Source organism: Acinetobacter bereziniae (genome assembly GCF_016576965.1).
Lineage (GTDB): Bacteria > Pseudomonadota > Gammaproteobacteria > Pseudomonadales > Moraxellaceae > Acinetobacter > Acinetobacter bereziniae.
Window position 1 is genome coordinate 2,076,174 of record NZ_CP066119.1, and the last position, 57,671, is coordinate 2,133,844.

Annotated in this window: 51 protein-coding genes and 2 pseudogenes (1 of these 53 only partly in view); 25 read left to right on the forward strand and 28 right to left on the reverse strand. The window is 37.0% G+C overall.

Features of this window, described 5'->3' with window-relative positions; all coding sequences use genetic code 11:
* Nucleotides 1-205: 205 nt before the first annotated feature.
* From I9192_RS09625 to I9192_RS09640, 4 genes are all read right to left on the reverse strand, one after another.
* Complete coding sequence (locus I9192_RS09625) at nt 206-3,364, reverse strand: efflux RND transporter permease subunit (protein ID WP_005029386.1); 3,159 nt, start codon at nt 3,362-3,364, stop codon at nt 206-208.
* 1 nt (nt 3,365) lies between these two features.
* Complete coding sequence (locus tag I9192_RS09630) at nt 3,366-4,541, reverse strand: efflux RND transporter periplasmic adaptor subunit (protein ID WP_370469245.1); 1,176 nt, start codon at nt 4,539-4,541, stop codon at nt 3,366-3,368.
* 364 nt (nt 4,542-4,905) lie between these two features.
* Nucleotides 4,906-5,385 (reverse strand): GNAT family N-acetyltransferase, encoded by a 480-nt coding sequence (locus I9192_RS09635; RefSeq protein WP_004831073.1) that lies wholly within the window; start codon nt 5,383-5,385, stop codon nt 4,906-4,908.
* Nucleotides 5,386-5,480: 95 nt separating this feature from the next.
* Entirely contained in the window at nt 5,481-6,065 is a 585-nt protein-coding gene (locus I9192_RS09640; protein ID WP_010591448.1) for a cold shock domain-containing protein, read from the reverse strand.
* Between the two features lie 530 nt (nt 6,066-6,595).
* Between I9192_RS09640 and I9192_RS09645 the strand changes: the two genes are divergently transcribed.
* Nucleotides 6,596-7,264, forward strand: a complete 669-nt coding sequence (locus I9192_RS09645; RefSeq protein ID WP_200150357.1) for a LysE family translocator — start codon at nt 6,596-6,598, stop codon at nt 7,262-7,264.
* A 46-nt stretch (nt 7,265-7,310) separates the two neighbouring features.
* On the opposite strand, the pseudogene I9192_RS09650 reads toward I9192_RS09645, so the two are convergent.
* Nucleotides 7,311-7,459 (reverse strand): annotated as a pseudogene (locus I9192_RS09650) (IS5/IS1182 family transposase); the annotation flags it as partial.
* On the opposite strand from I9192_RS09650, the pseudogene I9192_RS09655 reads away from it, so the two are divergent.
* Nucleotides 7,454-7,681 (forward strand): annotated as a pseudogene (locus tag I9192_RS09655) (TonB-dependent siderophore receptor); the annotation flags it as partial. The pseudogenes I9192_RS09650 and I9192_RS09655 overlap by 6 nt on opposite strands.
* A gap of 46 nt (nt 7,682-7,727) precedes the next feature.
* On the opposite strand, the gene dapC reads toward I9192_RS09655, so the two are convergent.
* The 6 genes from dapC to I9192_RS09685 form a co-directional block, all read right to left on the reverse strand.
* A complete protein-coding gene (gene dapC, locus I9192_RS09660) occupies nt 7,728-8,897 on the reverse strand; it encodes a succinyldiaminopimelate transaminase (protein ID WP_005029377.1) in 1,170 nt (389 codons plus the stop codon).
* A 28-nt stretch (nt 8,898-8,925) separates the two neighbouring features.
* Nucleotides 8,926-11,592 carry a [protein-PII] uridylyltransferase gene (gene glnD / locus I9192_RS09665; protein ID WP_004831069.1) on the reverse strand — a complete coding sequence of 889 codons (2,667 nt, stop codon included), beginning with the start codon at nt 11,590-11,592 and terminating at the stop codon, nt 8,926-8,928.
* A 26-nt stretch (nt 11,593-11,618) separates the two neighbouring features.
* The gene (gene purT, locus I9192_RS09670) at nt 11,619-12,827 is read right to left on the reverse strand and encodes a formate-dependent phosphoribosylglycinamide formyltransferase (protein WP_005029375.1); all 1,209 of its coding nucleotides are present in this window, start codon (nt 12,825-12,827) and stop codon (nt 11,619-11,621) included.
* Between the two features lie 511 nt (nt 12,828-13,338).
* A complete protein-coding gene (locus I9192_RS09675; protein ID WP_005029373.1) occupies nt 13,339-13,854 on the reverse strand; it encodes a metal-dependent hydrolase in 516 nt (171 codons plus the stop codon).
* A 514-nt stretch (nt 13,855-14,368) separates the two neighbouring features.
* Entirely contained in the window at nt 14,369-14,704 is a 336-nt protein-coding gene (gene ygaH / locus I9192_RS09680) for an L-valine transporter subunit YgaH (protein ID WP_004831065.1), read from the reverse strand.
* A gap of 1 nt (nt 14,705) precedes the next feature.
* The gene (locus I9192_RS09685) at nt 14,706-15,443 is read right to left on the reverse strand and encodes an AzlC family ABC transporter permease (RefSeq protein ID WP_005029370.1); all 738 of its coding nucleotides are present in this window, start codon (nt 15,441-15,443) and stop codon (nt 14,706-14,708) included.
* A gap of 103 nt (nt 15,444-15,546) precedes the next feature.
* Between I9192_RS09685 and I9192_RS09690 the strand changes: the two genes are divergently transcribed.
* Nucleotides 15,547-16,029 (forward strand): hypothetical protein, encoded by a 483-nt coding sequence (locus tag I9192_RS09690; RefSeq protein ID WP_005029367.1) that lies wholly within the window; start codon nt 15,547-15,549, stop codon nt 16,027-16,029.
* Between the two features lie 67 nt (nt 16,030-16,096).
* On the opposite strand, the gene I9192_RS09695 is transcribed toward I9192_RS09690, so the two are convergent.
* Both I9192_RS09695 and I9192_RS09700 read right to left on the reverse strand, forming a co-directional pair.
* A complete protein-coding gene (locus I9192_RS09695) occupies nt 16,097-16,495 on the reverse strand; it encodes a hypothetical protein (protein ID WP_005029365.1) in 399 nt (132 codons plus the stop codon).
* Between the two features lie 163 nt (nt 16,496-16,658).
* Complete coding sequence (locus I9192_RS09700; RefSeq protein ID WP_005029363.1) at nt 16,659-17,366, reverse strand: Crp/Fnr family transcriptional regulator; 708 nt, start codon at nt 17,364-17,366, stop codon at nt 16,659-16,661.
* 327 nt (nt 17,367-17,693) lie between these two features.
* Here I9192_RS09700 and I9192_RS09705 point away from each other — a divergent pair, with 327 nt between their 5' ends.
* Nucleotides 17,694-18,236, forward strand: coding sequence for an Mpo1 family 2-hydroxy fatty acid dioxygenase (locus I9192_RS09705; protein ID WP_005029361.1), 543 nt, complete (start codon nt 17,694-17,696; stop codon nt 18,234-18,236).
* 198 nt (nt 18,237-18,434) lie between these two features.
* Here I9192_RS09705 and I9192_RS09710 read toward each other — a convergent pair whose 3' ends face one another.
* On the reverse strand, nt 18,435-19,046 hold the full coding sequence (locus tag I9192_RS09710; protein WP_005029359.1) for a superoxide dismutase: 612 nt from the start codon (nt 19,044-19,046) through the stop codon (nt 18,435-18,437).
* 279 nt (nt 19,047-19,325) lie between these two features.
* Here I9192_RS09710 and I9192_RS09715 point away from each other — a divergent pair, with 279 nt between their 5' ends.
* The 6 genes from I9192_RS09715 to I9192_RS09735 all read left to right on the forward strand — a co-directional run bounded on the left by I9192_RS09715 (nt 19,326) and on the right by I9192_RS09735 (nt 27,611).
* A complete protein-coding gene (locus tag I9192_RS09715; RefSeq protein WP_005029357.1) occupies nt 19,326-20,564 on the forward strand; it encodes a hypothetical protein in 1,239 nt (412 codons plus the stop codon).
* Between the two features lie 317 nt (nt 20,565-20,881).
* Nucleotides 20,882-23,611, forward strand: coding sequence for a type VI secretion system Vgr family protein (locus tag I9192_RS09720; RefSeq protein WP_005029354.1), 2,730 nt, complete (start codon nt 20,882-20,884; stop codon nt 23,609-23,611).
* Between the two features lie 8 nt (nt 23,612-23,619).
* Nucleotides 23,620-24,297 (forward strand): hypothetical protein, encoded by a 678-nt coding sequence (locus tag I9192_RS22310; RefSeq protein WP_228289337.1) that lies wholly within the window; start codon nt 23,620-23,622, stop codon nt 24,295-24,297.
* A 21-nt stretch (nt 24,298-24,318) separates the two neighbouring features.
* Entirely contained in the window at nt 24,319-24,660 is a 342-nt protein-coding gene (locus I9192_RS22315) for a T6SS immunity protein Tli4 family protein (RefSeq protein ID WP_227567324.1), read from the forward strand.
* Nucleotides 24,661-24,823: 163 nt separating this feature from the next.
* Nucleotides 24,824-25,876, forward strand: coding sequence for a T6SS immunity protein Tli4 family protein (locus I9192_RS09730; protein WP_228289338.1), 1,053 nt, complete (start codon nt 24,824-24,826; stop codon nt 25,874-25,876).
* Nucleotides 25,869-27,611, forward strand: a complete 1,743-nt coding sequence (locus I9192_RS09735) for an esterase/lipase family protein (RefSeq protein ID WP_200150358.1) — start codon at nt 25,869-25,871, stop codon at nt 27,609-27,611. The genes I9192_RS09730 and I9192_RS09735 overlap by 8 nt, the downstream gene beginning before the upstream one ends.
* Before the next feature lie 150 nt (nt 27,612-27,761).
* Here the strand turns inward: I9192_RS09735 and ychF are convergent, their stop codons facing one another.
* The 8 genes from ychF to I9192_RS09775 form a co-directional block, all read right to left on the reverse strand.
* A complete protein-coding gene (ychF, locus tag I9192_RS09740; RefSeq protein WP_004831052.1) occupies nt 27,762-28,853 on the reverse strand; it encodes a redox-regulated ATPase YchF in 1,092 nt (363 codons plus the stop codon).
* A 273-nt stretch (nt 28,854-29,126) separates the two neighbouring features.
* A complete protein-coding gene (locus tag I9192_RS09745; RefSeq protein ID WP_004831051.1) occupies nt 29,127-29,786 on the reverse strand; it encodes a methionine ABC transporter permease in 660 nt (219 codons plus the stop codon).
* A complete protein-coding gene (locus I9192_RS09750) occupies nt 29,767-30,837 on the reverse strand; it encodes a methionine ABC transporter ATP-binding protein (RefSeq protein WP_005029338.1) in 1,071 nt (356 codons plus the stop codon). Before I9192_RS09750 ends, I9192_RS09745 begins: the two co-directional genes overlap by 20 nt.
* 11 nt (nt 30,838-30,848) lie before the next feature.
* Nucleotides 30,849-31,685, reverse strand: coding sequence for a MetQ/NlpA family ABC transporter substrate-binding protein (locus I9192_RS09755; protein WP_005029336.1), 837 nt, complete (start codon nt 31,683-31,685; stop codon nt 30,849-30,851).
* A 10-nt stretch (nt 31,686-31,695) separates the two neighbouring features.
* On the reverse strand, nt 31,696-32,577 hold the full coding sequence (locus I9192_RS09760; protein ID WP_005029333.1) for a MetQ/NlpA family ABC transporter substrate-binding protein: 882 nt from the start codon (nt 32,575-32,577) through the stop codon (nt 31,696-31,698).
* 39 nt (nt 32,578-32,616) lie between these two features.
* On the reverse strand, nt 32,617-34,050 hold the full coding sequence (locus tag I9192_RS09765; RefSeq protein ID WP_005029331.1) for an LLM class flavin-dependent oxidoreductase: 1,434 nt from the start codon (nt 34,048-34,050) through the stop codon (nt 32,617-32,619).
* On the reverse strand, nt 34,050-35,282 hold the full coding sequence (locus tag I9192_RS09770; RefSeq protein ID WP_005029329.1) for an SfnB family sulfur acquisition oxidoreductase: 1,233 nt from the start codon (nt 35,280-35,282) through the stop codon (nt 34,050-34,052). The genes I9192_RS09765 and I9192_RS09770 overlap by 1 nt, the downstream gene beginning before the upstream one ends.
* A gap of 34 nt (nt 35,283-35,316) precedes the next feature.
* Nucleotides 35,317-36,522 carry an SfnB family sulfur acquisition oxidoreductase gene (locus tag I9192_RS09775; protein WP_005029327.1) on the reverse strand — a complete coding sequence of 402 codons (1,206 nt, stop codon included), beginning with the start codon at nt 36,520-36,522 and terminating at the stop codon, nt 35,317-35,319.
* Between the two features lie 397 nt (nt 36,523-36,919).
* On the opposite strand from I9192_RS09775, the gene I9192_RS09780 reads away from it, so the two are divergent.
* From I9192_RS09780 to I9192_RS09805, 6 genes are all read left to right on the forward strand, one after another.
* Nucleotides 36,920-37,684 carry a glutathione S-transferase family protein gene (locus tag I9192_RS09780; protein ID WP_004831044.1) on the forward strand — a complete coding sequence of 255 codons (765 nt, stop codon included), beginning with the start codon at nt 36,920-36,922 and terminating at the stop codon, nt 37,682-37,684.
* A gap of 69 nt (nt 37,685-37,753) precedes the next feature.
* The gene (locus I9192_RS09785) at nt 37,754-38,128 is read left to right on the forward strand and encodes a hypothetical protein (protein WP_004831043.1); all 375 of its coding nucleotides are present in this window, start codon (nt 37,754-37,756) and stop codon (nt 38,126-38,128) included.
* Between the two features lie 69 nt (nt 38,129-38,197).
* Nucleotides 38,198-39,418: an SEL1-like repeat protein gene (locus I9192_RS09790; protein WP_005029324.1), complete on the forward strand. Its 1,221-nt coding sequence runs from the start codon at nt 38,198-38,200 to the stop codon at nt 39,416-39,418.
* A gap of 167 nt (nt 39,419-39,585) precedes the next feature.
* Nucleotides 39,586-39,855, forward strand: a complete 270-nt coding sequence (locus tag I9192_RS09795; protein ID WP_004831040.1) for a hypothetical protein — start codon at nt 39,586-39,588, stop codon at nt 39,853-39,855.
* A 357-nt stretch (nt 39,856-40,212) separates the two neighbouring features.
* On the forward strand, nt 40,213-42,852 hold the full coding sequence (locus I9192_RS09800) for a bifunctional aconitate hydratase 2/2-methylisocitrate dehydratase (protein ID WP_005029322.1): 2,640 nt from the start codon (nt 40,213-40,215) through the stop codon (nt 42,850-42,852).
* A gap of 163 nt (nt 42,853-43,015) precedes the next feature.
* Complete coding sequence (locus I9192_RS09805; RefSeq protein ID WP_004831038.1) at nt 43,016-43,516, forward strand: hypothetical protein; 501 nt, start codon at nt 43,016-43,018, stop codon at nt 43,514-43,516.
* 122 nt (nt 43,517-43,638) lie between these two features.
* Here the strand turns inward: I9192_RS09805 and I9192_RS09810 are convergent, their stop codons facing one another.
* Nucleotides 43,639-44,154 (reverse strand): hypothetical protein, encoded by a 516-nt coding sequence (locus tag I9192_RS09810; protein ID WP_227567271.1) that lies wholly within the window; start codon nt 44,152-44,154, stop codon nt 43,639-43,641.
* Nucleotides 44,155-44,195: 41 nt separating this feature from the next.
* Between I9192_RS09810 and I9192_RS09815 the strand changes: the two genes are divergently transcribed.
* Nucleotides 44,196-44,531: a helix-turn-helix domain-containing protein gene (locus I9192_RS09815; RefSeq protein WP_004831035.1), complete on the forward strand. Its 336-nt coding sequence runs from the start codon at nt 44,196-44,198 to the stop codon at nt 44,529-44,531.
* A gap of 336 nt (nt 44,532-44,867) precedes the next feature.
* Here I9192_RS09815 and mqo read toward each other — a convergent pair whose 3' ends face one another.
* Nucleotides 44,868-46,511 (reverse strand): malate dehydrogenase (quinone), encoded by a 1,644-nt coding sequence (gene mqo, locus I9192_RS09820; RefSeq protein WP_005029317.1) that lies wholly within the window; start codon nt 46,509-46,511, stop codon nt 44,868-44,870.
* Nucleotides 46,512-46,831: 320 nt separating this feature from the next.
* On the reverse strand, nt 46,832-47,317 hold the full coding sequence (locus I9192_RS09825; protein WP_004831033.1) for an Lrp/AsnC family transcriptional regulator: 486 nt from the start codon (nt 47,315-47,317) through the stop codon (nt 46,832-46,834).
* Between the two features lie 461 nt (nt 47,318-47,778).
* Here I9192_RS09825 and I9192_RS09830 point away from each other — a divergent pair, with 461 nt between their 5' ends.
* The 6 genes from I9192_RS09830 (at nt 47,779) to I9192_RS09855 (ending at nt 53,864) form a co-directional block, all read left to right on the forward strand.
* Nucleotides 47,779-48,762 (forward strand): ion transporter, encoded by a 984-nt coding sequence (locus I9192_RS09830; RefSeq protein WP_005029315.1) that lies wholly within the window; start codon nt 47,779-47,781, stop codon nt 48,760-48,762.
* Between the two features lie 74 nt (nt 48,763-48,836).
* The gene (locus I9192_RS09835; protein ID WP_200150359.1) at nt 48,837-49,868 is read left to right on the forward strand and encodes a hypothetical protein; all 1,032 of its coding nucleotides are present in this window, start codon (nt 48,837-48,839) and stop codon (nt 49,866-49,868) included.
* Nucleotides 49,869-50,376: 508 nt separating this feature from the next.
* Nucleotides 50,377-50,622 (forward strand): tetratricopeptide repeat protein, encoded by a 246-nt coding sequence (locus I9192_RS09840; RefSeq protein WP_228289339.1) that lies wholly within the window; start codon nt 50,377-50,379, stop codon nt 50,620-50,622.
* A gap of 53 nt (nt 50,623-50,675) precedes the next feature.
* Nucleotides 50,676-51,808, forward strand: a protein-coding gene (locus I9192_RS09845) for an IS3 family transposase (protein ID WP_223672967.1) whose coding sequence is annotated in 2 segments (ribosomal slippage) — nt 50,676-50,928 and nt 50,928-51,808 — 1,134 coding nt in all. Because the reading frame shifts where the segments join, the coding sequence is not laid out codon by codon here.
* Between the two features lie 133 nt (nt 51,809-51,941).
* Nucleotides 51,942-52,376: a tetratricopeptide repeat protein gene (locus I9192_RS09850; RefSeq protein WP_227567304.1), complete on the forward strand. Its 435-nt coding sequence runs from the start codon at nt 51,942-51,944 to the stop codon at nt 52,374-52,376.
* A gap of 468 nt (nt 52,377-52,844) precedes the next feature.
* On the forward strand, nt 52,845-53,864 hold the full coding sequence (locus tag I9192_RS09855; protein ID WP_005029310.1) for a sensor domain-containing diguanylate cyclase: 1,020 nt from the start codon (nt 52,845-52,847) through the stop codon (nt 53,862-53,864).
* A 34-nt stretch (nt 53,865-53,898) separates the two neighbouring features.
* Here the strand turns inward: I9192_RS09855 and I9192_RS09860 are convergent, their stop codons facing one another.
* From I9192_RS09860 to I9192_RS09870, 3 genes are all read right to left on the reverse strand, one after another.
* Entirely contained in the window at nt 53,899-54,807 is a 909-nt protein-coding gene (locus I9192_RS09860; RefSeq protein ID WP_005029308.1) for an alpha/beta hydrolase, read from the reverse strand.
* 480 nt (nt 54,808-55,287) lie between these two features.
* Nucleotides 55,288-55,746: a DUF441 domain-containing protein gene (locus I9192_RS09865; RefSeq protein ID WP_004831027.1), complete on the reverse strand. Its 459-nt coding sequence runs from the start codon at nt 55,744-55,746 to the stop codon at nt 55,288-55,290.
* A 109-nt stretch (nt 55,747-55,855) separates the two neighbouring features.
* A complete protein-coding gene (locus I9192_RS09870; protein WP_005029304.1) occupies nt 55,856-56,314 on the reverse strand; it encodes an RrF2 family transcriptional regulator in 459 nt (152 codons plus the stop codon).
* A 103-nt stretch (nt 56,315-56,417) separates the two neighbouring features.
* Here I9192_RS09870 and I9192_RS09875 point away from each other — a divergent pair, with 103 nt between their 5' ends.
* Nucleotides 56,418-57,326 carry an NAD(P)/FAD-dependent oxidoreductase gene (locus I9192_RS09875; RefSeq protein WP_005029302.1) on the forward strand — a complete coding sequence of 303 codons (909 nt, stop codon included), beginning with the start codon at nt 56,418-56,420 and terminating at the stop codon, nt 57,324-57,326.
* A 104-nt stretch (nt 57,327-57,430) separates the two neighbouring features.
* On the forward strand, nt 57,431-57,671 hold the start of the coding sequence (locus tag I9192_RS09880; RefSeq protein ID WP_005029299.1) for a pseudouridine synthase. Its footprint extends 482 nt past the window's final position; only the first 241 of its 723 coding nucleotides appear in the window; the start codon lies at nt 57,431-57,433; the stop codon falls past the right edge of the window.

The window sequence follows — 57,671 nt, forward strand, 5'->3', positions numbered from 1 at the left end:
GAGGAGCGAAGCTCCGCAAGGGCAACCATCTTGCGCAGCGGTATCGCTGCTCACCGCAAAACTCGTCAACCACCAGCAACATATTTAATCAATCGCAGAAACAATACCTTGTAGAAGTAGTCCTGCCTCAAACAGTTGCGGATGACGTTTCCGAGTAGCAAATTTCATCAAGAGTTTTTATCGAACTCAGGTTAATATTTAGCCTTCACTGTGAAAGTGGAGCTTCTGACGGTTTAGTGGTTTTATTGCGTCTAAACAATATATTGTGAATGTCATCAATAAAGGTATATACCACAGGAATAACCAACAAGGAGAGGAAAGTACTGGTGATCAGCCCCCCAATCACAGAAATTGCCATTGGTGCTCTAAAGCTTGGATCAGTACCAATCCCCAACGCAATCGGCAACATTCCTGCACCCATTGCTAAAGTCGTCATAATAATAGGTCGCGCACGTTTATGACAGGCATCGAGCAGTGCATTGATACGGGAATATTGTCGTTCACTCCGTGCGATAATGGCATAATCCACCAACAAGATTGAGTTCTTACTGGCAATACCCATCAACATAATCAAGCCGATCAGACTTGGCATGGAAAAACTGCTCTTTGCCAAAAGCAGCAATACAAATGCCCCCCCCAGAGATAAAGGTAAAGCAACCAAAATGGTGATGGGTTGTAAGAAGTCTTTAAACAATAATACCAACACCACGTAGATACAGAGTACACCCGTCAACATGGCGAGGCCAAAGCTCTCAAATAGCTGTTGCATCACATCCGCATCACCAAGGTTGGTACGCTTTACTGAAGGTGGCAAGTTTTTAATGGTTGGAAGTTGATCTACTGCATTGGCAACATCACCTAAAGGTTGATCATTGAGTTCGATATTAAAATTGATATTACGCAATCGATTAAAGCGGTCGATTTGTGAAGGTCCACTTTCAATATTAACCTGAGCAATCGTCCCTAACATCACAGGACCTTTACTGCCAGTAATCATCAAGCGCTTAATCAGGTCTTGATCTTGGCGTGCAGATAAAGGCAGTTTGATCACAATGGGAATTTGTCGTTGTGACAGATTTAATTTTGCCAAGTTCTGATCAAAATCACCCGCAGTGGCAATACGAACAGTTTCAGCAATATTTTGAGTGGTGACGCCTAAATCCGCAGCTTTTGCAAAATCAGGGCGAATCACTAATTCTGGACGAATTAATGCAGCACTTGATGTAATACTGCCAATATTAGGTATGGTGCGAATCTCACGTTCGACTTGACGTGCTGTGCTGATGAGAACATCAGGATCATCCCCTGAAAGTGCAATTTGATATTGACTGTTATTACCTGCAATACCGACTTGAATACGTGCGCCTGGAAGTGGTGCCAAGCGTTGGCGTATATCATTTTCAATTTTTTGTAAGCTGACAGAGCGGTCTGAGCGGTCGGTGACTTGAATGGTTAAGGTGGCTTTTCTCGGTTCACTGGAAGCGCCACCAGCAAATGGATCGGTTCCTGAAGATCCACCGCCAATTGTGGTGTATACACTTTTAATTTCAGGATGATCTTTGATTAAATTGCGTGCATATTCAGCTGCTTTCAAACTATCAGGAAACTGAGAGCCAGGTGGTAACTCTACTCGTACTTGGGTTTGTCCAGTATCTGGTGGTGGCACAAAACCCGTTGGTAGGAGTGGAATCAGCATAATTGAGCCGACAAAAAATAAAATAGCGCTGCCCAATGTGATCCAACGGTGGTTTAAACACCATGTGACCATTCGCATATACGCTCGCATGACACGACCATCTTTTGCACGATCATGTGCTAACTCAAGATCCCCATGATCATTGGGATGTTGTATTTGATTTTCTTGTACCTGTGGCGTTTCTATTTTACCGATCCACGGTTTGAGAATATACGCTGACATCATTGGTGTGAGCAAGCGCGCCACTAAAAGTGAGGCAAAAATTGCTAATGAAGCAGTCCAACCAAATTGAACAAAGAATTTACCTGCAATACCACTCATAAATGCTGTCGGTAAAAATACTGCAATCAGAGTAAATGTTGTGGCAATGACGGCTAAACCAATTTCATCTGCTGCCTCCATTGCAGCTTCATAGGGTGTTTTACCCATCCTGAGATGCCGGATGATATTTTCAATTTCAACAATAGCATCATCGACCAAAATACCGACGACCAATGACATTGCTAAAAGCGTGACAGTATTTAAGGTGAAACCGAGATAGTACATCCCGATCAAAGCAGGTAAGATCGATAAGGGCAGTGCTGTTGCGGCAATGATGGTTGCTCGCCAATCCCGTAAAAACAGCCAGACCACTAAAATGGCGAGAATTGCACCCTCATACAAGAGCGACATCGAGCCTTTATAGTTATCGACCACAGGATTTACAAAGTTAAATGCTTCGGTGATTTTGATATCTGGATGAGCTTTTTTTAATTGATCCAATGCTACTTTGACGCCTGTTTCAACCTCAACCTCGCTTGCACCTTTACTCCGTGTAATTTCGAATCCAATAACAGGGTGACCATTTAATAAAGCTGCAGAACGTCGTTCAGCAATGCCATCACGTACAGTAGCAACCTGATCAAGACGGATATGTCTGCCATCGCTCAGTGCGATATCCATAGTACCAATTTCAGCAGCAGTTTTAACGGTTGCAATGGTACGGATGGACTGTTCACTGCCTCCGATTTTGGTTTGACCACCTGAAGCTTCTTGCTGAATCAGTCTTAATTGACGGGTAATGTCTGTTGCTGTCGCGTTAAGTGCTAAAAGTTTTTCAGGGTCGAGTTCAACTTCGACTTGACGAGTAACCCCTCCAACCCGAGAAACAGCGCCAACCCCTTTGACTTTTAACATGGCACGGGCAATATCGTAATCGACAAACCAAGATAGTGTTTCTTCATCCATTCGAGGAGATTGAATGGTGTAGGTCAGGATCGGTGAGCCAGATAAATTGATTTTGCTGACAATGGGGTCACGTAAATCCGCTGGTAAGTCTGAACGCACTTGCGAAACGGCATTGCGGACATCATCGACAGCTTCTTGCAACGGTTTTTCTAGCTGAAACTCGGCAGTAATAACCACCACACCATCTTGAATATTGGTATATTGATTTTTAAGCCCTTGTAGAGTAGCAATTGAATTTTCAATTTTACGTGCTACTTCTGTTTCAAGTTGAGGTGGGGCAGCGCCGGGTAGAGCCGCCGTAACAGTGACCATCGGCAACTCAATATCAGGGAATTGTTGTATTTTCATCCAATGAAAACACATTAAACCCGCCAATCCGAGCATAATGAAAAGTAAAATGCCAGGAATTGGATTTTTAATTGACCAAGCGGAGAAATTCATATTATTTCTCCTGTGGAGCCACAAGTTGTTTTGTTAACGGGGTATCTGGAATGGTTTGACCCAGTTTGACCAAATCCCCATCTGCCAAGAAACCTGTTCCTGAGGCTACAATTCGAGTATTGGCAGGTAAATCAAGAATTTCTACTCGATCATTCAAACGTCTACCAATGCTGACTTTTTGTTGAGAGACACGATTATCTTTATTCACTATAAATACATAAGAGAAACCATCACGTAACAAGACTGCGGTTTGTGGTACGGTTAAAGCGGGTTTTTGACCTAAATCAAATTCGCCCTTTACAAACATGCCCATACGAACTGCGTCAGTGGTTGGTATATCGACATAGACCAAACCATAGCGTGTTTGTGGGTCGATCACAGGTGCAATCATTCTTACTGTCCCTTGAACAGCAGATCGAGAAGGATCAGGCGAGGTAATTTGGGCTGTCATACCTTTCGCTAGTTTATATAAATCAGTGGAGGTAACTTCAGCACGCCATTCCAAACGATTATCACGAATTAAGCGAAACAACTCTTGACCAGTTTGTGCTAAAGAACCCACAGTCGCAGTACGTGCAGAGATTACGCCGTGATCAGGAGCAATGACTTGGGTTTGTGTTAAGCGGAGTTGATTGCTATCAATTTGTGCCTTCGCAGCATCCAGACGAGCTTGAGCTGTATTCCGTGAAGTCAGATATTGAGTAGCTTCCTGTTGAGAAATTGCGCCAGTATTTTTAAGTTGTTGGATACGTTGATTATTGAGAATTGCATCTGCAAGTACGGCTTTTGCTTCAGCATAATTGGCTTTTGCTGTAGCTAGTTCAGCACGAATACTTTCGCTATTGATTTCAGCAAGTACTTGCCCACGTTGAACTGAATCACCAACATTGACATTGACTTTGGTTATGCGCTGTCCAGACAGTTCACTACCGATGACGACTTCTTGCCAAGCAGCAATATTTCCATTGGCGGTAAAGTTTTGTTTCCAATTTTGAAGCTCAGGCTGTACCACTGTAACGGTGAGAGAGGGTTTGGTATTCGACGAGGGTGTATCTACATTTTGTGAAGAAACTTGTTTTTTATTTGAAAATTTCCATGCAAAGAAAATCACCACTAAAACAATAACAATCACTGCAACAACGATCCAGATTTTTGAATTTATGCGTTTTTTTTGCATTGGGTCATGCGATTTCATTTTAGTTTTTTAAATAGGTAAAGATAGTGCAGTATCTCTAAACGATCTAGGTTTGGTCAAGCTTTGAGTGGGTTGTATCTGTGATATTTTTCAAATTTAAATGTGTATTTTTTTATCTTGAACATACTCGGGATTGGAATATTTAAAGTTTGATAAAAGAACGTGAAGCTGCATTTTGCTATGCTGAAATTATTTCTATGTTTTTAATATGAAAATAGGATATGTTGACACTTTGAGATTAAAAATAGTGAAGCAGTAAAATTAAATTACCCATGAAAGTAGCACTTTGAATGATACGAAGAATAAGGCTCTTAGATGAGTGCTAATTTATGTAAGATCCATTACATTAAAGGGTGACTGATTTATGTAGTCTGTACCTTATAAAACGTTTACCACTTATGATAATTTCTCTATCAATCACAAAGCCTAGTAAAAAAATTCCTTTCAACTTTGTCCTTGTTGGAGGTAATAGAATTGTGATTGACTCAAAACCCATTTCAGTAAAAGCTCGTTTAATAATTTCATTAAAAATTTGTTTACCTAATCCCCAATACTGAGGATGTAGTACTAAAGCTAAGTCTGCATCGCCGTCTTCATACTGCATACCGCCCCAACCAGCAAATTTTCCATCTACAATAAAAGCCCATGGACCATAACCATATTCAATCCATTGCTGTTCTTTTTCTTTAACCCAAGCAATACATTTTTCTTCATCAAAAATAACCCCATTTGCTAAAGGCATCTGTTTGAGTACACGTTCATTTGTATTTAGCTCAATAATATCTTGGTTGCTAATATTTTTTAAACGATCAAACTTAATATTCAATTTATATTCCTTTATTGAGAGTGTAGGGGTTTATACATGAAAGCCCTTTAGAGAGCTTTTTAAAACCAAACTATAATTAAATTTATGGAGAAGTATCAGAATTGACTTTCGCATGGCACCCCATCTCCATCACCGTCCATTTTTGTTCCTGGGCAATTATTTATAAAAAAAACTGCTTCGTCATATGATTTCATCTCACTACAGTAAACACGTCCATCACAACGATATTGTGGAACTGAATTAGTTGCGGTAGATGAAATTTTTTCAACAGGAACAACAGCTTGTCTTTTTAAAGATTCTCTTTTATATATCCCTGATAAAAATGGAATTAAGACAGCAAGAAATACCAAGAATATAAATACACCAATAAAAATTTCAAGTAAATTGAGGCTCTTTTCCTGTGGTTTTCTCTTCTTATATTGCGACCGAATTTGGCGCTTACTATAACTTGGACTTTGTTTATCTTCGATCTTAAAATCTAAACGAATAATATTTTCAGCTTTTATTCTTCCGTTTTCACTCACAATTCGAAATTTTAATTTTTCTCCGATTCTTGGAGGGAATTGCTTATAAGGAAAATCACTGATATGAAAAAATAAATCTTTCTCATGATCTTCAAGTTGGATGAAGCCATAACCTTTATTTTCATTGTAGACCTTAATTTGTCCCTCTTTAAACATATGATTCTGCAACATTGATTTTTAGGTAAATATGGTGAGCAAAGATATCATTTTTAAATGAAAAATTGAATGTCTGAGTTTATAATTGAAATAAAATAAGCCTCATATAAACTTTTAAATTCAACTATATCGAAAGTTTAATTAAGATAAGTACTGTTTTAATCAACACTTTTATAAAACTTAATTAACCCTTTGATTTAAATGAAGAGTACCTAATTAGAGGAGCACTTTATATGTAAAGAGATTTTTTACTTAGTAATTTAAGAAAATCAAACTATCTTACAGTGGCGTTTATTGCTTGATTTTATAAAAGCCAAGAAATATTATATCTGGCTAGATGCTTAAGCTAACTATTTTAATGAATTCTAAAATCTAAATTTTGTAAAACACTCATTATTTTCAATAGCTCAGCTTTTAGTATAAAGTTCGTTTTTTGAAGGGTGATATAAAAGATTTTATGTTAAATATGGTATTTCCTATCTTATTAAAAATTTGAATTTAGAGATTGGGGTGAGGTTTGGTAATTTAAAATGACGTGGACAACTTTATTAGTTTTTATTCCAGCATGTTTTGCTTTAAATATGATCCCAGGCTCTAACAATATGTTATCAGTTCATAATGCTGTTCATTATGGGTTTAGCTCTTCCTTCGTCGGAGGAATCGGTCGTTTATTTGCATTCGTGATAATGATATTTTTAGCATCTGCAGGCTTGGCGACAATTATTACAACATCAAAGATCTTATTTCTTTTTATTAAAGTATTAGGTGCATTGTACTTAATATATTTAGCTATCCAATTGTGGCGTATTGAACCTGAAGAACATGTTATACATGGTGAAAAATCTTTAGTGAAAAAGCCTAGTAAGCTTTCACTTATGCGACATGAGTTTATTGTTGCTGGTGGTAATCCAAAGGCAATTTTAATTTTTACAGCATTTTTACCTCAATTTGTATCTTCTAGTGAGCCTGTTGGTGAACAGTTTTTAATACTTGGAGTTGTTTTTATTATTTTAGAAATAGTAGCGATAAGTATTTATGCATTTTTAGGATTAAATCTCCAAAAGTTACTTTCAACCAGGACTGCAAAAAAAATGTTTAATAGAATTTGTAGTGGGATGCTTGGAATAGCAGGATTTGCACTTTTATTGAGTAAAAAAATGCATAGCCGTCAAATCTTTTTTTTAACAATATTTAATTAATAAGCTAAATGTAGCTTAGGATCTGTTGATATTTAGTATTGATAACTTAACCTACAAGAGCCATCAATATACAGGCGAATACAACAGAAATTTTATAGTTCCGTTTAAACTTCTCATATCGAGTGGCTATTCCTCTATATTGCTTTAATCTACAAACATATTTTCTACAAAGTGCTTGATTTTATATAAATACCAGTAGGTGATTGGACAACGCTTGATCTTGGTGCAACATATAAAACTAAACTGAGTCAAACTCCGACTACGTTTAACTTCCGTGTGAATAATGTGTTTGATAAAAATGATTGGTCATCTGTTGGCTTATATGACAACATCAAGAGTACGTCAAATACCAACAATGGATATTTGGTTGCAGGGCAACCTCGAACATTCATGCTAAGTGCTGTTTTTGATTTTTAATAACAATCATAAAAATGCCCCATGATTGGGGCATTTTTATTGTGGTTTACAAAATTGCTTTTAGACGTTGTATCACTTGTTCACATTGTGCAATATCTGCAACCAGTGCCATACGGACATGACCTTCACCCGGATTACCTTGTGCAGTATCACGCGAGAGGTAGCGACCAGGTAAAACTTTAATATTGGCTTTTTCCATGAGCATCTTGGCAAAGTTTTCATCATGATCGACTTTTAACCAGTAATAAAAACCAGCGTCTGGTTTTTGTAAAGGTAAAAGATGACCTAATTCATTTTGGAACAACTCAAATTTTGCCCGATATAACTGACGGTTTTCTTCAACATGTGACTCATCGTTCCAAGCAACAATCGAAGCCAATTGATGTTGAACAGGCATTGCAGCGCCGTGATAAGTACGGAATTTTAAATAAGGTTTGAGTAATGCCGCATCGCCAGCCACAAAGCCTGAACGCATACCCGGTAAATTAGAACGCTTAGATAGCGAATGGAATACAATGCAGTTTTTATAATCATCGCGTCCTAACTCAGCACAAACTTCCAGTAAGCCAGTAGGTGCTTCATCAAACCACAACTCTGAATAACATTCATCAGAGGCAATCACAAAACCATATTGATCAGAAAGCGCAATCAGCTTTTTAAATTGGTCTTTTGAAAGGACTGCACCAGTGGGATTGCCAGGAGTGCAAACAAACAAGAGTGCGGTTTTTTCCCAAACTTCTGCAGGGACAGCATCAAAATCACCGAGATAACCATTTTCTTCGGTACAGTTGATAAAGTAGGGCTGAGCACCTGCTAAAAGTGTTGCACCTTCATAAATTTGATAAAACGGATTCGGCATCACCACATAAGGTGCATCATCACGATTAATCAATGCTTGGACAAAGGAAAAAATCCCTTCACGGGTGCCTGTTACAGGAATTACATGATCTTCAGCACTGATACTGTTGAGATGAAAGCGACGACTCAACCATTGTGCAATACTTTCACGTAGTTCAACTAAACCTTTACTATTGGGATAAGTTGAAAGATGCTGAAAATTATCAATGATCGCTTGCTTCACAAACTCAGGTGCAGGATGCTTCGGCTCACCAATAGAAAGTGGAATCAAAGGTAAATCTGCGGGTTTTACATCCTGAAAAAGTTGCGCTAACTTTTCAAATGGATAGGGATGTAATAAAGACAAACTAGCGTTCATGAAACAATTACCACAATAGAATTAAAGATTAATGTTGCCCACAGATTTGATTTGATGCTTCATCCAGTGCCGCTTTTAATTTTGCGGTAAAGACTTCTGCTTCTGTTTCTGTAAGAGGAGTGCCATCTTTTTTAGTGACGAAGAAAATATCTTCTGCTTTTTCGCCAAGTGTAGCAATTCGAGCTGAATGGATATCTAAACCTTGCATCATAAATAAACCACCAACACGTGCAAGTAAACCGGGTTGGTCGAGAGTTGAAATTTCAACCATGTTTTGCTGTAACGCTTCATTGAGTGTTACATCGACTGTATTTTCAATATCAAAATGACGAAGTTGGCGTGGAATGCGACGCTGCATTAGACCGGGGTATTTATCTGATTCAGATAAGGCTTTAATTAAAGCCTGTTTGACCGTGTTTTCACGTTCTGGATCAGTTAATAAAGTACCAAAACGATCTAGAACCACATATGTATCTAAACTAAACGCTTTGGTTGCAGTGATAATACGCGCATCTTGAACGTCAAGATTCATACGATCTAAAATAGCAACAGTGGTTGCAAACAAGTTAGGTTGATCTTGAGTGTAAATAAAGATCTGAACAGCATCCTGTGCTGCTTTTCGATGCGCACGCATGAGCACTAATGGTGCAGGGTTGTCGCCGTGTTGCAAAATGGCGCGGGTATGCCATGCAATTTCATCTGCTGATTCTTTGAGAAAGTACTCGTCTCCCAACTCTTGCCAAACTTTTTCCACTTGATCGAGTGGGAATTCATCCACCAATACTTCACTTGCTGAAAATTTAGTATCCTCAATCAGCATTTGGTAGTCCACTGGACGACCTAAGCCTGAACGAATCACATCACGTGCATGTGTATACAGTTGACGCATTAAAGAAGAGCGCCAAGTGTTCCAAAGTTTTGGATTGGTTGCATTGATATCGGCAACAGTCAGTGTGTAAAGATAATCTAAATGCTCCATATCCCCGAGTTTTTCGGCAAATTCTTTAACTACATCGGGGTCAGAAATATCTTTTTTCTGTGCAGTCATCGACATCAATAAATGATTTTGGATCAGCCAAGCCACCAAATTACATTCACGCTCAGTAAATCCATGTGCCAAACAGAATTCAATCGCATCTTCAGCACCCAGTTCACTGTGGTCACCGCCACGTCCTTTGGCAATATCATGGAATATTGCAGCAAGGAAAACGATATCACGGCGGACTAAACGCTGAAAAACTGAACTTACAACAGGGTAATCTTTGGCAAACTCTGGCTCTTTAAAGCGATTTAAATTACGGATTAACAGTAACGTATGTGCATCGACGGTATAGATATGGAATAAATCATATTGCATTAGCCCCATAATTTGCCCAAATGCAGGAATATAATTGCCCAATACTCCATAACGTTTCATTGCCACCATCGTTTCATATAAACGATAGGGTGAGCGAATAATTGCCATGAACAAAGCTTGATGATTTGGATTATCTCTGAAAGCTTGATCAATTCGTTTTGCGGCTAAAGTCAATAGACGTAAAGTACGTGCACGAATGCCTTCAATTTCAGGACGATTTGCCAAGATATAGAAAATTTCTAAAATAGCACTTGGATTTTCTGAGAATGTTTTATGTTGTTGGACCGCAAGTTTGCCATCCACCAGCTTGAAGTGTTCGTTAATATTTTCAATTTTACGCTCATAGTCTGGTAAGCGTGGTGTAATTACTGACTCATTGAAATATGCCAATAACATTTCATTTAACGTGGAAACCTGTTGAGCTGTCCGATAGTAACGTTTCATGAACTGTTCAATCGGATAGTTTGGATGATGGGCATCCTCTCGTGTATAGCCAAATTTAGCCGCAATATCACGCTGATAATCAAACAATAAACGGTTTTCATCACGCTTGGTTAAACGGTGCAAGTGGTGGCGAATTTCCCATAGAAAATTTTCAGCCTCTTCAAGTACGCCTAACTCAAATTCAGAAATAAAACCTAAATGAACCAAATCGTAAATACGATTTACACGAAAATGACGTTTTGCAATCCACCCAATTTGATTGATGTCTCGAATACCACCCGGCGCATTTTTGATATCGGGTTCTAAGTTACTTTCTGTGTTGTTGTGCTGTGCATAGCGGTGCGCTTGTTCAGCCATTTTTGCATCAAAGAACGTTTTGTCAGTCCAAGTCTGAGAAACAACTCGACGTGGCCATCTCGCTAAATGCTGATTACCAATAATTAAGCGCGCTTCAATAAGAGAAGTGGCTACAGTCAGATCAGTCGTGGCTTGTTCAAAGCAACTGCGGATGGTACGTACACTGATACCTGGTTTGAAATTGCCCACATCCCATAATGTTGAAATAAACTGTGTCACGATCTGCTCTTGTTCAGGGGAAAGGTCTTCCTCCGACAAAATCATGATGTCTACATCAGAGTAGGGCAACATCTCACGTCGACCATAGCCACCTACAGCAAACAAACCTAAATCTGTTTGATCTAAACCCGAATGTTTCCATAAAAACATCAGGGCTTCATCTACGACATTTGAACGAGCACGAACGATTTCACGTATGGTTGTTCCATGATCATAAGCCTCATTTAACTGTTGTTCGACATCACTACGCCATTGATTGATTGCTTTAATGTCGTTGTTGTCGCTTACATATTCCAACAGAGGAGAGGTGTTGATCATGGATATTTTGTCCGCAAATTTATAGGCTATTTGTTTAAATGAACAGTCACTTTTGATGCTGCTTCTTGTGCAAGTTCACGTGCTTGGTCTGTCGTTTCGGCACGGGCAGTTGCAACGCCCATACGACGACGTTTAAATCCTTCAGGTTTACCAAAAAGGCGTAGATCTGTAGCAGGGTTTTGCAAAGCAAGATTTAAGCCAGAGAATGAAAGATTATTCGCATCGGTACCCGCATAGATGACAGCACTTGCGGCAACACTATGGCGTTCGGTATTGACAGGCAAACCTAAAATAGCACGAGCATGCAATTCAAATTCACTTTGGAATTGAGATGCAAGTGTAACTAAACCAGTATCGTGTGGGCGAGGTGACACCTCACTAAACCATACTTTATCGCCTTTTACAAACAGTTCTACCCCAAAAATACCACAACCACCTAAGGCTACAGTGACTTTATTGGCAATACGTTTTGCTTCATTTAAAGCGGCTTCAGTCATGATTTGAGGTTGCCAGCTTTCTACATAATCTCCTGCATCTTGATGATGCCCAATCGGGTCGCAAAAGGAGGTCTCAATTTCGCCCGTTTCAGGGTTTTTCGCACGTACAGTAAGTAAAGTAATTTCAAAATCAAAGTCAATTTGAGATTCGACAATGACCGTACCTTGGTTTACACGACCACCTGTTTGTGCATATTCCCAAGCAGCATCGACTTCAGCATATTCTTTTACTCGAGATTGTCCTTTACCAGAGGAAGACATCACTGGTTTTACAAAGTTCGGATAACCAATATCATCACAAGCAGAACGGAAACTTTCTAAAGTATTTGCAAAACGATAAGCAGAAGTAGGTAAGCCTAATTCTTCCGCAGCCAAACGTCGAATTCCTTCACGATTCATGGTCAGATTTACTGCTTGAGCAGAAGGAATGACAGTGGCAATATTTTGTTGTTCAATTTCCACCAAGACTTGTGTGGCAATCGCTTCAATTTCTGGAACAATCAGATGAGGCTTAACTCTTTCGATTAAAGCTTTAAGTTCATTTGCATCTGCCATATTTAAGGCATAAGAAAAATGAGCAACTTGCATGGCAGGTGCATTTTCGTAGCGGTCTGCCGCATGGACTTCTACACCAAGTCGTTGTAATGAAATCACCACTTCTTTACCCAGTTCACCTGAGCCCAACAATAAAACTTTATACGCAGATGATTGAAGTGGGGTACCAATAGTCACGCTCATGCGATTCTTCCATGCTTGTCTTATGGATTGTTAGCATAGCAGAAGTCAGGCATCTGTTCAGGGTTGATTCACATAAAATAATGATATTGTCTAACAGCTTTTTTTATATAACTGATGTTACGCACTTGATTTAAATTAAGTAGGTGAAAAAGAAAAAGCTAAATTTACACGACGGAGTCTTACATCCAAAGTTTAAATTTATGGAATAGCCTTCGGTTCGAGGTACTTTTGTTTTGGCATGAGGAGCGAAGCTCCGCAAGGGCAATCATCTTGCGCAGCGGTATCGCTGCTCACCGCAGAACTCGTTCACTATCGTCAAAATATTCAAAGTTTCGCAGAAACTTTACTTATTAGAAGGAGTTCTGCCTCAAGCAATTGCGGATGACGTTTTCGTGTATCCACATTCTTCTAGCTCCAAATTTTAATTTTAGAGTTACTGCGTAACATCAGTTATATAAGTTAAGCCACTACTTTTTTAAGTGTTCCAATGCTTTGCATAAAAAATAAATGGCTAAATTGATTTTTTTAATTTTTTCCTGTTTTGAATAAAAAGTATCAATGCAATGATACAAATGAGAATTTCAACAAAAAAAGACCAATGAAAAATAAAGTTGAGCCACCACGGTTGATAACGTGCGCTTACTTCAAAGAAGACGTAGGGCTGGTCAATAAAAGGGGCAAATAGCCAAACATCACCGACAAAAGTATCTAAGAAAATATGTAATAGTGCGGCAGATGCAAAAAGGCTGAACATCCATGCGATTTTAGAGTTGTATTTTGTTTTCACTAAATAAATTAAAGCAATAACAAAAATTGGAATCCAAAAAGAAAACCAATGTAAAAAATATTTGTGGTGATGCACAGAACGGTGGTCAAACAAATAAAAATAAAATAGATCTATATCTGGGAAGATAGCGCCAAGCATAATGATGCTAAAGAATGCTTTGTGGCTGATTTTAGTTTGTTTGAATTTTTGATGAAGAAGTCGGGCAAGAATATAACCCGAAGGTAAGTGTGCAATGAACATAATAGAAATCTTGCGAAATAAGCTTTAGGATGATTTTTTAAATGTGGTTAAGTTTTATCAATCATGAAACATTTACCATAACATAGAAATGATATGTAAAAAGATCAAGTTTGTAATGCCACGCTTAACATCTTAAGTTTAAATTATTTGTTTTACTTAGGCGATGCTTCACTTTGCTCACCTCATTTTTTAACCGTATTCTTGCACTGCAAACAAAGTAGTGCCCTGTTTTTTTTCATATCCTCCATTCGACAATCGCAACATCCATCTCGTGTTACCGTAGAAAGACCACATTTATATTTTATCAATATTTAAAAGTATTGAATGCTCATTTTTTGACTACAGCAGGAAGCCTAATGTGTTTTTATAATGTGCTTTAAACAATGTGATGAAAATTAAGAATGCACAAATTGTTGGTCAAAAAGATTCTTTATTTTAAAAACACCTTACCATTCAATGAAATGATTTCATAATCTAAACGGTGATTTTTAAAGAAGGTTTAGCATGATGAATGTTAAACATAGGTATAGACCAAACCATAGGCGAGTGCTGCAATAAGCGTCGCTAAAACGATTCGTTTAAATTTAAAGTACAACCCTGTCAGTACCACAAAACCGACGAACATCGCAAAACTCTTATTGGGTGTTTCAATTAACGGGGGAAGAGTTGCAACAATCAACATTGAGCTGATCGCTGCAATACCAATACTGCCCAATGCTATTTTTAGCCATGTTGAGCCACGTGACTGTTGATGTTGCTGGCTTTTTTGCAATAAATAAAAGGGACCAAAGCGAGAGGCAAAGTTTGCAATACCTACCAAAATACCGACCAGAATAATATGTAAGTCCATGTTAAATACTCACTTCATCTTTTTGTTTTAAAATGTAATATTTAAATAATCCCGCCAAAATACCTGATGCAATACCGATGAAAATTGCTGCTGACATATTGATAAAATAACACGCCATAGCCGAAACGACTAAAGAGACAATAACCACAAAAGTATGCTTTCTTTCAAAAGCGGCTAATAAAAAGCTCAAGAACAAAGCAGGAAGTAGGAAGTCTAATGCCGCTTGTAAGAACTGAGGCAAATGCGTGACTTGATCAGCAAATAATCCACCTAAAAATGAACCAAGTGCCCATGACATCCAGCTAAATAGGCTGAGTCCTAACATCCATGATTCTGACCACTCTTGACGACGTTGCGACAGTTTGATCATGCCTGCGGCAAATACTTCATCCGTTAGTCCCCAAGCCCAAACTGCGGTCTTTTTTAAGTTTAAACGATCTTGAATGAGGTTTTGTAAGGCTGGACCATAAAGCACATGACGAATATCTAAGGCAATTACGGTGAGTGCGGTCATCCATATGGATGTGCCACTCCCTAATAATGCCACCACCAGAAACTGACTTGCACCAGCATACATGGAGCATGACAAAAAGAGTGCTTCCCACGCACTAAACCCGAATTGAGTTGCCGATACGCCAAAGGCAAAAGAAACAGGAAGGTAGGTAAAAATAATGGCTTGGCTATCTTTCGCGCCTTGCCAAAAGCCAGCGATTTGGACTGGAAGATTGTGCTCGGACACAGGACACCTAAAAACCAGAGTAAAACAAAAGGTAAAATCAAGATTGAGTATTCTACCTGAATTTACTAGCATAGGAGTGAAATGTTTATTTAGGCGTGACTTTATGTTCGCAAATCAGTCGAAATTATTATTGAGTATGACCTTGATTTTAGGTGTTTTAGGTTTACAAGCATGTGGTAATTCATCTTCTGAACCTCAGCAAAAGGTCGAAATCAAAGCTGCGCCAAAACTTACCAATGACGCAACCACATATGCTCATGCAGCTTGGACGTTAATTAACCAAGTTGAACCTTATGTTTATCGAAAACAATTAAATCTAATAGAAGACAATGTGCGAAAACCGATTCGTAAGTTGAGTACGGATTGGCGAATTAATGTCAAAATGACTGACTCTGTGACTGAAGGAAAATATGCTTTATGTCGTAAAGCCATGACCAGCTTAGACAATTGGGCGCGTTCGACGCTTGAGAAAGATGGTGAAATGCAGAAAAATCAGGCGCAATATGAGCGTGATAAAGCACAGTGTAAAGATGCAATTGATAACCCTAGTTTAGGAAATACCAAGGCGAATAATAATATTTTCTAATCAAGTATGTAAAAATGGCGCAGATGAAGCGCCATTTTTATGGTTTAACTTGATTGTGTTGCGACAATCAAGGTTTTAAAGGATTGGTTGACGCTGTTTTAACCGCTTTGTCTTTAGTCGTTGCCGCTTTTGCAGCTGTATCAGCTTTTGCCTTTGTTGCTGCATCAGTCTTCACTTTTGTAGCAGTTTCTGCTTTTGCCTTGGTTGCAGCAGTTTCTGTTTTTACCGCAGCTTTGGCATCTTTTGGTTTTGCTTCAACTGCTTTGGTGGTATCTGCTTTTGCTTTCGTTGCAGTAGTCGATGCTTTAGATGCTGTTTGCGCTGCAGGGTTGGCAGCTACACATTTTCCGCCTTTATGATTCGGACCAGTTCCACCGACTAATGTTGTACCTTTAGGGCATGCAAAAGCAGAAGCGCTAAGCACTGTGAATAGACCCGCCGTGAGAAGAGTTGTGATTTTTTTCATTTATTTCAACTTTTATTGAGATGGCATTAGCGCCTGAATAAAATATAAATCTATTTTTTCATAAGTAGAATACACAAATTGTATATTTTATTTATAAAATGATTATATATTCCAGTTATTTAAGCTTGTTTTAATCTTTACTGAAAAATACCACGCAGTTATTTTAATGTGAAGATTCATTGATTGAATGGGCAATAGCGTGTAACTGATTGATATCTAAAATTTCTATTTTTTTAAAAGCAATTTTTAGAATACCTTGTTGTTCCAGTAAGTGTAATTCTTGATTGATGGTTTGTCTTGAACATTTCAACATGAGTGCCAATTGATCTTGGGACAAATGAATCGTGTTCTTTTCAATGTATGCATGGTTTCCATAACCATTCAAAATAAACATTAAGCGTTGCGCCAAACGCTGTTGTATATGTTGTGTTTGAATCGAAATCAGTTCTAAGAAAGCAAAACGAAGTTTTTGACTGGTGAGTTGCGCGATATGGAACCAGTATTGGGGATGTTGAGCTAGAAAGTCATTCATAATCAAGTTAGGGATATGCAAAATCACACATTTACCAACAGCAATTGCATCATGTGAACGTGGCTGCTGGTCTACTAAAGATATTTCTCCAAACCACATGATTGGTTCTACGATTGCAGCAACAGATTCATTGCCTTCAATATCGATATAACCTAAGCGCACCCGACCATCTAAAACAGCATAAATGCCATTAAACGTATCTCCAGATCTAAAAATTGCCTGATCTCGCTCAAATGTTTGATAATTTGAATGTTGTTGGATAAATTGCTGGAATGGTGCAGGTAATTGAGCGTACCAGATATTTTTATTTAATAATTCAAGATCTGTTAAGTTCAGCACAAAAGTTCCTTTTTTTATTTTGCTACGCGTTTATATGATATTTCAGTTGTATCACACCATATTGGACCAATCATCACAGTTTTAGTGATCAAGTCAGTCATATCGTGCATCATGGTCTGCTATGACTCAATAACATGATTTTGCATATATCAGCATCGTAAAAATTCCAATCCATTTGCTCTGTTCTATATGGAGATATTAAATCGCAACGCTTACGCATCGTTGTTTTGCCATCATACTAAAAACTATTCATTTGTCAGCTAGCCGACAACTTTTATTTGCAAGATTTTATATAGTGGATAAAAGTAATAAACAAGGACGCTGAAAATGACTCGATTAGAACAATTGCTTAGCCAATACGCAGCCTATCATTTGGATCAAAAAAATGTGTTAACTCATTTTATTGGTATTCCAATGATCGTATTTTCCATCATGTGTTTAACTGCAAGAGCAGGCGTGATGTTATCTGGTTTTGAAATCACATTGGCTTTAGTGCTGTTGATCTTAAGTGTGATCTATTATTTAAGGCTAGATAAGTCATTGGGCTTTTTGATGTTACTGATTTACGCGATTGCCTATCCATTTGCCTATAAAATTGCTCAATTGAATATGAGTACATGGCTTGCGATTAGTATTGGTTGCTTTGTGGTGGGATGGGTGTTCCAGTTCATTGGGCATTTTTATGAAAAGAAAAAACCAGCTTTTGTGGATGATCTTGTAGGTTTAGCGATTGGTCCATTATTTGTACTTGCTGAATTTGTGTTTTTGCTTGGTTTTCGTAAAGACCTGCAAACCAAAATGTTGGCAGAAGCGAGAAAACAACGGAGTGCAATGGATCAAAAATCATTACAGACACTCCATGCAAAATAAACTCAGCATGTGAGTTAAATCAACCCTCTTTGAGTGAGTGATTCACTGAAAGAGGGAAGTAGATAAATTTTTATACAAGATAATCTTTGATCAAGATCACCAAACCAAAAAAAAGTATGGCGCAGCCAATATAGAATTTTATTTTTTTAATTACTGAATTATGAGGCATTGGCATGAGCATTGGATCTATATAATATTTCATTTAATCGCTTCTAAATAACGACGATTCACTTCTTCCCAATTGACGACATTGAAAAATGCTGCAATATATTCAGGACGACGATTCTGGTATTTTAAATAGTAGGCATGCTCCCACACATCAAGCCCTAACACTGGAATATTGCCATTCATCAGCGGAGAGTCTTGGTTCGCACTGCTTTCAACAATCACTTTTTTTTCAGGCGTGACGCTTAACCATGCCCAACCACTACCAAATCGTGTTAACGCTGCTTTGGTAAATGCTTCTTTGAATTTTTCAAAACCACCAATATCTTTTTCAATCGCCTCAGCAATTTCTTTGATCGGTTCACCACCACCTTGTGGGCTCATCACTGTCCAGAATAATGAATGATTGGCATGACCACCTGCATTATTAATGACATTGTTTTTTAACTCAGCAGGAACTTCATTTACTTTTGAAACCAATGCTTCAACAGATAACTTTTCCCATTCTGTGCCTTCGATCGCTGCATTAATATTATTGATATAGGTTTGATGATGCTTGGTATGGTGGATTTCCATTGTTTGAGTATCAATATTGGGTTCAAGTGCATCATAAGCATAAGGCAGTTGTGGAAGAGAGTAAGCCATGAAACAATCCTGTTTAGTTAAGCATAATACTAATGTTAATAATTATCATTATTATATAGGATTTAAAAAAGTGCAACCAGCAATACTCGATTATTGCGGGCTTATTTTCAAAATACGAACAAAGCAATAGGCGAAAAATTCAAAAAGTGGAATGGGGAGTTACAATCATGAAAAATGTGAAAGTTGTTACAAGTTTAAAATTTTTTAAATAAAAGGCTTTTATTGTTAAGTAAATATTGATAAAAGAGTAATTAAATCCATATTGTAACGATAGTAGAGATGGCTAAAAAGTATAAACTTTATCCAATAAAAACCATTAAAGATTGGGAAAATGAAGATTGGGATGTCTATGAAGAGCGGAAGTCTCTTTCAGGTATTATGATTTACCGAGGCTGGCCATACTCGTTGACACCTAGAGATGGCATTGGGGGTGTGTTATCACATATTCTAAGCCCTGAAATTGCAGAATTTCTTAAAGTACATTCGATTACGGAGAGTGAACAGCAACTTGGTTTAAATAACGGTATTGTTGCTAAATTCAGAAGAAAGCTTGGTATTCAAAACAAGTTTATATATCGAAATGATCAATGGATCCTTGAGCATAAAGATGAGCTTTTATATGACAGTCATCAAACACTCAAAGAGAAGTATGGTTTAAATCGGAATCAAGTTTACCAACATAAAGAATGGTTGTCAGAGTTAATTGATATACCTAAAAACAAAAAAATGAGAAAAACTTCAGCAGATGATCTGCAAGAACAATGGTTCCAAAAGCATAAAGCGCAAATGACTGAAATGGATATAGAAGAGATAACTTTAAAGTTTAATGTCAGCCATTTTATCGCAACAAAAACCTATAATCGTATTCGTCAAGAACTTGGAGAGTTAACTTTTTCAGCACAATTTCAGCAAAACAAGAAGGATAAATATCAATGGTTGTTAGATCACCAAGACGAATTATTAAATTCGGGCAAAACAGTTGCAGAACTGGCTGAGCAATTTCAAAAGACCAATGGGCAAATTTTAAGAGCGAAAGCCAGACTAAGAGAAATTTTAAAAATACAAAAAGTACAAGATCAAAATCGCGAATGGTTGCTGTCAAATCAAGAGATTTTATTTCATTCAAAACTAAGCAAAGAAGAAACTGCAAAAAGATTAAGCATCGAAACTAGTCAGGTTTATAGAAGAAGAGGAAAGCTGAAAAAACTGCTCAATATCCCACATCATAACGATCTAGTTCAGGCTTGGCGTTTAGAGAATCAAGAGGTATTACTTTCTTTGCATTTGTCGATTTCTGAAATTGCTAAAATACTGAATCGGAAAGAAGGATATATTGTCAGAAATAGAGAGATTCTTCGAAAATGTCTCAATATTTCACTCAAGGATCAAATAAAAGCATGGGTGCTAGAGCACCAAAATGATTTAGAAAATTTAACGGTGGATCAACTTCAAAAAAAATATGGCATTGGGAAACATAGAATTCAAAAGTATCGAAAACTTTTAATTGAACTAAAATAAAATGAGAGACAATTAGGGGCTTAGTCAAATAACGCTAGGGCTTGTACCACAAATGATTTCCAATTTTTGATAGATCGTTTTTATATTCTCTAAAGTGGCTGCAAAGCAGTGAACCCTATGTATTTAATTATGATAATTAAGTACATATGTTTAAAACATAAAATTTTGTTTTTTGTAGTTTTTTTATTATTTAAATCAATAGTTTAAAAGGGTGTGTTTGTGCACCAACAACGATAATCAATAATAACTATCATTATTATTTGAGTGAATTTAAATTTTGTGTTAAGTTTTTCTACATTAAAAATAAGGTCATAATAATGTTGAATAATATTTTTACTATTCTTGATAAAATGGGATATGGGACACAAAAACGCGCAATTAGTGTTCAATTTTCAAACTTGGAACTCAGTGCACAAGTGATGTTACAACGAATTGATGGTTATCACGCCATCAATGAAGGATTGTCAGCAGAACTGATTTGCCTGTCTCTCAATCCATTTATTGAACTTAAACAGTTTATCGGTTGCCAAGTCTCTGTAGATCAAGTCACAGATTCAGGCAAGCTATTTAGAACTACAGGAATGATTACAGGCGCCTCACAAGGTCAGAGTGATGGGGCTTTTACGCTTTATCGCTTGACCCTGCAAGACGCAACAAGCTTATGGCATAAGCGTCATAATAGTCGGGTGTTTTTAGATAAAAGTGTTCCTGAAATTTTTGAAATAATTTTCAATGAATGGAGAGCCAAAAGCGCTTTATTTGCATCCAGTTTAAAACTGGACCTGAGTGGTCTCAGCAAGAGCTATGATGTACGACCGTTTTCTATGCAACTTAACGAATCTGATCACACTTATTTGACTCGGATTTTACGTGAGGAATCAATCAATTGGCTGATTGATGAATCTGATTTTATTGCTTTAAACAACAATCAAAGTATTGAACCACAAAAACTTAGATTAATTGATCACAATGATCAGTTTAAGGCACTTGAACGTCGCAACATTCGCTATCATCGATCAAATGCGACTGAAGCTTATGACAGTATCACCAGTTTGATTGCTGAACGCAATTTACAGTCAACAGCAATCCATGTACAACGTTGGCAAGCAGACAGTTTAGCGCAGGAAGATGGCAGTGGTTCTATTCTGAGTGCACATAAACACAGTGCAAATAGAGACAATGAAAGTTTAAGTTTAGAACAAGCGTGGAGTATTTCTCCTGCTTGGATTCGTGATCTTAAAGGTCAAGATCAAGCCACAACATCAGGCAATCATCAACTAGAGAAGTTGAGTACCCAACTAAATCAATACCAAGCTTTGCAAGCCAAATATTTTAAGGCACAGAGTAGTGTACGTGATATACAGGTCGGCTATTGGTTTAAGTTAACAGGTCATCCAGAGCTGGATAGAAATCATAGCGAAAACAATGAGATGTTGATATTAAGCAAGCATTTTTATAATCAGAACAATTTTCCCAAAGACATTCAAGATCAAATTGAAAAACTCCTCACCCTGAGTCACTGGCAAACGACTAAAGACCGTCAACAAGAGCGTCAAGGCAACGAATTAACTTTGGTACGACGGCATATTGCAGTTGTGCCTGAATATCATCCATTAACACATCGTCCAACTACATATGTTCTACGTGCCATTGTGGTGGGGGATGGTGAAGAAATCTATGTCGATGAATGGGGACGAATAAAAATTCGTTTCTTGTTTACCCGAACAGAAGACCATGCCCATGATGGCGGTGCAGGAGCTAATGATAATGACACGGACTCTGCATGGGTGGATGTGCTTACCCCTTGGGCGGGTGAAGGTTATGGCGCAAGATTTCTCCCGCGTGTCGGAGAGATTGTCGCGGTAGATTTCTTTGAGGGAAACCTTGATCGACCATTTATTACTGGACGGATTCATGAAGGACATCGAAATCCAACCCAGTTCGATATTAAAGGCAAACTACCTGACACCAAAAAGCTCAGTGGTATCCGCTCAAAAGAGGTCGCTGGGGAGGGCTTTGGGCAACTCAGGTTTGATGATACGACTACTCAAATAAGCACACAATTACAATCGAGTCATGGCGCGAGTCAACTGAATTTAGGCAATTTAAGTCACCCTAAAGAAACCGCAGAAAGTGAAGGTCGTGGAGAGGGTTTTGAGTTAAGGACTGATCAGTGGGGGGCGATTAGAGCAGCTCAAGGTATATTGCTCACATCTGAATCATCTGATCAAGCACAAGGTGCTCAATTGTCACGCACTAAACTATTGGAAAATATAAAGTATCATGTCGATAGTAATCAATATTTTAAAGAACTTGCAACAGCACATCAAGTCGATGAGCCAGATTTAGCGTCACAACAATCTCTAAATGATAAGCTCGAAACATGGGATGAAAATCAGGATGCTCTGCTAACTTTACACAGTCAATCAGGAATGCTTTTAGACAGTAAAGCCAATATGCATCTTGAATCAAAAGATAATATTGATATCAGTACACCTCGAAATTTGCAATTTTTTACGGGGAAAAGCTGGATTGCCCAAGCCTTAGATAAAATCACGATTTTTGCAAAACATTCAGGTATTAAAATTAAATCAGGCGAAGGTGATATAGATGTCTCTGCGCAAAAAGGCAAAATGACTTTATCTTCAAAACAACAAATGCAAATTTATTCACTCAATGATTTTGTCAGGGTGGAAAGTGGTAAAGGCATATTGATTACTACAGGTGGTGCTTATATCAAAATGCAAGATGGAAATATTGAAATTACCTGCCCGGGATTACTTGAGTTTAAAGCAGGTCAGATTAAGACCAATAGTGGTGCAACACTTTCTATGCAGCTCCCTGCAATGCCTGAATTAAAAGCACAGTATGATGAACATTTTATTTTGCATTATCCTGATGGTGAACCTGCGAAAAATTTAAAATATAAAATTACTACTGAAAATGGTCAAATATTTCAAGGTACTTCAGATGAAAATGGAAAAACAAAAATGTACAACTCGGATTCAATGAAAAATTTAAAAATTGAAATATTTACAGAAGAATGAGATTTCGAATGAAAAAAACCAAGATTTTACTGCTGCTGTCTTTAACGTTACTTGGAACATCTTGTTCAAAATTTCAAGGTGAGGATGAAAAAAATAACATGATTAATTTCAAAGATACAAAAAATATTTGTTTGGGTCGTATTGAATTTACCGTCCCGAAAGAGACTGATGTTAAATTCGGTACATTTTCATTTGATGGAAGTGATTTTGAAATTGTCGAAGATGTAACAACCCTTGATCAGTATGATCAATTTATCAAAGATAAAATTGAAAACTTAAAGAAACAACAGCATGAAACTGAAGGAAGTTTGCTTAAGTTTGAAAAAATGGGCAGTTTAAAGCTGAACCAAAGATCAGTTAGCCATATAATTGCTTATAGACCAAATAAATATACAGATGGTTTGTTCTATATAGATGCGTATATTTATTTAAATCGAAAATTAATAAGAATGAAAAGTCCAGTAGACACTGATAAATTAATGGATGGTCTAAGAAGAACAGAAAATATTATTCAAAACTTTAAATTAAAATCATTAAAAGGTCCAAATCAGGCAGGCTTATGCTGGAAAGATTACTTTATTGCAGATGATATGACTGAAAATCGCTTCTTTTTAAGCGAAGCTTTTTTATTTTTTCCTTCTTATCCAGAAGTGATGATGAATATTGAAAACAGGGCAAGAGATTAGTCTGACACACCAATTATACAAATGATTCAGAAAAATAGGGAACAAATACCAGAAGAACTTAAAAGAGTATTTAAAGTCAGTGATATTCGATCTGGATCCAGAGAAATTAATGGACTAAAAGGTGAAGAAGTTCTTACTCATTATCAGCCACGTTTAAGCTTTGGGCGAGGCTTTGAATCTGGTGTATGGCAATATTTAGGAACTTTAGATAATCCTAAAGATTCTTATATTTATGTTGGATTAAAAGGAGTGAGGGACTCTATCGATAAAGAAAACTCATCAATAAGCCAGAAACAAATCCTTCAACTGAATGATTTTGTTTTAAATAACATAAAAATTTCGCCATTTAATCAAGGGAAATGACATGATTGAGAGAAGTAATAGGATTTATACGACATTAGCCACTTATTTATATGTAAGTTTAGATCAAGAAGTTCTAAATAAACATGACAAAAACTGAATTATGTCTTAGTGAGTTGGTCAAGTCACGAAGACTTGAAATATTTACAGAACAATGAGATTTCGAATGAAAAAAACCAAGATTTTACTGCTGCTGTCTTTAACGTTACTTGGAACATCTTGTTCAAAATTTCAAGGTGAGGATGAAAAAAATAACATGATTAATTTCAAAGATACAAAAAATATTTGTTTGGGTCGTATTGAATTTACCGTCCCGAAAGAAACTGATGTTAAATTCGGTACATTTTCATTTGATGGAAGTGATTTTGAAATTGTCGAAGATGTAACAACCCTTGATCAGTATGATCAATTTATCAAAGATAAAATTGAAAACTTAAAGAAACAACAGCATGAAACAGAAGGAAGTTTGCTTAAGTTTGAAAAAATGGGCAGTTTAAAGCTGAATCAAAGATCAATTAGCCATATTATTGTTTATAGACCTACTGAGTACACTGATGGTTTGTTCTTTATAGATGCGTTTATTTATTTAAATCGAAAATTAATAAGAATGAAAAGCCCAGTAGACACTGATAAATTAATGGATGGTCTAAGAAGAACAGAAAATATTATTCAAAACTTTAAATTAAAATCATCCAAAGGTCCAAATCAAGCAGGCTTATGCTGGAAAGATTACTTTATTGCAGATGATATGACTGAAAATCGCTTCTTTTTAAGTAAAGCATATTTATCCTTTCCTTCTTATCCAGAAGTGACAATGAATATTGAAAACAGGGCTAGAGTTGAATCTGACACCCCACTTATACAAATGATTCAGAAAAATAGGGAACAAATACCAGAAGAACTCAAAAAAGTATTTAAAGTTAGTGATATTCGATCTAGTGTCAGAGAAATCAATGGACTAAAAGGCGAAGAAGTGATGACCCATTACCAACAGCGTTTAAGCTTTGGTCGAGGCTTTGAATCTGATGCATGGCAATATTTAGGGACTTTAGATGATCCTACGGATTCATATATATATTTAGGCTTAGAAAGTGTCGATGAAGTTAATAATAAAGCACTAAATGCACCTCTAAATCAAAAAATCGTGCTTGGATTAAATGATTTTATTTTAAATAACATAAAAATTTCCGCATTTAATCAAGGAAAATCAAATGATTGAAAAAAATAATACCATTCAGGCGACATCAGCAACCAGTCCAAGTAGCAATAAAACAGGAACATTGGTAGAAATTCCCAAATTAGATACCATTCCTATTATCTTTATTCCAGGAATTATGGGGTCAAACTTAAGAAACAAAACTAATAAAAAACCCGTTTGGCGTATAGGCAATTACGCTGGTGCAGCAAAAACAGTTTATAGTCAAGCTAAAAAGTCTCCGTCCGAATTGCAAAGTGAATTGGATGCTCAGGAAACCGAAGTGGATCCAACAGGTGATTTATATATCGACCCAAGAGCAAAAGTCACCACTGAAGAAGCGAAAAAGAGACTATGGGGAACAGTACATTGGGAAAGTTATGGACCTACCTTGATGTTTTTTGAAGGGGCGCTTGCCAATATACGTTTAGAGGCAACTGAAAAAAATTGGCTGGAAAGTCGACATGCTTACCAACTAGTGACTCAAGATGATAAATACACGCCTGATTGGTTGAGTTTATTAGGTTCAAATGAGAAACAGACATGGCACCCGCAAACTAGATTTGAAAGTATAGATAAGACTGATATTGAAAAGCTCAAAAAATTTAATTTTCCTGTTTATGCACTGGGCTACAATTGGCTTCAGTCCAATGCACTATCAGCAGATGACCTTGTAAAGACAATGAAAAATATAAAAGCCAAATATGGTAAGAATTTTCATAAATTTATTGTCATCACCCATTCGATGGGCGGTTTAGTAGGGCGAAGCTTATCCACAAAAATGGGTGAAGATATTGCAGGGATTATCCATGGGGTGATGCCCACTGTGGGTGCACCTGCTGTTTATCGTCGCTTGGTTGCAGGTTCGATTGAAGGAAGTGGCGTAAAAGATGTCTTAGCAGGATTGGTTTTAGGGAAAAATACAGAACATGTAACTGCTGTTTTATCGAACTCTCAAGGTGGCTTAGAGCTTTTACCCAGTAAAGACTATCGTATTATCAAAAAAGACAAAACAACAACGCCATTTTGGTTGAGTTTACGGGGTACCGATGAAAAAGGCACCATCCATGTTGTCAATTTGCCTAAAGCCGATCCTTATAAAGAAATCTATAAAGCCCACAATGTCTGGTGGGAAATGGTCAAAGATGAACTGATTAATCCACTTGATAAAAAATATCCTGTTGGTTCTCCTAGAGCTATGTTTAATATATTAATTGATGGAGTTCAAAAATTTCATAAATCTATTGCAACACATTACCATCCCCATACCTATGTGCATTTTGGTGCTGACCCCAAAAACTTGACTTACGGTACACTACACTGGAGTCTAGATCGACCTTTGACAGGTTTAAACCAAACCCAACTACAAACCTTACCACGTGTGAATGGTCAGGAAATTGAAAATAAAAATAACCAAGTGCTTGCACAGATGAAGCAGATCAAAGACAAAAAGGAGAGGAAAGAGTACTTTGATAAAAACTTTATTCCAAATAATGGGTTTAGATATATTCGCTTAGCCAGTGGAAAATATGGAAAATTTACGATTTCCAATAAGAATTTATATGGGGATGGAACAGTTCCATTTTTTTCAGGTGTTGCTCCAATATCACCAACTAAACACAATGGGATCAAACAAGTATTTCAAATGGAAGGCTTTGATCATCAAGGTAGTTATGGTGACCTCCATGTGAGAAGAAGTGTCTTATATTCAATTGTTAAGATTATTAAAGACAACAATATTCAACCTAGAAATCGATGAATATTCTTATAGGTCTGAATCACGATAAAGAAAGATTAAATATCTTTATATGCATTTTGAAATGATCATCACAGAACTTGATGAAAGTTGAAGCAATAAAAAACAGGTTGAAGATAGCTTCAACCTGTTTAATCAAGGTATTAAAGCGTTTTAAACATTAAAACGGAAGTGCAATACATCGCCATCTTGAACGATGTATGTTTTACCTTCTAGACGCCATTTACCTGCTTCTTTTGCACCATTTTCACCATTGAATTGAATGAAGTCATCATAAGCAATACATTCTGCACGGATGAAGCCTTTTTCAAAGTCAGTGTGAATTACACCAGCCGCTTGAGGAGCAGTTGCACCCACTTTTACAGTCCAAGCACGAACTTCTTGTACACCAGCGGTGAAGTAAGTTTGTAAGCCCAATAAGCTATAACCTGCACGGATCACCACGTTAAGACCTGGTTCTTCCATGCCTAAGGCTTCAAGAAATTCTGCACGATCTTCATCATCTAAAAGTGAAATTTCAGCTTCGATTTGGTTGCAAAGTGGAACAACAATTGCATTTTCTTCAGCAGCTAACTTTTTCACAGCTTCAAGATGTGGATTGTTTTCAAACCCATCTTCTGCAACGTTTGCAATATACATGGTTGGTTTTAAAGTCATTAAACCAAAACCACGAACAAGCTTACGCTCATCATCATCTAAATCAGCAGCACGTGCAGGTTTACCTTCATCAAGCAATGGTAAGATTTTGTCGAGCACCGCTTTAGTTGCAACAGCTTCTTTGTCGCCACCTTTTGCTGATTTTGCTAAACGAGTAACTGCTTTAGTGACGGTTTCCAAGTCAGCAAGAGCAAGTTCAGTATTGATCGTTGCAATATCATCTAATGGATCAATTTTACCATTTACATGGATGACGTTTTCATCTTCAAAACAACGAACAACGTGTGCAATCGCATCAGTTTCACGGATGTTTGCAAGAAATTGGTTACCTAAACCTTCACCTTTAGACGCACCTGCAACCAAGCCTGCAATATCAACGAATTCCATTGTTGTTGGAATGACACGTTGCGGTTTTACAATGGCAGTTAATTTGTCTAAACGTGGATCTGGTACTGGAACAATACCTGTATTCGGTTCAATCGTACAAAATGGGAAGTTTTCCGCAGCAATAGCAGCTTTAGTCAATGCATTGAAAAGAGTAGATTTACCCACGTTCGGCAAGCCGACAATACCGCAATTAAAACCCATGAAAAGACTCACAAAGTGTTATATAAAAATTGCCAGTGATTTTACATGAAAGCCGTGACAAAGTCAGGTCTACGCGCTATAAGTTTTTAAACAGATCATGTCTATTTATAGCTGTGGTCGTTTTTTAATTATAAATCGAGTTTTTATTGCGCAAAACAATCAGCTTATCAGCGTAGATATGTAGTGAATTAATGTTCAATCGAATCAGAGGTACAGTTGTACCTCTACACGCCATATACAACCAGCATAGTTTCAAAAATGATCAATCATTCTTTAAATCTTCCGTTTATCCAATTGATTTGCCAGACTGTCACCAAATGCCTGAACAAGCATGACCAACGCAACTAAAACCACGATCACAGCAAACATCATTTGCATATCAAAACGCTGATAACCATAGCGGTATGCAATATCACCCAATCCACCTGCACCAATTGCACCAGCAATCGCTGACGAGTTAATCATGGTGACAATAGTAACCGTAAAACCAGCTACGATTCCTGGTAATGCTTCAGGTAAAAGCACATGCCAAACAATCTGTTTACGGTTACAGCCCATCGCCTGTGCTGCTTCAATTAAGCCTTGATCAACCTCACGTAAACTTACTTCAGCGATACGAGCAAAAAATGGAGTTGCCGCTAACGTCAATGGAACAACAGCAGCCCATACCCCATAACTTGTTCCAACAATCCAACGGGTTAAAGGAATAAGTGCAACCATCAAAATAAGAAAGGGAACAGAGCGGGTAATATTGATCACTGTGCCTAAAGCATGGTTGATCTTTTTAGAGGGATAAATCCCTTGCTCCGATGTATTCACTAACACAACTGCGAGAGGCAATCCAATTAAAAAGGCAATAAAAGCAGAAACACCCACCATTAGTAGGGTGTCAATTGTCCCTGTGATCAATAAATCAATGAGTTGGTCTTGCATAGCCCAGTACCTCTATTTGTGCAATACGAAGTTTTAGTTTTTCTTGCAATGCGGCAAGGTCTATATCGATTTGCGCAGTACCTACAATCAATGTACCAATCAAGTGATTTTGGATACTGTCGATATGGCTTTGATATAAATGAACAGATGCTTCAAATGCTTGAAAAACCTGTACTAGATCTGGAGAGTTTTTAGGATCTGTTTCGTAGCGTAGTTTTAAAATACTATGTGTTGAATCGGATTGAGGTTCATCAACAAGACCAAAAGGTAAATCAAGTTGCTCTAAGTTTAACAATTCTTGGGTAATTTTTTGCTCAGGCTTAGAGAACACAGACCAGACTTGACCTGATTCAACGATTTCTCCATGTTCAATCACCACCACTTGATCGCAAATTTCACGAATCACTTGCATTTCATGGGTAATTAAAACAATGGTGATACCCAATTCACGATTGATTTTTTTCAATAAAGACAGCACAACTGAAGTGCTTTCAGGGTCAAGTGCGGATGTTGCTTCATCACAAAGTAAAATTTCAGGATGATGCACCAATGCACGAGCGATACCAACACGTTGTTTTTGACCACCAGATAATTGTGAAGGGTAGTTATAGGCTTTATTGCTTAATCCAACCAGCGCTAAAACTTCGTTGACGCGTGTTTCGATTTCGGCTTTATTAACTTGGGCGATTTTCAAGGGCAATGCCACATTGTCCCAAACAGTCTTCGCGGACATTAAATTAAAATGTTGAAAGATCATGCCAATTCTTTGACGTGTTTGAATCAATTCTGCATGGCTCAATTCAGCCAAATTCTGTTGATGGATATGGATGCTTCCTTCAGAAATGCTTTCCAGACCATTCAATGTTCTAAGAAGTGAAGACTTACCTGCGCCACTTTTGCCGATGATGCCGAAAATTTTGCCTTGAGGAATATCGAGATTGATATTTTTCAATGCATGAATTTTTTGGTCTTGACCTGCATAAAACTTATTTAAATCACGGATTTTGATATGAGGGACTGAAAAGTCAACCTGTGAACCGAAACTCACCATTTCTATGCTCCTTATTTCCAGCCTGCAAACCACATATCTTTGCCGAAATCTTTATCTAAAATATTTCGAACCTGTTGTGAGTTTTGGAAAGCTTGAATAAATTTCTCTAACTTTTGGTTTTTATCTTGATAGTCACGACGTGTGACAAAAAGGATGGCGTATTTTTTATCAATCGGATCTAAAAACAGTGCGCTATGTGGGTCTGCTTTTTTTGCCATATTGAGGTAATGGGGAAAACCAAAGATGAGGTCCGCATCATCGTATGCTAACGCCGTTTGAGGACCTTCAACTTCTATAAACTTCAATTGCTTAGGGTTTGAAACAATATCCTGTAAAGTTGAAAGTTCGTTATTGATATCTTTGATCTGAATCAGCCCAGCACGATGGAGCAGAATTAAGGCACGTGCAGAATTTACGGGATCACTAGGAATCACTACACGCGCATGCTGTGGCAAGGCATCTAAAGACTTGTACTGTTTCGAGTACAGACCAACATGACTCCCGCTTCCAGTGCCGAAAGCATGTAAGTCATAGTTGGTTTGTTTAATCGCATTTTTTAAAAAGACGCTTTGCTGAAAAAAGTTAGCATCAATGTCACGGTTTTGAACCGCAACATTGGGCGCTTGCCAATCTGAGAATTCAACCAGTTTGACATGAATGCCATCTTTCTCGACCTCATTGGCAACTGTTTGGAGTAGTTCTGCATAGGGAGGACTGATACCAATGGTTAAAACATTTTCTTTCTGCTGGTTTTTTACATATCGATAGCCAAATAGCCCGAATATAATGACCACAACAGCAAGACCAATCCATAGATTTTTATGACTAAGTTTGGAAATTTGAGACATGAACGTTTCCTTATTTCCAACCTGCGAACCATAAGTTTTCACCAATATCATCGTTTAAAGCTTGTTTGACTTTGTCAGAAGTTTGATAAATCTTAATGAATTCTTTGAGTTGTTTTGCCTTGTCAGGATGTTGTTGTTCATAGTCATCTTTGACCACAAACAAAATCGCATAACGAGTATTGGTATTATCATCAAGTAATAATGCTTTATTGGGATCGATGGTTTTTGCCAAACGTAAATAGAGCGGATAACTAAATACCAAATCTGCATCATCTACCGCACGCGCAGTCTGCGGTCCTTCAACTTCAATAAATTTAAAATTCTTTGGATTCGCCGTAATGTCTTGTAAGTTGGATAAATGATTATTTGGATCTTTTAAGCTAATCAGCTTGGCTTGCTGTAAAAGTAATAGGGCACGACCTTGGTTTACAGGGTCATTGGGGATAACCACACGTGCATTGTTAGGTACTGCCGCCAAGGAATCATATTTTTTAGAATATAAACCAACATGCGTTGCCACACCTGTTGCAATCGGCTTGAGTTTAAAGCCTGTTTCTTTTAAAGCATTGCTTAGAAATGGCTGATGCTGGAAGTAGTTTGCATCTATATCACCATGATTCAAGGTAATATTGGGTGTATTCCAGTCAGAAAATTCAACCAGCTTAATGCGAATACCTTGTTTCATTGCTTCTTCTGCTGCAACGAGCAAGGGCTTAGCGAATGGTGGACTAATACCGATCGTGATTTCTGCTGAACCTGTTTTTTTATGTTGGTTCCAATAAAAAAGTCCTGCAATCACCGCAATAACAATCACGCCGAGTAAAATAAATTTATTCTTGGTCGTGTTTCTTGGAGATGGATTGCCATTGGTTGGCAAGTTTGTTTGTGTCATGTGACACCCCTTAAAGTCAATAATTTAAATCAATGATGTTTAGACAGTTTGTGGATGTAGGTTGTCTATTTCGATGCTGTTGTTATGTTTTGAGTTTTGACATCGAAAAGCAGAAGCAGGATGTTGTTGATTTAAATAATCACCCTGATTAAAGATTTTGTTGCGTAAAGTGCCATTCTCATATTGCGTTTTAAACCGACCACGTTGTTGCAGTTGTGGAATGACCCATTTTATAAAGTCTTGATGGGATTCTGGTGCTACAGTACGGGTGAGATTAAAACCATTAATTCCTGTTTCATCTAATAGTTGAATCAGTTTTTCTGCAATGGTTTCGCCACTTCCGACAATCAATGGATAACGTCCACCCAATTGGTGTTGTGCTTTAAGATCATTTGGTGTGATCTTATTTTCTTTAAACTTATTGTTGACTGAAGCAATACTGTTGGTTTGACGATAAGGAACAGCTTCATCATCTGCATATTGTGAAAGGTCAATGCCGACTGAGCTAGAGTAATGTGCTAGACCTGCTTCGGGGCTTGCATAACTGGCATATTCAGCTAACTTTTGTTGTGCCAGTTGATCTGTCTCCGCAGTGACAACAGTAATGCCGACAAAGATTTTAATGTCTTGCGGATCACGCCCTTGTTGTATTGCCAGTTCACGAATTTTATCCACTTGCTGTTTGATCTTTGCAGGTTGATCACCACCAATAAATACACATTCAGCATGTCGAGTCGAGAACGCTAGCCCACGCGGAGAAGCACCCGCTTGGAACAGGACAGGAGTACGTTGTGGAGAAGGTGAAACTTGAAATACGCCCTGACTTTGATAAAAGCGACCATGATGATTGATCTGATGTACTTTTTTGGGATCGGTAAAAATACGCTTTTGCTTGTCTTTCTGTATGGCATCATTTTCCCAAGAGCCTTCCCAAAACTTATAGCACAGCTCTAAAAACTCTTCAGCTTGTTCATAACGTAAGTCATGATCTTTTAGACCTTTTTGCCCAATTAAACGCTCAGCACTGTCTAAATAACCAGTCACAATATTCCAGCCAATACGACCTTGTGTGAGATGATCTAAACTAGCGAAACGCCGTGCAAATTGGTAAGGCGTTTCATAACTTAAATTCACGGTGACGCCAAAACCTAGATTTTGAGTCACTGCTGCCATTGCAGAAATCAGGGTAGAGGGATCATGACTTGGCAATTGGATAGATTCTTTTAAGGTTAAATCTATTCCATTCTGATACACATCATAGACCCCCGTAATATCAGCAATAAATAAACCATCAAATAAACCTTGTTCTAATGTTTTGGCTAGGTCTGTCCAGTAATTCAGCTCATTAAAACGATGTGATTCATCACGGGGATGCGTCCACAAACCATGATTAATATGACCAACACTGTTCATATCGAAGGCATTAAGTAAGATTTTCTTTTTATCGGCTGCTTTTTGAGATGCATTTGTCATTACAATGTCCCTCTGCGTGGTGGAAGGATGTTGTTGAGTACATAGTTTCCAATAAAGAAATATTTCCAACGTGATGCATCATGTAAAGTGTGTACGCGTGCATTGCGCCAGTATCGATCTAAACCATCTGCACGTTGGCTTCCACGACTTCCTGCAAGTTCAATTAATTTTGAGGATGCTTTTAAAGCGGTTTCAGTACTATGTGCTCGGACTTTTGCAACATCAATCGATGCTTTGGCAATGTTTTCTTCTGTTGGGTGAGGCTTGGCTTGGTCAATCGATTGAGCAGCTTGTTTTAATAAAACTTCACTCGCACGTACATCAGCAGCTACACGTCCTAATTCAAAAATAGTTAGAGGATCTTGATCGGCACGTTCTACATTGGCATCAATCCACGCACGTGCTTTTTTTATACGCTCAATGGTTTCTTCAAATGCTGCACGAGCAATCCCAGTCTCTATCGCTGCATGCATGATTTGCGCAAATGGACCAACTAAGGTTGGTTCTGAGAAGGCAGTGTCAAAACGAATAACATTTTCAGATTCAACAAAAACTTGATTAAATTTGACCGTGCCACTGCCCGTTGTTTTTTGCCCAAAACCAGACCAATCATTGATTCGTTGTAAACCTTGGGCATCTGCTGAAATAAAAGCCAGATATTCTCGATCCTCAGCATCTCGTACCAATGTCGGGATACGATGTGCAAAAAGGCTACCAGTGCAATAAAATTTTTCACCATTGACCACATAGCCATGTTCAGTTTGACTGATTTGGGTATGCTTTTGTGCTGCCGTTTTGGTTTTAAATTCTGCCAAAGCATTACCAAAGCGAGCACCTTCAAGCACTTCCTGATAAAGCTTTTGTTGTTGTTGTGCTGTACCTGTATTGCGTAATACTTCTAAAGCATAAAAATGGTTTTGTGGAATTTGACCGATAGAGCCATCCACACCACTGAACAAAGCAATGACTTTGGCAACAGTATGGCTGGATACCTCAGCGCCCCCATATTGTTTTGGTACAGTGATTGCCCACAATCCTGACTGACTGAAAGCCTCAATTTCTTCAAAAGGTAACAGGCGTTCAGCGTCACGTAAAATCGCATCTTGCTTAAATTGTTGACTTAGTTTTTCTGCAATCTCTAAGGCCTCTGCATCACTTTTAATGATATGCGCTTTGGCGAATGCGTGATTTGGATGATCTAATGTTTTACTGATATTTTGATAAGTGCTCATATATTTCCCCTGAATGAATGTTTTGAATTACTACTTAAATCCAAGCATGCCGTTGATCTTGTGTGCCATTTAAGTAGTAGTTGCCGATGGCATGTAATTTCCAACGAACAGGGTCATGTAAGGTATGTACACGAGCATTTCGCCAATGTTGATCAAGGTTATGAATAGATAAACTAGAACGGCTACCGCCCAATTCAAGAAGTTTTTCAGAAATCTGTAATGCAGCATCATTGGCATATACTTTTGCCTCAGCCACAATAATGGATGCTTTACTGGCTTGTTCTGGTGTGACGATGTCTTGGGCATCTAACTGATCTAAATATTCGGCAGCTTCGTCTAAGAGTAAAATGGCCGCATCCAGTAAAATATTGAGCTTGCCGACTTCTTGTAATGTATAAGTTTCAAAACTGGCTTTTTCGACATTTGCATCTACGATTGGACGAGCTTTATGGATTGCAGACAATGTATCGGCAAAAGCTGCTTCAGCAATTCCCACATCTATGGCGACTTGAATCAATTGAGAGTAAGCACCACGATACTTTGAGGCATCTGCAAGTGGCTTTTCGTCCATGATTAGTTCAGGGCTGACCACCACATTTTTTAAACGGACAGTACCACTTGCAGTGGTGCGTTGACCAAAACCATCCCAATCATTTGCTATTTCGACACCTTGAGCTTGGGCATTGATAATGGTGAGAACAGTATGCCCCAATGGATGGATTGCACGTATTGCGAGCCAATCTGCAAATGATGAACCTGTTGAATAAAATTTCTCGCCATTCAAAATATATTGACCATTTACCTGATCTAAGCGCGTTTCTATCGTTTTGGTATCTTTGCTGTTGCGTTCAGGACCACCGTTGGCAAGACGTTTACCTTTTAAAATCTCAGCATAAATAAATTGTTTTTGTGATTCACTGGCAATGTTTTCGATGGCATTTAACAAACCAAATTGGTTCTGGGGAATCTGACCAACACTGGCATCTGCCTTAGATAAAATGCGGAAAACATGTGCCAGCGTTTTATTGGAAACTTGAGCACCACCGTATTTTTTTGCAATACGGATACCACCTAATCCTTTGTGGCTTAATTCTTGGATGACATCAACAGGTAAAATTCGTTGTTGATCACGTATATTTCGTTCTACCAAAGCAAAATCAGCAACTTGGTAAGCTGCATTAATCGCCTGTTGATCATTTTGGATCACTGTGGCTGAGGTAGAAGAATTCAAACTAGACATATCGGCACCTTTCTATAGATACCAAAACGCTAAGCAATATTGTGAGAAAAATTAAACGAAGTATTATGCTTAATTTATGAAAAATTATCTTAAATAGAAAAAAAGCATAGTATTTTAAAAAACAAGATAATATAAGTAATTGAAATATAATATTTAATTTGTAATTCATAAGATTGTTTTTTAATCTATTCCAGTGTCTTTATTCAAAAGCTGAATAAAGACTAAAGAAACAGATATAACCGTTGAATAAGCATTGGGTCATATGACGAGCGATTGATGTAAAAAGTACATTGTAATTCAAGCAATGAATGTCTAAAGTACAGAGAATTACTCAGGATTAAATCCTATTGTTTTAGGTTGGCTAAGCCTTTAATTAAAAAAATAATTTGGAGATTACATGCGTACGTTGTACCAATTCCCACTCTCACATTACTGTGAAAAAGCACGTTGGTTGCTCGATCATAAAGAATTGGATTTTGTTGCGCAGAATTTAATACCAGGCGTACATCGTGCTTTTGCACAGTTAAAAACCGGACAAAATAAATTACCCATTTTAAAAGATGGTGAACAGTTTATTGCTGGCTCTACGCAAATCGCCTTGTATCTTGATGAAATGTACCCTGAACATCGCTTAATTCGTATTGACCCTAAATGGCGGGCTGAAACACTTGAAATTGATCAAATTGCCAATGAATTGGGTATACACGTGCGCCGTTGGGGATTGGCTCATGCATTGGCAGAAGGTGATGAGCCTTTAGAAATTATGATTGGCGAAAAAGGCTATTTACGTCAGTTTGAAAAGATTTCAAAACCTATACTCAAAACCTTGGTTTCTAAAAGTTATCAACTTGATCAAGAAAAGGTAGAAGAGTCTAAATATAATCTTGACTTGACCATAGCCAGTTTAAATAAAACTTTGATTGAAAATGGTTGTCGCTATTTTGTTGGCGATCGTTTTAGTTTGGCTGATATTTCAGTATGTGCCATGTTAGCGCCGTTATTAGAGCTCGACTCAACACCATGGGAAAAGGAGTATGCTGAGCATATTTCTCAGGAGTTTGTAGATTTTAGCCAATATTTACTTGAGTTACCGCTTGGTCAGTATGTGAAAAGAATTTATGCCACTGAACGCAATGCACGTGTAGATTGGCGTGGAATGTAACTTGAATAGAATAAAGCCTCCAATTTATTGAAAAATTCAGTATCATAGTCATGAATTGGAGATTTTTTAATGCAGAAATTCATAATTTTGGGTGCGCTAAGCACTGTTTTATTGATGGTCGGTTGTGCTGAAAAAAAACCTGCAACGCCCGAAGAAATTTGGAAAGGTTATTGCACCAGTATTGGTAATGCGGCACGTTCAATTACTTTAGATCGTCAAAATGGTATTACCAAGAAAGAAGCACTTGAATATGCCAATAAAGTGACTGATCCAACCACGAAAGGTTTTGTACTAGAGTATTTGGAAAAAGTTTATGCATTGCCTGATGCTGAATTAAAAGCAGATAAAGATGCAATCCAAGCAAAATTTAAAAATGAAGCGTATGAACAGTGTGTCAATACACCACATGACCCCAAAAAAATGCCAGATTATAAACCGTTCTAAGGGACGGTTTTTTATCATTTAAATTACATCCTTTCTAATAATTATAGTCAATGAACACTGAGTTTAATCATGTCTAATAAACGATCTATATCAAAAATTTCTTTACTTTCATTTTTCTTGGCTTTTTCAGTCATGAGTCAAGCTGAAGAAAGCAAAACCGTGACAAAACAAGTTCAAGCAACCAAGCCTGATATTGCACAACTAAAAACGCAAGCAGACAAGGGGCAAGCCAAGGCGCAATACCAACTTTTTTTGTTTTATAAAAACCAAGATCCAGCCCTAGCACTACGCTATCTCAATCAAGCTGTTCAACAGGATTATCCTTTGGCTTTGAATGCGATGGGCTGGTTATATTACAAAGGTGATGGTGTAACTCAAGACAACCAAAAAGCAGTAGCGTTTTTAAATAAAGCCAAGGATAAAGGTGAAATATTTGCTTATGTCAATCTTGCTACATTATATGCACGTGGTGATGCTGTTGCTAAAGATGAGAAGAAAGCTGCAGAATTATTGACTTATGCTGCTGACCATGGTGACACTACTGGTGCTTTTAATTTAGCTTCAGCTTATGCACAAGGTAGAGGGGTACAACAAGATACAGATAAGGCAATCGTGTATTTAAAAAAATCTGCGGAAGGTGGATTAGCAATTGCCCAAAAAATGTACGGGGAGATGCTATATAAAGGAGATGTTGTTCCACAAAATATTAAAGCAGGTATTAACTTTCTGACACTTTCGGCAGAACAGGGAGATGTTAAAGCACAAGCTATTCTTGGTGGTTTATATGGCTCTGAGAATGAATATGTTGAACAAAACCCTGAATTGGCTTTTAAATGGACTGAGCGAGCTGCACAACGTAACGATGTGGACGCATTGGGTAATCTTGGTTGGATGTATTATCAAGCTGTAGGTACTAAAAGAGACGTTCAAAAGGGTATCCAAATGTTGGATCAAGCAAGTGAACGTGGTAGCGTGCAGTCGGCGATTAATTTGGGACTGATTTATGCTAAAGGCGAATATGTCAAAAAAGATGCTAAAAAAGCCTTTGATTATTTTTCCAAAGCTGAACAAGCTGGAGATATGAGCGCGAATTTATTTTTGGGCGATGCTTACTATCGTGGTAAAGGTGTAAAAAGAGATGAAAACAAAGCATTAGAAGCGATGCTCAAAGCTCAAAAAGCGGGTTATATGCTGGATCTAGATACCATGAAAGAATATGACTTGTGTAAATTAGAATCACGGATGGTGAATGGTCAATATATGCATGCGTTTGAGTGTCCTATATCTTAATTTAGCCAGACTTTATATAGACCGTCTAATGACGGTCTTTTTTAGCTTGAGTTATCAGAAATATGGTTGTATTTCACACAGCTCGTCACAAAAAATGATTAGCATAAAAATTGAAAAGCATATATAAAATATAGAAATAGAAAACAAAAAAAGTCGAGGAGTGTGCCATGGAAGTTGTTGCATATTTGCATAATGCCGATTTGCTCTTAGAAGATGAACAAGGTGTGGCTGTGATTAGTGGAAGCCATTATGTACTGAGTTTAGGCGATCAAGTTTTTTTCCAAGACCTTATCGATGAACAAGCAAAATTATATCAAGTCAAAATTTCTTTTGCTTGTGCTGATCATGTCATGTTGCATGAGGATGAGGTTCAGATGAAATTCGAAGGCTGTCGAACAGAATTTCAAAAATATACAAACAGTACAACAGTCCACTAAGGTGGAATGTACTTAAGCTGCAAAAAAAGGCAACATCAGTTGCCTTTTTTATGTATGAAACAAGCTCAAGTGAATGTAAAAGACTTTTTCAAGTCAGTATTTTACAAAATTATTTTTTTATAATTTTTTGTGCCTGTTCTAAAAAATAGCGTTAAATGCAAAATCGATGCAAATACAGACTCAGCTGCGCAGAAAAGTGATGAGTATTTATTTATAAAATAATGGGCATCACGAATTAATACGCTCTTTGCATTAACTTTTGGCTTGATTTTTAGTAAAATTTGACAGTCCATATTGCCTGTGAAGCTTTTATAAGCAGGAATTCACAGGTAAATTTTTAAAAAGAGGAATAACACCGTGCTAGAAGCTTACCGCCAACACGTTGCAGAACGTGCCGCACTCGGAGTCCCACCGAAGCCACTTGACGATGCTCAAACTGCTGACTTGGTTGAATTATTAAAAAATCCACCAGCAGGCGAAGAAGCATTTTTAGTAGATTTGCTTGAAAACCGTGTTCCAGCAGGTGTTGACCAAGCAGCCTATGTAAAAGCAGCATTCTTAACTGCTGTGGCTAAAGGTGAAACGACTTCTCCATTAGTTTCTAAAGAACGCGCGGTTTACTTACTAGGTACTATGCTTGGTGGTTACAACGTAGCTCCTTTGGTTGAATTGCTTGATGATGCAGCACTTGCTGAATTAGCTGCAGAAGCATTGAAGAAAACACTTCTTGTATTTGATGCATTCCATGATGTTGCTGATAAAGCGAAAGCGGGTAACGTAAATGCGAAAGCAGTGATGCAATCTTGGGCTGATGCTGAGTGGTTCACTAGCCGTAAAGATGTTCCTGAAGAAATCAAACTGACTGTTTTCAAAGTTACTGGCGAAACAAATACTGATGATTTGTCTCCAGCGCAAGATGCTTGGAGCCGTCCAGATATTCCATTACATGCCAATGCAATGTTGAAAAACGTTCGTGATGGTATTAACCCAGAAGTTCCAGGTGAAGTTGGTCCACTCAACCAAATTAAAGAACTTATTGCGAAAGGCAATCAAGTTGCTTATGTTGGTGATGTTGTCGGTACAGGTTCTTCTCGTAAGTCTGCTACAAACTCTGTGCTTTGGTTCTTTGGTGATGAGATTGCTCACATCCCGAACAAAAAAGACGGTGGTTACTGCTTAGGTTCTAAAATTGCACCAATTTTCTTCAACACTATGGAAGATGCTGGTGCATTACCTGTAGAAATTGATGTTGCTAACATGAACATGGGCGATGAAATCGTTCTTAAGATTGATCATGCTGCTGCAAAAGTTACTGCGTTCAAAGCGGGTGATCAAATTGCTGAATCTGAGTTGAAAACGCCAGTTCTTCTAGACGAAGTACGTGCTGGTGGTCGTATCAACTTGATCGTGGGTCGTGGTTTGACTGCGAAAGCACGTGAAGCTCTCGGTCTTGCTCCTTCAACTTTATTCCGTACTCCAGTTCAACCTGAGAATACGGGTAAAGGCTTTACTCAAGCTCAAAAAATGGTTGGTCGCGCTTGTGGTCTTCCTGAAGGTCAAGGTGTTCGTCCAGGTACTTACTGTGAACCTAAGATGACTACTGTTGGTTCTCAAGATACAACAGGTCCGATGACACGTGACGAATTGAAAGACTTGGCTTGCCTAGGTTTCTCTGCTGACCTCGTCATGCAATCTTTCTGTCACACTGCGGCATATCCAAAACCAGTTGACGTTCAAATGCAACACACGCTTCCTGATTTCATCATGAACCGTGGTGGTGTTTCTTTACGCCCAGGTGACGGTATTATTCACTCTTGGTTAAACCGTATGCTTCTTCCAGATACTGTTGGTACTGGTGGTGACTCACATACTCGTTTCCCAATCGGTATTTCTTTCCCTGCAGGTTCTGGTCTAGTCGCTTTCGCTGCTGCAACGGGTGTTATGCCACTTGATATGCCTGAATCAGTGCTTGTTAAGTTCAAAGGTAAAATGCAACCTGGTATCACGCTACGTGACCTTGTACATGCGATTCCTTACTATGCAATCCAAGCTGGTGACTTAACTGTAGAGAAAAAAGGTAAGAAAAACATTTTCTCTGGTCGTATCTTAGAAATCGACTTAACAGAAATGGAAACTGACTTAACTGTAGAACAAGCATTCGAACTTTCTGATGCTTCTGCTGAACGTTCTGCTGCTGGTTGTTCAATCACGCTTTCTGAAGCGAAAGTTGCTGAATACTTGAACTCTAACATCACGATGTTGAAGTGGATGATTTCTCAAGGTTATGGCGATGCACGTACTATGGCGCGCCGTGTTGAGAACATGGAAAAATGGTTAGCGAATCCATCACTTCTTAAAGCTGATGCTGATGCTGAATATACGAAAGTGTATGAAATTGATCTTGCTGACATTAAAGAACCAGTTCTTTGCTGCCCGAACGATCCAGATGACGCTAAACTTCTTTCTGATGTTCAAGGCGTTAAGATTGACGAAGTATTCGTTGGTTCGTGTATGACTAACATTGGTCACTTCCGTGCTGCTGGTAAATTACTTGATAAAGTACCTGGTGGTTCATTGTCTACTCGTTTATGGTTGGCTCCACCAACACGTATGGACGAGCATCAATTGATGGAAGAAGGTTTCTATAACATCTATGGTAAAGCTGGCGCGCGTACTGAAATGCCTGGTTGTTCATTATGTATGGGTAACCAAGCACGTGTAGCTCCAAACACGACTTGTGTATCGACTTCTACACGTAACTTCCCGAACCGTTTAGGTCAAGGCGCAAATGTTTACTTAGCTTCTGCTGAGCTTGCATCTGTTGCTGCGGTGCTTGGTAAATTACCTTCTCCAGAAGAGTATCAACAATATGCTGCTCAAATCGACAGCATGTCTGCTGACATCTATCAATACTTGAACTTCGATAAGATGGGCGAGTATACAGATGCTGCTAAAGACATCGATACGAAGAAAATTGCTGCTGCTCAATTAAGCTAATTTTTTGAAAAATAAATTAAATTGAGTTAAAACTAAGGGCTGATTATTCAGCCCTTAGTTTATATAAGCGCTTATAGATATGATTGACTTAAATAGAATGAGAAGAACAGTTTAGACAATGAGATTAAAAAAATTGCATAAATCTTGTATAAAAAGGTGAAAAATGGCTCTAGTTCACGATTTTGTTGTTTCAAATAAAGAAATATATACATATCAAGATTATATGAATGTAATAAATAAAGTACCTTATGATGTTTCAATTCATGATGATCTTATTCTGTATTTTTATGATTTTTTACAATGGATACCTGCTTATAATCCATCGATGGAAATAAGACATATGGGATTAAATCTTTATGGTGTAACTATTATTGACATTGATGGGGCTCAACAAGCATATGATTTATTTGTACATATCGTGGATATTCTTAAACTCTCAACAGAAACTTTAAAACTAAATGGTGGTTATTCTTATCAACTTGCAGATGATGAAGATCCGTTTAGTGAAAGTAAGGAATGTCGAATTGTCAGAAATAGTTTAAAACAAGAAAAATTAACCTATCAACGAGATGATATTATCGATCAATTTAAAAAAATAGCTGAATGTTTTAAAAAAGTCATTGATTCAAATGGACAATTATATGTTTTACATTTTGGAGTATAAAATTTTTTTAAAATATTAAGTGTAAAATGTACCTTATTATAATTAATCTATAACTATTTGAGATATCAAATATTCTATTTCAAATATGAAATAATCAGTTTCATCGATTCGAATGAAAATCGTTAACTATACTTTTTTATAATATTCATCATCATCTTTTTAAAATTCAAAATAACAATAATCGAATTAATATTTAGTGGGTCAAAATCAGTATTGATAGAGTCAAAAAATGCCAATAGCATAGGGTAGATCTGTTGATCATCTATAAATAAGGTTGCATTTGGATTGAAATATTGAGAATAATAATCAATCTTAATATCTGCATATTCTGGATTTTCAAATTGAGTTAATACAAATTGCTTATTCGTATCACTGATACTATTTGAACAAATGGTAAATAATAATGCTGTACAAAAATAATCAAGCTCTTCTTTATTCACTACTTTTATACTTAAATCAATTAAATAATTTTCAAGTGCTGTTTGAATGATAATAATAACATCGGCTAAATCTGTAGAAATATTTTTAACAATATTTGAATGCTTCATCATTTTTCTAAATTTTAGTGAATGAGTGGGTATTGTATTGCAAAACTCTTGTTTTGTAAAACAATACTTTTGATGCACAATATATTGCATTGCAATACGCTTAGGATACTTTGTTAAGCTAATATCAAGGAATGGATATAGGTCATGCAATACGTTATTTGCGAAAACGGAAGGGCTGGACTCAACAGCAATTAGCCGATTTTTCCAATACTTCAAAAAGTAACATTTCCAATCTTGAGAATGGCAATCAAGGGTACAGTCCTGCAATACTCCAATACCTTGCGGAAGCTTTTAATTGTTCTGTCGCACAACTATTCTTATTGGCTGAAAGTTTAGATGAGCAAGAGAATGTCTCAGAAAATTGGGATAAGATGCCTATCGATGCTTTATTTATACAATTACCCAAAGATATTCAAGATAACTTAAAACAACTGATATATAGTTTGATTCAAAATAAATCCTCGTAATCTATTTTTATAAGTAGATTATTAAATTCAAATTTTATTATTCTAAAATTATAATGATCTGTTTTAAATCAATTTGATTCAGTGAAAATAAATAAAGTTTTTGCTCATCTTTTATAAATTAATCAATTGGGTAAAGCTTAATTTTCTTTAATAACTATTTGCTTAATCAGAAAGTTTTTGAGTAGGCATTAAAAAGCCCCTTATTCAGGGGCTCCTCGTATAACTCACGCTATACTCATATAAGGCTCATCTCATACTGTATATATTAAAGCACAAAATCAGTCATTCAGCCATAAAAAAAGATGAGCCTAAGCTCATCTTTTTAATCAACGCAAATTAATGTGCATTTGCAACAGCAGGAGTTGCTGTGGTCGCATCATTAGCAGCTTTACGCGTAGGTGTATAATTTAAACCCAAAGTAGCGCTGGTATAAGTACGTACTTGATCCAGTAGAGCAGGGTTGCTGTTTAAATCCTGTTGATAAGATTTTACAATCTCATGCAACTTAGGATTCCATTTACCTTTTACTTGCTCAGGGAAAGCTTTTTCCATCAAACTCAACATAATATATGGTGAAGTTGATGCACCTGGAGAAGCACCAAGTAACGCAGTGATTGAACCGTCTTTAGAACTAAAGATTTCAGTACCAAACTGAAGGGTAGCTGGTTTGCCCGGTGCTTTTTTGATGATTTGAACACGTTGACCTGCTTGGCTTAGGTTCCAATCTTCAATTTTTGCATCAGGGTAATACTTTTTCAATTCATTGAACTGATCTTGCTTAGACATCGCGACTTGACTCACCAAGTACTTCACTAAGTCTAGATTTTCAACACCAATGGTTGCCATTGGAATGACATTGTTTTTGTTGGTCGCATCAATCAAATCAAACTGAGAACCATTTTTAAGGAACTTGTTTGAATATGTGGCAAATGGACCAAACAACACATATTTTTTACCATCAACATAACGAGTATCAATGTGTGGAACAGACATTGGCGGTGCACCTAACTCAGGCTTACCATATACTTTTGCAGTATGTTGTGCTGTAACAGCAGGATTATCTGTCATTAAGAAGATACCACCGATCGGGAAGCCAGCATATTGCTTGGTTTCTTCAAGACCTGTCATCTGCAATAATCTGATTGCAGCACCACCCGCACCAATAAATACATGGCGAGTTTTAACATGGCTTGCTTGATTGGTTTTTAAGTTCTTAAACGATACAGTCCAAGTCTTGTCTTCATTTTGACTGATGCCAGTTACTTCAGTTGATGTTTCAAGCTTGAAGTTTGGTTGCTTCTTCAAATGATCAACTAATTGTGTGGTGATTGAACCATAGTTGACATCTGAACCTACATCCATACGTGTCGCTGCAACTTTTTGATTTGCATCACGACCTTGCATGACTAGAGGCGCCCATTGTTTGATTTCATCAGGATTCTCAGTATATTTTAATCCTTCAAACATTGGACTTTGACGCATTGCATCGTAGCGCTTCTTCATGTAGTTCACGCTATCGCCCCAAACAAAGGCAATATGAGGAACAGGATTAATGAAGCTAGATGGTTGACCTAAGACACCATTTTTGACTTGATATGACCAGAATTGCTTACTTACTTCAAATTGTGATGCAGTATCAATGGCTTTTTTAATGTCAACTTTACCGTCTTTTTCAGGGGTATAGTTCATTTCCATAAAGCCTGAGTGTCCAGTACCTGCATTATTAAATCCTGCAGAACTTTCTTGACCCACTTGATCCAATCTTTCATACATTTGGACTGTCCAATCAGGTTCAACTTCATTGAGGTATGTCCCCAATGTCGCACTCATAATACCGCCACCGACAAGTACCACATCAACAACAGGTTCATCAGCTGCTGTAGTCACTTTTTTAGAGCTAATTGGTCTGAATAAAAAGATCAGTCCAATAACAAATACAACTCCGATGACAATCAGTAGGTATTTAAAAAATCTCTTCATATATTTCCTGTTTCATCAAGTTTTAATAATATTGTAATGTAGAAAAGTTACATAAATGTTAGTTTGTGTAATGTTTTTTTGCGTAAACGATTTAAATATATGAAATAATTTGTTTTTAAATTTGTAAAGATGTGAGTAAAAAATAAACAGATTAAATTTTGAATAGTAAATTTGTGTGATATTTATACGAAAAATGCTTAGACTAAAGTATTATTTTTTGTAGGTGTTAGTGTTTTTATTCATTAAAATAGTGTGAAAAATAAGCGAACAAAGAAGAGTTTTTGATCGCTCATTTTTTTAAACTCTTCTTTAAAATTTCGCTATTCAATCAGCATCAGGTCTGCTTTATTTTCTAATTTTAATGGACGTAAAGCAAAAATAGATCGAGTATGACGAATGCCTTTCATTGAGTATAAGTTTTTACGTAAAAAACGTTCGTAATGTTCGGCATTCTTGACCGCGACTTTAACCAAATAATCATAATCTCCTGTCACCAAATGTGCTTCAACCACTTCTGGCATTTGACTGAGCGCATCACTAAATTGTTCTAAAATTTCATCATCATGACGTTCTAAGGTGATTTCGATAAAAAAGAGTTCGTTAATCCCAATTGCCTTGGCATTGATTGTCGCAGTATAGCCTTCAATCACATTTAAAGACTCAAGACGTTTAACACGAGTCCAACATGGAGAAGAGGAAAGTCCAACAAGTTCTGAAAGTTGAGCGATAGTTAAACGCCCATCTTGACGAAGTGCCGATAAAATTTTGCGATCAATTCGGTCTAAGGTGTATTGGCTATCATTCATAAGCTGTACCACAGAAAATATTTTCGAAAAAATAAAGATATTTGAAAAATCATTCCGAAAAAATTAGAGATTTATATAAAATACGGAAAACATTCTATTCAACATAGCGCTAAAATAAACTTATTAAATCAGAGACATTTGGGAGACTGGCTTTGATTTGGCGGATAGTATCTTTAGAGGAAGGGTGCCTTTAACGATACTGTCCGCTGCTTATTTGTCAGCTTAAAAAAGACTTTATAGACTTCTCAAAGATTATATATTTATGTCGCTATATTGAATCTAGTGCGTCAATTCGTGTGATTATATAATAAAAATTTATGAAATAATGAAAATATATTTATGTCTTTAATAAAGCTTTTTTGCTGAGTTCAAGCTGTAAATTTGTAAAGCTCAGGGCATGATGATGTGCAATTCAGCCAATCCGTATTAAAATGAGTCATCTTTAAAATAAAGAACAATTGATGCGCTTCACAGCTTGGTACACCCTCAGAAAATTTGTTTATGACAATCTACACAATGATGATTATGAAACATGGTTTAGTCGTGCGATCAATTTTTCGCTCATTTTTCTGATTATTGGAAATGTGATTGCTGTACTTTTAGAGTCCATTAACGATGTGTATAAAGCGTACCAACTTTATTTTGATACTTTTGAAGATATATCCATAGTGGTTTTCACGGTTGAATATGTTTTACGTTTTTGGAGTATTGCCGAAAAAGAACCTTTTGAATCTGAATGGAAAGCTCGCTGGAATTACGTAACAAGTGGGGCCGCAATTATTGATTTGCTGGCAATCTTGCCTGCATATATCAATTTCTTTGTACATATCGACTTGAGATTCCTGCGGATTTTACGTTTATTGCGTTTGTTAAAACTCACTCGTTATTTTATTTCACTACAAATTCTGTTGCGTGTAATTGAACGTGAAAAAGGCTCTTTTCAAGCCGTCATTTTTATTTTAGTGATCATGATCGTGATGGCGGCAGCAGGCATCTATGTTGTGGAAGGACGAGCACAGCCAGAAGTATTTAGTTCTATTCCTGCCTCAATGTGGTGGGCAGTCGTAACATTAACAACAGTGGGTTATGGTGATGTCACACCTATTACGCCACTGGGACGTTTTTTGGGCGCAATGATCACGATTCTTGGCGTTGGTTTAGCGGCTTTACCAGCAGGTATTTTGGCAAATGGTTTAGCCAATGAACTTGAGTTAAGAAAACAGCAATTAGAATTAAAATTCAGAGATTTATTGCAAAGTTGTGAGATTGATATTATCCATGATGAAGAAAAAATAGACAATATTCGCCGAGAAGTTGGTCTATCTATTGATCAAACCCGTGACATTGTTTTACAACTCATTCGTGAAAGAAAAGAAGAAGAGGCGGAAAGAGAAAAGAATAAATACTGTTTTTGCCCACATTGCGGTCATAAGTTACCAGAGTAATATTGAGTCAAGCTGTTGTAAAATATGATTTATATCGGTAAGATTTTTATACTTGATTCTTATTAATTTTACCAATGATTAAAAAAATTTTATTAGCTGTACTTGCTGTGGTCCATTTTAATAGTTCTGTTTATGCAGATGTAACTGAACAAGATTATAAAAAACTTGGAAAAATGACCATTATTCGTGGTGATACTTATAGTGAAGCATTAGCTATTAAAGAAGAAATAATGTTGTTGCTTGCGAAAAAAGACTTTAAAGCGCTTGATCGTCTTATTTCCAAAGAATTAAAGTCGGAAGCAATTTTTTTAAATGGTAAGAATAGACATACCATATATTTAGAGAAACTTGCTGAAATAACAGAAAGATATAGAACACGGGATGAGTCAGTTTGGGAACAACAACAGCAACTTGCTGATGAGTGGTTAAAGGCAACGCCTAAATCACCTTTACCATATCTGTTTCAAGCCTATCTATTGGGTGCGAAATCATGGGTCTATAGAGGTGGAAATTATATCCATGAAGTCTCTCAAGATGACCTTGAAATTTTTATAAAATTACAAATGCAACGAATCTCTTTTTTACAAGAACATAAAGACATTGCCTCCAAAGATCCTTTTTATTATGTTGCTTTATTAAAATCATACCAAAATTTTGATGCAGCCAAAGAGGCTTATGCAACATATAAAGAAGGTATTGCAAAATTTCCTTCATATCGTCCGATTTATAATACCTATATCGCGATTAATGATCAGAAATGGCTCGGCGGCTATCCTGGAATGATTAATGAGGTGATCGGTGACATCAAGCGTTTAAATTCTGGTCCAAATCAGGATATGTATTATTATCTGATCGTTTTTACGGCTATTGATCGAGGAAACCCATTTGACCTAGAGCGTAACAGCATTGACTGGGATCGAGTTGAACGTGGTTCAATACTTGCCTTAGAACGTTATCCTTCATTTAGCCGAATCACTCAGGTTGCTGGGCTAATGTGCTCTTTTAAGGGCAATCGAGCGCGTATAAACCGCTTATACAGTGCATTTGGAATTGAACAAATACCTGAATCCTTAAAGAATACAATGGTGAACAGCTGTCCTGAGTAATAGGATTCAAGCTTATTCATTGACGATATGACGCTTCAACCTCTGGAGCTGTAGAAGTAAAATCAAATAATGGTATGTAGTAAACATAAAATAGTTTGATAGACACTTAACAACCTTACATTGCACTATTTCAACCAGAAACATAAAGCGACCAACATAACGAAATACAATGCAAATTTTTGATTCAAAGATTGTTTTTAACTTGTTTTATTGAATTGATAAGTGTCGACTTTGAGGGACTTTTTTATAACATGATCAGAGACAGTTCATATTGAAGTTCATTGCGGCGATATCTATCGTTGTGCTTTTAGTATGAATGTTTGTAAAACTGCACTTTGGGAAAAAGACAATTCATAGTATTTGAATATCGCTTATTTTTGTTTAACATATTTTACTCTTATATAGAGATGCGTTTGTACGAGTGGAAATAAGAAAATTTATATATATTTCAATTTTAAAACTGATGTTATTGAGCAATGTTGTATATTCAGCTGATCTTGAAATCAATGTGACAGAGATACAACAGAAAGCGGCATTGAACCAAAAACAAGCACTTTTTGATTTGGGATATTTAACGCAGACTGGTCAAGGTGTTGAACAGGACCTACCAAAGGCAATAGAACTATATAAAAAGGCTTCAGCCTTGGGTCATCGTTCGGCGAATCATAATTTAGGTTTAATTTATTTTTATGGAAAAGGTGTCAAACAAGATTATCTTGAGAGGTGGATCAGGAAATTTGAACAACACTTATAAGTGATATTTTGCTCCCCAAATGATGTTATAAACATCAATATATGGAGTATTTTATGACACGTAGACCAAGAAGAAATCATTCAAATGACTTTAAAGCTAAGGTAGCACTTGCTGCGATTAAAGCAGAAAAAACACTTGCTGAATTGAGTGCTGAATTTGATGTTCATCAAAACCAAATTATTGACTGGAAAAATCAACTGATTTCAGCTTCCTCGCAAGCTTTCGATCAATCAAAAGCTCCAACAGAACCACCCATCGATCTAAAAAAACTACATGCAAAAATCGGTGAGCAGGCATTAGAAATTGATTTTTTAGAAGGTGTGTTGAAGAAACTGGGTCGCTTCAACCACAAAAGTTAATCGATGACTCACTTCAGATTTCAGTATCTAAGCAAGCTAAGCTGCTGAAAGTCTCCCGTGGTTGTTATTACTATCGCCCAAAACCTGTGAGTGAATCAGATCTGAAGCTGATGCGCTGTATGGATGAGTTACATATGCAATACCCTTTTGCAGGTAGCCGTATGATGCGTGATTTATTGAATCGTCAAGGACATCATATAGGACGACGTCATACACGTACTTTAATGAAGAAAATGGGCATTAATGCGTTATATCGTAAACCAAATCTAAGTCAGGCCAATCAAGCTCACCGTAAATATCCATATCTGCTCAAAGGATTGGCTATTCAGCGCAGTAATCAAGTGTGGTCTACGGATATAACGTATATCCCTATGGCAAAAGGCTTTGTTTATTTATGTGCTGTGATTGATTGGCATAGCCGCAAGGTACTTGCGCATAGAGTATCGATTAGTATGGAGGTTACATTTTGCATAGAAACATTAAATGAAGCTATTGAAAAATATGGCCGACCTGAAGTCTTTAATACAGACCAAGGCAGTCAGTTTACCAGTGATGCATTTATTGATGTATTGAAATCAAATGGCATTCAAATCAGTATGGATGGTAAAGGTCGATGGGTTGATAATGTGATGGTTGAACGATTATGGCGGAGCGTTAAATATGAAGAGGTGTATCTCAAAGCCTACAGCAATGTTTTGGATGCGAAGAAGCAATTAAACGCATATTTTGAATTTTATAATTTGAAACGACCTCATTCGAGTCTGGACAAAATGACTCCAGATGAGTTTTACTATGACCAGCTACCACAACAAAATAAGGTAGCTTAACTAGAGCAGAGTATCACTTATAAATAAGCTTTTAGTTGTTCAAACAAGTGGGACCACCTCTCTTGAATCCGCAAAATGGTTCAAAATTGCTGCCGAAAGAGATGTTACTGACGCTCAAAGAAATCTACTCAAGTTGTATTATCGTCATCTTATTCCGCGCGATGAAAAATATATCGAGCAGTTACTCAAGCAACTTGCCAATAAGGGAAATGATGAAGATATTTATGCATTAGCGCAATATTATTATTTCGAACGAGAAGATATTGCTTCTGCAGAACCTTATTATTTAATACTCGCAGAAAAAGGAAATACAAAGGTTTTCAATCGGCTGGGTTCTATTTACTTCAAAGGTGATGGTGATAAGCGCAATTATGCAGAAGCTTATAAATGGTTTAAAAAAAGTGCAGAGAATGGTGATAGAGATGGACAATATTTAACTGGCATGATGCTTATGGGGAATTTCGGAATTTCCGAAGATAAACAGACAGCAATTTACTGGCTTAAAGCGGCAGCAAAGCAAGGTCAAACTAAAGCCTCAGAATATCTCGATTTAATGTACAAGCAATAGCTCAATGCTTTGGATGATAAGGTATCCTCTTGCTCAATCATTTTGTTCATTATTCTTTATTCTTTGAATATTTAAAACTTATTTCATCTTAAAAGAAATTTGACGGTTTATCCTGAATGATCTGGCACAGATTGAGTATTTATTGGTGTTTTTGATTAAAAAGTATTCAGATAATATTAAGGAAATCACATTATTTTAAATTATACGTTGATATAACGGATGATTGCTAATCAAACGCTGACACAGCTCAATAATACAGGTTAAATTGAGTATTTCATCATGAATTTAGTGAGCACAGTAATATACTTTAAATATGAATCATCATAAGATGTGTTTCAAAGTTTTAATGCATCTTCATTGTATTTCGTTCATATTTTACAGTTAATCAAAAATGAAAAATATGATTGATGAAGTATTGCGATCACTGTGTATTTCTTCTTGTATTGTATAACTCGTCTAGGATGATGTATGTCTAAAACGAAACAACCAACAGCCAAGCAATTGCTTTCAGTCATTCAAACACAGACGGCAATTGCTAAATTGGGTTTAGACATCAATGCAGTAATGACATTGGTGGCTGAACAAGTTCAACTGATTACTCAAGCCAAAGGGGCAATTGTAGAACTCGCTGAGCATGGGGATATGGTTTACCGTGCTGTATCGAATGGTGCAACTGCATTTCTGGGTCTACGTTTAAAAATGGATTCTAGCCTTTCTGGGTTGTGTATAGCTCAAAATCGCACACTTTATTGTAAAGACAGCGAAGTAGATGAGCGTGTTGATCGAGAGGCATGTAGACGAGTTGGTTTACGTTCAATGGCTGTCGTTCCATTGATTCATTCTGATGAACCGATAGGTGTTTTAAAAATCTATTCAGAACGTGTAAATGCATTTAAAGACGCCGATATCAATTTATTGACACTGATGTCGGAGTTGATTGCCGCGGCAATGTATCATGCTTCGAAATTTGGTGCGCAAGAATTATATAAATTAGCAACGCAAGATACTTTAACTGGGTTGGCTAATCGTGCTTTGTTTCTGGACTGTTTAAGACAAGGGGTAGAAAAAGCAAAACGTACTCAAAAACTTTTGGGAATATTGATGATTGATATGGATGGATTAAAGCCAATCAATGATCAATATGGTCATCGTTTAGGTGATGAAGCGTTAAAGGAAATAGGGAAGCGTATTGTAAGTATTACTCGGCAAGATGATTTAGTGGCACGTTTAGGTGGTGATGAATTTGCGGTAATCTTAAGTAGCTTAGGTGATCAAGATTTAGCAAAGAAAGTGATGAATCGTATTGTAGAGGCATGTGGACTACCGTTTGTATTTGAAAATGTTAGACTGAATATGGGAGCAAGCGTCGGATTGGCGTTTTTTCCTGAAGATGCATTGGAACTGAATAAGTTGATCGAGTTCGCTGATCTTAAAATGTACGAACATAAACGTGCCCGTAAAGTGATCAATTTGAATGTCAAAATGTAAATCCCTATTTTAATCTCTGAGGGTTTTCATGAGACTATTGATAGTGACTACTCAAAATATCTTTATAGGCTTGGGAATGATGTAACCAAGGTAAATGACCAGAATTTACAACATTAAAGACAGTTGCTGTCGGGTAACGATCAATTACAAAATGTTTGCTGTTGGTGTATATGTCCTGATCGCCATATAGGATGGTAATTTTAAAATCAGCTTGAGTTAAACCTTTGAGCAGTGGGTATTTGATAATTTCAGCTCTGGTTTTATTGATGGGTTTTGCTTTTAATAAGGAAAAATCTTCGGTCTGTTCAATATTTTCTGTGGAGATAAATTCTGCATGATAGTTTTTCATGACTTGTCTAAAGAGGTTTTGATAAGCTTTATCAAAACCAAGCATTCCTAAAAAACTATTTATTCCCATTTTTGTCCATTGCCAAGAACTGACCTTGGATTTATTGAATTGCATCACTTCGTTTTCAGTTTGCTGCCACTGTGTGTTTGTTCCAGATCCCGGGTTACATAAGAACAGACTGAGTAAATGATCGGGATATTTTTCTGTATAGACTTGAGCGTAAAGTCCACCCCAAGAATGTCCCCATAAGTGAAACTTATCAATTTTATAAAATTTACGTACCGTTTCAATATCATTGATATATGCCTCTAATGAGTAATCTCCGCTTATACACGGGGATTTTTTTGTACCTCTTTGATGAAATACAATGATTTGAAACTGGTGCTTAAAAGATTCTACAACTTCTGTAAGGTCACTTGGAAAACCCGGTCCGCCATGCAATAAGATAATGCTTTCTTTTCCAAGTAGGGGATAGATACGGCTAAATAAAGTATCACCACGATAATCAAGGATACTTGATTCTAAATACTTGTGTATTTTTACAATTTGGGTATTTGAAGGTTGTTCTAAGGTTTCTTTTGTAATTTTTGTCATGTTCAATACAGCCCCGTCTTGAGTTTGGATTACTTAAAATTTTTTAAGGTAAAAGAATTTCTTTGTTTAAGAATAATTTTTCCGCTCTAAATAGGTTTAGATAGAGAGATCGATAATTTCTTTAATATTACCGAATAAAATGCATGATTTGGTGGAAGAAAATTCAACGATTAGGATGAATTTTTGTACTGTTGATAATGTGTGATATTTGATTATGTTATTAATTTTATTTGATATTTTTATTGTTTTTTGCAGTTTGTCGGATTTTAATTTTATGATTTATCCAAGTAAAATCAGAGGGTCATTATTTTATTAATGAAGTAAAAGTTAAAACTTGACCAATTGAACATGCTTTGTAGCAAAAAATCAGTTCTATTGATTACTCTACATTACACTGTTACCCATCAGCATGATTTTTCATCTATATCTGGCAATGATGGGATGTGCTTAAACTTTTCAGAATTTTTTGTTTGAAGATTTTTAAGATTTACCAATCAATAACGATAAGATGCCAGCTGCAATCAGTGGACCCACAGGAACACCTCTCAGTAATGCTACTCCAGCTACTGTACCGATCAATAAACCTGCTACGACATTGGGTTGGCTGGTCATTAAGGAAACTCCGCGACCACCTAACCATGCGACCAATAGTCCAATTGCAATTGCAGTCAGAGATTTCCAGTGCATAAATGATTTTAGGATGACATCGCCTGGAATTTTTCCACTGGCAATCGGGGTAAGAACACCAATTGTTAAAATGATAATTCCGACCTCCAGACCGTGAGTTTGTAATAAAGGAAAAAACTCACTTAATGGCGTGATTCGAAAGACAATTAATACGCCAGCAGCGATAGTCACTGCTGTATTGTGACTGAAAATACCACAAGCCAATAAAACAAGAAGCACGATTAAATTTAGATCTAGACTAGAAAGGCTCATTAATATTCATCATTTACAATTCATTCCAGCGGCGCATTATACTAAAAACAACGCAGGTAGGGCGTGAAGAGATCTATTTATTCGTATTAAAATTCTCAACAGAAGCAAATCAGTGCGCTGAAATATTGAAAGGTTTATTATCCAATAAGTTCCATTCGCGCTCAAAATCTTGCGCAAGTTTTGCTAAATTTGTAGATTTAAGTTGCTGTATTAAAATGTTTTGTGCTTCTAGCATTGCTTGATTTAAAGCAGTGTTTACCACACGTTCAACAAGACAGTTGGGCGTTTCTTGCTCATTCCCCATGGCAAAAATGGTGGGTTCACCTACAGCCTGATAAATATCATATAACGAAATTTCATTTAAATTTTGGATTAATGTCCAACCACCGCCGGGTCCTTTATCGGCATGTACAAATCCCGCTTTTTTTAAACCCGACATAGTACGTCTAACCACGACAGGATTGGTGTCGAGCATTACTGCAATCTGTTCTGATGTGAATGGTTTTTTTTCACGTGCCATATGTAATAGCACATGCAACATCCGGGAAAGTTTACTGTCTTTGCGCATGATATGCACACTCCTTAATTTGGTATTAATTGTAACATCAAAAGTTGCAATTTTAAAAATAAAGCAATATAGTAATTTCAAAAGTTACATATAGGGGTTTAAAATGAAATATGACGTGATGATCATTGGTGGAAGTTTTGCAGGTTTATCTGCGGCTTTACCTTTAGTAAGAGCTAGAAAAAAAGTATTGGTGGTAGATGCAGGTTTACGTAGAAATCGGTTTGCGGCGCATTCACATAATTTTCTGACCCAAGATGGACAGGAGCCTTCTGCAATCATTGTGGAAGCAAAGCAACAGTTAGAAAAATATTCAAGCATTACTTGGTTGAATGCATCTGTTATCGACGTACAGGCAATGAATGATCATTATGAGGTTTTTACAGAAGATGAAAATAATAAGCGCGACCTGATTCAAGCTGAAAAATTGATTATTGCAGCAGGTGTGAAAGATGATTTACCTGAAATAGAAGGCTTGACTGAGCGTTGGGGAAAGAGTGTATTCCATTGTCCATACTGTGACGGCTATGAATTAAATCTTGGTCAACTCGGGATGTTATATTCTGGTTCGCATTCTCTTCATATGGCTTTAATGCTACCTGATTGGGGCAAAACAACATTATTCCTCAATGCTGCAGTTTCAATTGATACAATCGAGCCTGCAATTTTGGAGCAATTAAATCAACGCCATGTGAAGTTAGATACTCGTAAAATCGCCAAGATCGAAAATCACTGTGATTTGAAATTTGAAAATGGTGACCAGACTCAATTGGATGGATTATTTGTCTCTACTTTTATGAGAATTAATTCACCTTGGATTAGAAAACTAGGTTTGGATATAGACCGTAATGAATATAGTGAAGCAATCTTAACCAATGCTACAAAGCAGACCAATTTAAAAAACATTTACGCATGTGGGGACATCACACGTTCAGGTGGTTCTGTTGCATTCTCTGTTGCTGATGGTGCAATGGCTGGGGTAGCAGCGCATAAATCATTTGTATTTGGTGGCTAGTGTCTATGCATGATGAAGTGATCATGCTGATAAAATACGATTCTCGATTGGGTTTCGATTCACGATACTCTAAACTGTGTCGTGAATTTTTAAGGTATTAATTTATGTTTTTGGAAAAAATGTTGCAATCACAAGGTTTTGGTTCTAGAAAGCATTGCCAGCAATTAATCAAGAATGGTGCAATTCAAATTCAAAACGAGGTTATTACTGATCCAAAGTTTAAACTTGATTTAGATCATTTAGAATTTTCGGTGTATCAGCAAACATTTCAATATCGAGAAAAAGTTTATATCGCTTTAAATAAACCACAGAATTATGAATGTTCACATCAATCTACTCATCATT

Coding starts and splice junctions, on each gene's coding strand:
- I9192_RS09735 (WP_200150358.1), top strand. CDS start 25,869: ATGATTGAAAAAAATAATACCATTCAGGCGACATCAGCAACCAGTCCA.
- I9192_RS09690 (WP_005029367.1), top strand. CDS start 15,547: ATGTTCGCAAATCAGTCGAAATTATTATTGAGTATGACCTTGATTTTA.
- I9192_RS09865 (WP_004831027.1), bottom strand. CDS start 55,746: ATGAGCCTTTCTAGTCTAGATCTAAATTTAATCGTGCTTCTTGTTTTA.
- I9192_RS09750 (WP_005029338.1), bottom strand. CDS start 30,837: ATGGTGAGTTTCGGTTCACAGGTTGACTTTTCAGTCCCTCATATCAAA.
- I9192_RS09645 (WP_200150357.1), top strand. CDS start 6,596: ATGACGTGGACAACTTTATTAGTTTTTATTCCAGCATGTTTTGCTTTA.
- I9192_RS09675 (WP_005029373.1), bottom strand. CDS start 13,854: ATGTTCATTGCACACTTACCTTCGGGTTATATTCTTGCCCGACTTCTT.
- I9192_RS09855 (WP_005029310.1), top strand. CDS start 52,845: ATGTCTAAAACGAAACAACCAACAGCCAAGCAATTGCTTTCAGTCATT.
- I9192_RS09795 (WP_004831040.1), top strand. CDS start 39,586: ATGGAAGTTGTTGCATATTTGCATAATGCCGATTTGCTCTTAGAAGAT.
- I9192_RS09630 (WP_370469245.1), bottom strand. CDS start 4,541: ATGCAAAAAAAACGCATAAATTCAAAAATCTGGATCGTTGTTGCAGTG.
- I9192_RS09720 (WP_005029354.1), top strand. CDS start 20,882: ATGTTGAATAATATTTTTACTATTCTTGATAAAATGGGATATGGGACA.
- I9192_RS09730 (WP_228289338.1), top strand. CDS start 24,824: ATGAAAAAAACCAAGATTTTACTGCTGCTGTCTTTAACGTTACTTGGA.
- glnD (WP_004831069.1), bottom strand. CDS start 11,592: ATGATCAACACCTCTCCTCTGTTGGAATATGTAAGCGACAACAACGAC.
- I9192_RS09625 (WP_005029386.1), bottom strand. CDS start 3,364: ATGAATTTCTCCGCTTGGTCAATTAAAAATCCAATTCCTGGCATTTTA.
- ygaH (WP_004831065.1), bottom strand. CDS start 14,704: ATGGACTTACATATTATTCTGGTCGGTATTTTGGTAGGTATTGCAAAC.
- I9192_RS09755 (WP_005029336.1), bottom strand. CDS start 31,685: ATGTCTCAAATTTCCAAACTTAGTCATAAAAATCTATGGATTGGTCTT.
- I9192_RS09870 (WP_005029304.1), bottom strand. CDS start 56,314: ATGCGCAAAGACAGTAAACTTTCCCGGATGTTGCATGTGCTATTACAT.
- I9192_RS09745 (WP_004831051.1), bottom strand. CDS start 29,786: ATGCAAGACCAACTCATTGATTTATTGATCACAGGGACAATTGACACC.
- I9192_RS09705 (WP_005029361.1), top strand. CDS start 17,694: ATGACTCGATTAGAACAATTGCTTAGCCAATACGCAGCCTATCATTTG.
- I9192_RS09775 (WP_005029327.1), bottom strand. CDS start 36,522: ATGTCTAGTTTGAATTCTTCTACCTCAGCCACAGTGATCCAAAATGAT.
- I9192_RS09785 (WP_004831043.1), top strand. CDS start 37,754: ATGCAGAAATTCATAATTTTGGGTGCGCTAAGCACTGTTTTATTGATG.
- I9192_RS09805 (WP_004831038.1), top strand. CDS start 43,016: ATGGCTCTAGTTCACGATTTTGTTGTTTCAAATAAAGAAATATATACA.
- I9192_RS09710 (WP_005029359.1), bottom strand. CDS start 19,046: ATGGCTTACTCTCTTCCACAACTGCCTTATGCTTATGATGCACTTGAA.
- I9192_RS09770 (WP_005029329.1), bottom strand. CDS start 35,282: ATGAGCACTTATCAAAATATCAGTAAAACATTAGATCATCCAAATCAC.
- I9192_RS09760 (WP_005029333.1), bottom strand. CDS start 32,577: ATGACACAAACAAACTTGCCAACCAATGGCAATCCATCTCCAAGAAAC.
- mqo (WP_005029317.1), bottom strand. CDS start 46,511: ATGAAGAGATTTTTTAAATACCTACTGATTGTCATCGGAGTTGTATTT.
- purT (WP_005029375.1), bottom strand. CDS start 12,827: ATGAGCGTGACTATTGGTACCCCACTTCAATCATCTGCGTATAAAGTT.
- I9192_RS09780 (WP_004831044.1), top strand. CDS start 36,920: ATGCGTACGTTGTACCAATTCCCACTCTCACATTACTGTGAAAAAGCA.
- ychF (WP_004831052.1), bottom strand. CDS start 28,853: ATGGGTTTTAATTGCGGTATTGTCGGCTTGCCGAACGTGGGTAAATCT.
- I9192_RS09825 (WP_004831033.1), bottom strand. CDS start 47,317: ATGAATGATAGCCAATACACCTTAGACCGAATTGATCGCAAAATTTTA.
- I9192_RS09715 (WP_005029357.1), top strand. CDS start 19,326: ATGGCTAAAAAGTATAAACTTTATCCAATAAAAACCATTAAAGATTGG.
- I9192_RS09860 (WP_005029308.1), bottom strand. CDS start 54,807: ATGACAAAAATTACAAAAGAAACCTTAGAACAACCTTCAAATACCCAA.
- I9192_RS09815 (WP_004831035.1), top strand. CDS start 44,196: ATGGATATAGGTCATGCAATACGTTATTTGCGAAAACGGAAGGGCTGG.
- I9192_RS09765 (WP_005029331.1), bottom strand. CDS start 34,050: ATGACAAATGCATCTCAAAAAGCAGCCGATAAAAAGAAAATCTTACTT.
- I9192_RS09810 (WP_227567271.1), bottom strand. CDS start 44,154: ATGCAATATATTGTGCATCAAAAGTATTGTTTTACAAAACAAGAGTTT.
- I9192_RS22310 (WP_228289337.1), top strand. CDS start 23,620: ATGAAAAAAACCAAGATTTTACTGCTGCTGTCTTTAACGTTACTTGGA.
- I9192_RS09835 (WP_200150359.1), top strand. CDS start 48,837: ATGATTAAAAAAATTTTATTAGCTGTACTTGCTGTGGTCCATTTTAAT.
- I9192_RS09640 (WP_010591448.1), bottom strand. CDS start 6,065: ATGTTTAAAGAGGGACAAATTAAGGTCTACAATGAAAATAAAGGTTAT.
- I9192_RS09695 (WP_005029365.1), bottom strand. CDS start 16,495: ATGAAAAAAATCACAACTCTTCTCACGGCGGGTCTATTCACAGTGCTT.
- dapC (WP_005029377.1), bottom strand. CDS start 8,897: ATGAACGCTAGTTTGTCTTTATTACATCCCTATCCATTTGAAAAGTTA.
- I9192_RS09790 (WP_005029324.1), top strand. CDS start 38,198: ATGTCTAATAAACGATCTATATCAAAAATTTCTTTACTTTCATTTTTC.
- I9192_RS22315 (WP_227567324.1), top strand. CDS start 24,319: ATGATTCAGAAAAATAGGGAACAAATACCAGAAGAACTTAAAAGAGTA.
- I9192_RS09875 (WP_005029302.1), top strand. CDS start 56,418: ATGAAATATGACGTGATGATCATTGGTGGAAGTTTTGCAGGTTTATCT.
- I9192_RS09830 (WP_005029315.1), top strand. CDS start 47,779: ATGCGCTTCACAGCTTGGTACACCCTCAGAAAATTTGTTTATGACAAT.